The organism is Sphaerisporangium rubeum (assembly GCF_014207705.1).
Classification (GTDB): Bacteria; Actinomycetota; Actinomycetes; order Streptosporangiales; family Streptosporangiaceae; genus Sphaerisporangium; species Sphaerisporangium rubeum.
Genome location: NZ_JACHIU010000001.1, coordinates 2,450,858 through 2,507,246, shown reverse-complemented (window position 1 = coordinate 2,507,246; position 56,389 = coordinate 2,450,858). Strand labels below are relative to the sequence as shown.

General features: G+C 71.2%; 52 protein-coding genes (2 of these 52 cut by a window edge). 26 read left to right on the top strand and 26 right to left on the bottom strand.

Translation table 11 applies throughout. The features are described 5' to 3' along the window. The 5 genes from BJ992_RS10680 to BJ992_RS10660 form a co-directional block, all read left to right on the top strand. A protein-coding gene (locus BJ992_RS10680) for an ABC transporter ATP-binding protein (RefSeq protein ID WP_184980010.1) crosses the window boundary here: on the top strand, positions 1-1,487 show its 3' portion. The gene continues 172 nt to the left of window position 1, outside the view; 1,487 of the gene's 1,659 nt are visible here — the last part of the coding sequence; the start codon falls outside the window, past its left edge; the stop codon is at positions 1,485-1,487. Beyond that, positions 1,484-2,056, top strand: coding sequence for an ECF transporter S component (locus BJ992_RS10675; protein ID WP_184980008.1), 573 nt, complete (start codon positions 1,484-1,486; stop codon positions 2,054-2,056). The genes BJ992_RS10680 and BJ992_RS10675 overlap by 4 nt, the downstream gene beginning before the upstream one ends. Positions 2,057-2,060: 4 nt before the next feature. Beyond that, positions 2,061-2,879, top strand: a complete 819-nt coding sequence (locus tag BJ992_RS10670) for a CbiQ family ECF transporter T component (RefSeq protein WP_184980006.1) — start codon at positions 2,061-2,063, stop codon at positions 2,877-2,879. Then, positions 2,867-4,150, top strand: coding sequence for an amidohydrolase family protein (locus BJ992_RS10665; protein WP_184980004.1), 1,284 nt, complete (start codon positions 2,867-2,869; stop codon positions 4,148-4,150). Before BJ992_RS10670 ends, BJ992_RS10665 begins: the two co-directional genes overlap by 13 nt. Positions 4,151-4,246: 96 nt before the next feature. Beyond that, positions 4,247-6,190, top strand: a complete 1,944-nt coding sequence (locus tag BJ992_RS10660; protein WP_184980002.1) for a sensor histidine kinase — start codon at positions 4,247-4,249, stop codon at positions 6,188-6,190. Positions 6,191-6,246: 56 nt separating this feature from the next. On the opposite strand, the gene BJ992_RS10655 is transcribed toward BJ992_RS10660, so the two are convergent. Then, the gene (locus tag BJ992_RS10655) at positions 6,247-7,743 is read right to left on the bottom strand and encodes an endo-1,4-beta-xylanase (RefSeq protein WP_184980000.1); all 1,497 of its coding nucleotides are present in this window, start codon (positions 7,741-7,743) and stop codon (positions 6,247-6,249) included. A 675-nt stretch (positions 7,744-8,418) separates the two neighbouring features. Here BJ992_RS10655 and BJ992_RS10650 point away from each other — a divergent pair. Further along, complete coding sequence (locus BJ992_RS10650) at positions 8,419-9,366, top strand: extracellular catalytic domain type 1 short-chain-length polyhydroxyalkanoate depolymerase (protein ID WP_184979998.1); 948 nt, start codon at positions 8,419-8,421, stop codon at positions 9,364-9,366. A 175-nt stretch (positions 9,367-9,541) separates the two neighbouring features. Here the strand turns inward: BJ992_RS10650 and BJ992_RS10645 are convergent, their stop codons facing one another. The 7 genes from BJ992_RS10645 to BJ992_RS10615 form a co-directional block, all read right to left on the bottom strand. Continuing rightward, positions 9,542-10,417: a glycosyltransferase family 2 protein gene (locus BJ992_RS10645; RefSeq protein WP_184979996.1), complete on the bottom strand. Its 876-nt coding sequence runs from the start codon at positions 10,415-10,417 to the stop codon at positions 9,542-9,544. 233 nt (positions 10,418-10,650) lie between these two features. Continuing rightward, positions 10,651-11,307 (bottom strand): HAD-IIIA family hydrolase, encoded by a 657-nt coding sequence (locus tag BJ992_RS10640; protein WP_184979994.1) that lies wholly within the window; start codon positions 11,305-11,307, stop codon positions 10,651-10,653. Positions 11,308-11,422: 115 nt separating this feature from the next. Then, on the bottom strand, positions 11,423-15,322 hold the full coding sequence (hrpA, locus tag BJ992_RS10635; RefSeq protein ID WP_184979992.1) for an ATP-dependent RNA helicase HrpA: 3,900 nt from the start codon (positions 15,320-15,322) through the stop codon (positions 11,423-11,425). 102 nt (positions 15,323-15,424) lie between these two features. Next, entirely contained in the window at positions 15,425-15,856 is a 432-nt protein-coding gene (locus BJ992_RS10630; protein WP_343072591.1) for an ATP-binding protein, read from the bottom strand. Positions 15,857-15,950: 94 nt separating this feature from the next. Beyond that, the gene (gene ppgK / locus BJ992_RS10625; protein ID WP_184979988.1) at positions 15,951-16,694 is read right to left on the bottom strand and encodes a polyphosphate--glucose phosphotransferase; all 744 of its coding nucleotides are present in this window, start codon (positions 16,692-16,694) and stop codon (positions 15,951-15,953) included. Positions 16,695-16,849: 155 nt separating this feature from the next. Then, the gene (locus BJ992_RS10620) at positions 16,850-18,376 is read right to left on the bottom strand and encodes a pyridoxal phosphate-dependent aminotransferase (protein WP_343072972.1); all 1,527 of its coding nucleotides are present in this window, start codon (positions 18,374-18,376) and stop codon (positions 16,850-16,852) included. A gap of 118 nt (positions 18,377-18,494) precedes the next feature. Further along, on the bottom strand, positions 18,495-18,686 hold the full coding sequence (locus BJ992_RS10615) for a DUF2795 domain-containing protein (RefSeq protein ID WP_184979984.1): 192 nt from the start codon (positions 18,684-18,686) through the stop codon (positions 18,495-18,497). 512 nt (positions 18,687-19,198) lie between these two features. Between BJ992_RS10615 and lanKC the strand changes: the two genes are divergently transcribed. The 11 genes from lanKC (at position 19,199) to BJ992_RS10560 (ending at position 29,201) form a co-directional block, all read left to right on the top strand. Next, complete coding sequence (gene lanKC / locus BJ992_RS10610; protein WP_343072590.1) at positions 19,199-21,805, top strand: class III lanthionine synthetase LanKC; 2,607 nt, start codon at positions 19,199-19,201, stop codon at positions 21,803-21,805. A 16-nt stretch (positions 21,806-21,821) separates the two neighbouring features. Next, positions 21,822-21,941 carry a SapB/AmfS family lanthipeptide gene (locus tag BJ992_RS10605; RefSeq protein WP_184979982.1) on the top strand — a complete coding sequence of 40 codons (120 nt, stop codon included), beginning with the start codon at positions 21,822-21,824 and terminating at the stop codon, positions 21,939-21,941. Between the two features lie 77 nt (positions 21,942-22,018). Beyond that, positions 22,019-22,138 carry a SapB/AmfS family lanthipeptide gene (locus BJ992_RS10600; RefSeq protein WP_184979979.1) on the top strand — a complete coding sequence of 40 codons (120 nt, stop codon included), beginning with the start codon at positions 22,019-22,021 and terminating at the stop codon, positions 22,136-22,138. A gap of 125 nt (positions 22,139-22,263) precedes the next feature. Beyond that, positions 22,264-24,084, top strand: a complete 1,821-nt coding sequence (locus tag BJ992_RS10595) for an ATP-binding cassette domain-containing protein (protein WP_184979977.1) — start codon at positions 22,264-22,266, stop codon at positions 24,082-24,084. 41 nt (positions 24,085-24,125) lie between these two features. Then, the gene (locus BJ992_RS10590) at positions 24,126-25,892 is read left to right on the top strand and encodes an ATP-binding cassette domain-containing protein (RefSeq protein ID WP_343072589.1); all 1,767 of its coding nucleotides are present in this window, start codon (positions 24,126-24,128) and stop codon (positions 25,890-25,892) included. 130 nt (positions 25,893-26,022) lie between these two features. Beyond that, positions 26,023-26,475 carry an Asp23/Gls24 family envelope stress response protein gene (locus tag BJ992_RS10585; protein WP_184979975.1) on the top strand — a complete coding sequence of 151 codons (453 nt, stop codon included), beginning with the start codon at positions 26,023-26,025 and terminating at the stop codon, positions 26,473-26,475. Continuing rightward, positions 26,472-27,047, top strand: coding sequence for an Asp23/Gls24 family envelope stress response protein (locus tag BJ992_RS32130; RefSeq protein WP_221474757.1), 576 nt, complete (start codon positions 26,472-26,474; stop codon positions 27,045-27,047). Before BJ992_RS10585 ends, BJ992_RS32130 begins: the two co-directional genes overlap by 4 nt. A 64-nt stretch (positions 27,048-27,111) precedes the next feature. Then, complete coding sequence (locus BJ992_RS10575; protein ID WP_184979973.1) at positions 27,112-27,303, top strand: hypothetical protein; 192 nt, start codon at positions 27,112-27,114, stop codon at positions 27,301-27,303. Beyond that, on the top strand, positions 27,300-27,953 hold the full coding sequence (locus tag BJ992_RS10570; RefSeq protein ID WP_184979971.1) for an Asp23/Gls24 family envelope stress response protein: 654 nt from the start codon (positions 27,300-27,302) through the stop codon (positions 27,951-27,953). Before BJ992_RS10575 ends, BJ992_RS10570 begins: the two co-directional genes overlap by 4 nt. Continuing rightward, the gene (locus tag BJ992_RS34225) at positions 27,950-28,522 is read left to right on the top strand and encodes a DUF6286 domain-containing protein (RefSeq protein WP_184979969.1); all 573 of its coding nucleotides are present in this window, start codon (positions 27,950-27,952) and stop codon (positions 28,520-28,522) included. The genes BJ992_RS10570 and BJ992_RS34225 overlap by 4 nt, the downstream gene beginning before the upstream one ends. Before the next feature lie 115 nt (positions 28,523-28,637). Next, positions 28,638-29,201, top strand: a complete 564-nt coding sequence (locus tag BJ992_RS10560; protein WP_184979967.1) for an alkaline shock response membrane anchor protein AmaP — start codon at positions 28,638-28,640, stop codon at positions 29,199-29,201. Positions 29,202-29,435: 234 nt separating this feature from the next. Here the strand turns inward: BJ992_RS10560 and BJ992_RS10555 are convergent, their stop codons facing one another. Together BJ992_RS10555 and BJ992_RS10550 are read right to left on the bottom strand one after the other, a co-directional pair. After that, the gene (locus BJ992_RS10555) at positions 29,436-30,692 is read right to left on the bottom strand and encodes a cytochrome P450 family protein (RefSeq protein WP_184979965.1); all 1,257 of its coding nucleotides are present in this window, start codon (positions 30,690-30,692) and stop codon (positions 29,436-29,438) included. Positions 30,693-31,020: 328 nt separating this feature from the next. Further along, entirely contained in the window at positions 31,021-31,740 is a 720-nt protein-coding gene (locus tag BJ992_RS10550) for a YqjF family protein (RefSeq protein ID WP_184979963.1), read from the bottom strand. A gap of 149 nt (positions 31,741-31,889) precedes the next feature. On the opposite strand from BJ992_RS10550, the gene BJ992_RS10545 reads away from it, so the two are divergent. Then, positions 31,890-32,894, top strand: coding sequence for an iron-containing redox enzyme family protein (locus tag BJ992_RS10545; protein WP_184979962.1), 1,005 nt, complete (start codon positions 31,890-31,892; stop codon positions 32,892-32,894). 5 nt (positions 32,895-32,899) lie between these two features. Next, positions 32,900-33,904 carry a glycosyltransferase family 2 protein gene (locus BJ992_RS10540; protein ID WP_221474756.1) on the top strand — a complete coding sequence of 335 codons (1,005 nt, stop codon included), beginning with the start codon at positions 32,900-32,902 and terminating at the stop codon, positions 33,902-33,904. On the opposite strand, the gene BJ992_RS34220 is transcribed toward BJ992_RS10540, so the two are convergent. Next, positions 33,831-34,997 (bottom strand): glycosyltransferase family 9 protein, encoded by a 1,167-nt coding sequence (locus tag BJ992_RS34220; protein WP_184979957.1) that lies wholly within the window; start codon positions 34,995-34,997, stop codon positions 33,831-33,833. The two genes, BJ992_RS10540 and BJ992_RS34220, sit on opposite strands and share 74 nt — an antisense overlap. A gap of 164 nt (positions 34,998-35,161) precedes the next feature. On the opposite strand from BJ992_RS34220, the gene BJ992_RS10530 reads away from it, so the two are divergent. Then, positions 35,162-35,509, top strand: coding sequence for a hypothetical protein (locus BJ992_RS10530; RefSeq protein ID WP_184979955.1), 348 nt, complete (start codon positions 35,162-35,164; stop codon positions 35,507-35,509). Between the two features lie 91 nt (positions 35,510-35,600). Here BJ992_RS10530 and BJ992_RS10525 read toward each other — a convergent pair whose 3' ends face one another. After that, entirely contained in the window at positions 35,601-37,067 is a 1,467-nt protein-coding gene (locus BJ992_RS10525) for a WS/DGAT/MGAT family O-acyltransferase (RefSeq protein ID WP_184979953.1), read from the bottom strand. Positions 37,068-37,433: 366 nt separating this feature from the next. Between BJ992_RS10525 and BJ992_RS10520 the strand changes: the two genes are divergently transcribed. Continuing rightward, positions 37,434-38,192: a 4'-phosphopantetheinyl transferase superfamily protein gene (locus tag BJ992_RS10520; protein WP_184979950.1), complete on the top strand. Its 759-nt coding sequence runs from the start codon at positions 37,434-37,436 to the stop codon at positions 38,190-38,192. A 166-nt stretch (positions 38,193-38,358) separates the two neighbouring features. Next, the gene (locus BJ992_RS10515; RefSeq protein WP_184979948.1) at positions 38,359-39,075 is read left to right on the top strand and encodes an alpha/beta fold hydrolase; all 717 of its coding nucleotides are present in this window, start codon (positions 38,359-38,361) and stop codon (positions 39,073-39,075) included. Here BJ992_RS10515 and BJ992_RS10510 read toward each other — a convergent pair. The 5 genes from BJ992_RS10510 to BJ992_RS10490 all read right to left on the bottom strand — a co-directional run bounded on the left by BJ992_RS10510 (position 39,072) and on the right by BJ992_RS10490 (position 43,963). Beyond that, on the bottom strand, positions 39,072-39,779 hold the full coding sequence (locus BJ992_RS10510) for a GDSL-type esterase/lipase family protein (protein WP_184979946.1): 708 nt from the start codon (positions 39,777-39,779) through the stop codon (positions 39,072-39,074). The two genes, BJ992_RS10515 and BJ992_RS10510, sit on opposite strands and share 4 nt — an antisense overlap. Further along, complete coding sequence (locus BJ992_RS10505; protein WP_184979944.1) at positions 39,776-40,282, bottom strand: hypothetical protein; 507 nt, start codon at positions 40,280-40,282, stop codon at positions 39,776-39,778. The genes BJ992_RS10510 and BJ992_RS10505 overlap by 4 nt, the downstream gene beginning before the upstream one ends. A gap of 7 nt (positions 40,283-40,289) precedes the next feature. Next, positions 40,290-40,859, bottom strand: a complete 570-nt coding sequence (locus BJ992_RS10500; protein ID WP_184979942.1) for a hypothetical protein — start codon at positions 40,857-40,859, stop codon at positions 40,290-40,292. A 271-nt stretch (positions 40,860-41,130) separates the two neighbouring features. Continuing rightward, the gene (locus BJ992_RS10495; protein WP_246496595.1) at positions 41,131-42,855 is read right to left on the bottom strand and encodes an acyl-CoA carboxylase subunit beta; all 1,725 of its coding nucleotides are present in this window, start codon (positions 42,853-42,855) and stop codon (positions 41,131-41,133) included. Between the two features lie 70 nt (positions 42,856-42,925). After that, a complete protein-coding gene (locus BJ992_RS10490; RefSeq protein WP_184979940.1) occupies positions 42,926-43,963 on the bottom strand; it encodes an NAD-dependent epimerase/dehydratase family protein in 1,038 nt (345 codons plus the stop codon). Positions 43,964-44,216: 253 nt separating this feature from the next. On the opposite strand from BJ992_RS10490, the gene BJ992_RS10485 reads away from it, so the two are divergent. Together BJ992_RS10485 and BJ992_RS10480 are read left to right on the top strand one after the other, a co-directional pair. After that, positions 44,217-44,408 (top strand): hypothetical protein, encoded by a 192-nt coding sequence (locus BJ992_RS10485; RefSeq protein WP_184979939.1) that lies wholly within the window; start codon positions 44,217-44,219, stop codon positions 44,406-44,408. Then, positions 44,398-44,721, top strand: coding sequence for a hypothetical protein (locus BJ992_RS10480; RefSeq protein WP_184979937.1), 324 nt, complete (start codon positions 44,398-44,400; stop codon positions 44,719-44,721). Before BJ992_RS10485 ends, BJ992_RS10480 begins: the two co-directional genes overlap by 11 nt. A 112-nt stretch (positions 44,722-44,833) precedes the next feature. Here BJ992_RS10480 and BJ992_RS10475 read toward each other — a convergent pair whose 3' ends face one another. Both BJ992_RS10475 and BJ992_RS10470 read right to left on the bottom strand, forming a co-directional pair. Further along, on the bottom strand, positions 44,834-45,820 hold the full coding sequence (locus BJ992_RS10475) for a helix-turn-helix transcriptional regulator (protein ID WP_184979935.1): 987 nt from the start codon (positions 45,818-45,820) through the stop codon (positions 44,834-44,836). 138 nt (positions 45,821-45,958) lie between these two features. Beyond that, a complete protein-coding gene (locus tag BJ992_RS10470) occupies positions 45,959-46,444 on the bottom strand; it encodes a MarR family winged helix-turn-helix transcriptional regulator (RefSeq protein ID WP_184979932.1) in 486 nt (161 codons plus the stop codon). Between the two features lie 643 nt (positions 46,445-47,087). Between BJ992_RS10470 and BJ992_RS10465 the strand changes: the two genes are divergently transcribed. After that, a complete protein-coding gene (locus BJ992_RS10465; RefSeq protein ID WP_184979930.1) occupies positions 47,088-47,618 on the top strand; it encodes a MarR family transcriptional regulator in 531 nt (176 codons plus the stop codon). 40 nt (positions 47,619-47,658) lie between these two features. On the opposite strand, the gene BJ992_RS10460 is transcribed toward BJ992_RS10465, so the two are convergent. From BJ992_RS10460 to BJ992_RS10450, 3 genes are all read right to left on the bottom strand, one after another. Beyond that, positions 47,659-48,645, bottom strand: a complete 987-nt coding sequence (locus BJ992_RS10460; RefSeq protein WP_184979928.1) for a hypothetical protein — start codon at positions 48,643-48,645, stop codon at positions 47,659-47,661. A 423-nt stretch (positions 48,646-49,068) separates the two neighbouring features. Then, entirely contained in the window at positions 49,069-49,491 is a 423-nt protein-coding gene (locus BJ992_RS10455) for an SgcJ/EcaC family oxidoreductase (protein WP_184979926.1), read from the bottom strand. A 104-nt stretch (positions 49,492-49,595) separates the two neighbouring features. Beyond that, complete coding sequence (locus BJ992_RS10450; protein ID WP_184979918.1) at positions 49,596-50,780, bottom strand: acyl-CoA dehydrogenase family protein; 1,185 nt, start codon at positions 50,778-50,780, stop codon at positions 49,596-49,598. Between the two features lie 286 nt (positions 50,781-51,066). Here BJ992_RS10450 and BJ992_RS10445 point away from each other — a divergent pair, with 286 nt between their 5' ends. Then, entirely contained in the window at positions 51,067-52,665 is a 1,599-nt protein-coding gene (locus BJ992_RS10445) for a 4-hydroxyphenylacetate 3-hydroxylase family protein (protein WP_343072588.1), read from the top strand. 224 nt (positions 52,666-52,889) lie between these two features. On the opposite strand, the gene BJ992_RS10440 is transcribed toward BJ992_RS10445, so the two are convergent. The 4 genes from BJ992_RS10440 to BJ992_RS10425 all read right to left on the bottom strand — a co-directional run. Further along, positions 52,890-53,153: a phosphopantetheine-binding protein gene (locus tag BJ992_RS10440; RefSeq protein ID WP_184979914.1), complete on the bottom strand. Its 264-nt coding sequence runs from the start codon at positions 53,151-53,153 to the stop codon at positions 52,890-52,892. A gap of 20 nt (positions 53,154-53,173) precedes the next feature. Continuing rightward, positions 53,174-54,550 (bottom strand): condensation domain-containing protein, encoded by a 1,377-nt coding sequence (locus BJ992_RS10435; protein WP_184979912.1) that lies wholly within the window; start codon positions 54,548-54,550, stop codon positions 53,174-53,176. A gap of 137 nt (positions 54,551-54,687) precedes the next feature. Continuing rightward, on the bottom strand, positions 54,688-56,292 hold the full coding sequence (gene cmdF / locus BJ992_RS10430) for a tyrosine 2,3-aminomutase (RefSeq protein ID WP_184979910.1): 1,605 nt from the start codon (positions 56,290-56,292) through the stop codon (positions 54,688-54,690). 6 nt (positions 56,293-56,298) lie between these two features. Then, on the bottom strand, positions 56,299-56,389 hold the final stretch of the coding sequence (locus tag BJ992_RS10425) for an amino acid adenylation domain-containing protein (protein ID WP_221474755.1). Its footprint extends 1,448 nt past the window's final position; only the last 91 of its 1,539 coding nucleotides appear in the window; the start codon falls outside the window, past its right edge — the gene reads right to left on this strand; its stop codon occupies positions 56,299-56,301.

Here is a 56,389-nt window from a genome sequence, read left to right as displayed (position 1 = left end):
ACTCCTACCGCGCCGACGTCACCGGTGAGGTGCTGATCGGCGGCCGGCCCGCCGCCGCGCAGAGCATCCGTGAGCGGTCCGCGATGGTCGGCACCCTGTTGCAGGATCCCCGCACGCAGATCGTCGGCACGACCGTGGCCGCCGAGATCGCCTTCGGCCCGGAGAACCTCGGCCTGCCGCGCGCCGAGATCAGGCGCAGGATCGACGACGTCGCCGCGCGGACCGGCGTCACGCACCTGCTCGACCGCGCGACCGCCGAGCTGAGCGGCGGCGAGCTGCAGATGGTGGCGTTCGCCGGTGTGCTCGCCATGCGGCCCCGGGTGGTCATCGTGGACGAGCCACTGGCCAACCTCGACCCGGCGGCCGGCGCGCGGCTGATGGGTGAGGTGCGGCGGTTCGTCGACGACGGCGGCGCGGCGATCGTGGTCGAGCACCGCGTCGAGGAGATCCTGGCCTACTCCCCCACCGAGGTGCTCCACCTGGACGGCGGCACGACCCGCTACCAGGGACCGGTGGACGGCTTCCTGCGGGTCGCGCCGATCGGCCATGTCAAGCTGCCGTTCGGCACCCTCGTGGACCGCGCCGCCGAGCTGCCGCCGTCCCCCGTGCCGCCGCCGCGCGCGGACGGCACCGGCTCGGCGCCACGACTTTCGTACCGGGGGGTGAGCCTCGGGTACGGCGCGCGTACCGTGCTGTCCGGCGTGGACCTCGCGCTCGGCGCGACGCAGCGGGTCGCGGTGCTCGGCCCCAACGGCGCCGGCAAGTCCACACTGCTGCGCGCCGCCGTCCGGCTGATCACCGCGCGGGACGGCGAGGTGCTGGTGGACGGCTCCCCCGTCGCAGAGCGGTCGGTGCTGAGTCTCGCCACCACGTTCGGGTACGTCTTCCAGAACCCCGGCCAGTCGCTGTTCAGCCCCACCGTGCGGCAGGAACTGGCGTTCGGGCCGCGCAACCTCGGCTTCGACGACACACGGATCGCCGAGGAGTCGGCCGCCGCGCTGAAGGCCATGCTGCTCGACCGTGAGGAGGACATCCTCGACCGTCCGCCGCGCACGTTGTCGTTCGGCCAGCAGCGCCGCCTGACCGTGGCGCTGGCGCTCGCCATGCGGCCCCGCACGCTGGTGCTCGACGAGCCGACCGCGGGTCAGGACCTGCGCACCACCACCGAGTTCATGGGACACGTGCTCGCCATGAACGGTGTGGAGAGCGTCTACTTCATCACCCACGACGTCGACCTGGCGCTGACGTACGCCGACCGTGTCGTCGTGGTGGACGGCGGCCGCGTCGTCGCCGACGCCGCGCCGGCCGCGCTGGCCCGCGCGGCGGACGTCTGGTCCGGCGCCGGCCTGCGGGCCACGAGCCTCGTGCGTGCGGTACGCGAGCACCTGCCTGAGGCGGAGCCACTGCCGCACCCGTTCGACCTGGCCCGCGGCCTGCCGGCCCTCACACGTTCCAACCCCTCCCCCCAGGAAGGAACCATCCCATGACCGCAGAAAGCGCGGGTGCGACCGCACCCCGTGAGCCGTTGTTCGCCATATCGTCCCGCACGGTCGTGTTCGGCGCGGTGGGTGCGGCGCTCTACGCCGTGCTCGGCCTGTTCAGCTTCATCATCCCCGGCACGCAGAACGTCACGGTACGACCGGCGTTCGCGCTCGTGCCGTTCTTCGGCAAGCGGTTCGGCGTGATCGCCGGCTTCTTCGTCGGCTTCGTCGGCAACGTCATCATCGACCTGATCCAGGGGTCGGGCCTGACCTACTGGAACTGGAGCGTCGCCAACGGTCTCGTCGGCGCGATCGCCGGGCTGATCTTCGCCTACATCCGGCCGAGCCGCAGTGAGGCGGTACGCCTGCTGGTCACCGCGATCGGCTCGCTGGTCGCCACCGCGCTCGGCCTGCTGTTCGTCATCACCGACATCTGGGTGCAGGGCATCAGCTTCGAGACGTTCGTCACGCTGAACTACCTGCCGGCGCTGTTCGCCAACGCCGTCGCCGTCGTCGTGCTCACCCCGGCGCTGGACGCGATCTGGGAGCCACTGTCGAAGCGGACCGGACGGTAACCAGGTGGATGTCACGCCCCGGTACCTCGGCGCGGGCTCCTTCCTCAGCCGCCGCGACCCGCGCGTGCTGCTGGTTGTGCCCGCGCTCTACCTCGTGGCCGTGGCCGGGATCGACGACCTGCGCGCCGTGCTGGCGTGCGCGGCCGTCGCGCTGCTGTACTACCGCGCCGCGGGCATCCCGTGGCGCGGAGTACGCGCCAACTGGGCCTTCATGCTGACGTTCTCCACGCTGATCGTGATCGCCAACAGCATCCTGACCACCGCCGACACCCGCACGTCCGGCGCCGAGCTTTTCACCGTGCCCCTGACCGGTACGGTTATCAGCTGGGCCACGCTGTCGTACGCCGCGACGCTGCTGGTGCGGTACGTGTCCCTCGCCATGGTCGGGTTCCCCGTGGCGTTCAACATCGCGCCGTCGGACCTCGGGGTGGCGTTCGCGCGGCTCGGCCTGTCGCAGCGGCTCGCCTACGGTGTGGACCTCACGTTCCGGTTCCTGCCGTCCACCTGGGCCGCGTTCCGCGAGACCATCGACGCGCAGCGCGTCAGGGGGTACGAGCACAGCGGCAGCCGCAACCCGGTGAAGCGGCTCATCTCCCTGAAACCGGTCGTCATCCCGGTCACCGTCAACGCGCTGATCGACGCCGAGGACACCACCAACGCGATGGACCTGCGCGGCTTCGGCGGCAGCAGGCACCGCACATGGATGCGCGAGCTGGCGTTCGACCGCGCCGACCTGCTGGTGCTCACCGGCTTCGCGGCGCTCGCCGCCGGCATGGTCGCGGCCCGGTTCCTCGGACTGACGGAGAACGTATGGGTGCCGTGATCCACTCGGCACCGCTGGTCGTCCCCATCTCCCGTCCCCCGATCCGTGACGGCGCGGTGGCCGTACGCCACGGCAGGGTGCTCGCCACCGGGCCGCGCCGTGAGATCACGGCCACCCACCCCGACGCCGAGGAGCTGCGCTGGCCGGGGGTGATGGTCGCGGGGCTGGTCAACGCGCACACCCACCTGCAGTTCACCCGGATGGCCGAGGTGGGACGGCACCCGCACGGCACGTTCGAGGACTGGTCGACCGCGTTCGACGCGGTGTACGCGGCGAGCAGGGACACCGACTGGGCCGCGAGCGCGCGTGAGGGTGCGTGCCTGGCGCTGCGGCACGGCACGACCGCGGTCGCCGACATCGTGACCGACGCCGAGGCGCTTCCCGTGCTCGGCGAGTGCGGCCTCGGCGGCGTCGCCTACTTCGAGGTCCTCGGCGACACCGATGCCACCTGGACGGCGACCGGCCGCGACCGCCTCACCGGCAGGGTGCGCGACTTCGGGGTGCTCGGCCTGTCGCCGCACTCGCCGTACACCCTGGACACCGGGGTGCTCGGCGACCTCGCCGTGCTCGGCCGCGCGTTCGGGCTGCGGCAGCACATCCACCTGCTGGAGTCGCTGCACGAACGCGAGTACACCGTGTCCGGCACCGGGCCGATCGCGCGGCTGGTGCGCGACCTCGGGTTCGACTTCCAGATCCTGCGCGACGGCGGCACCGGCAAGGGCCCCGTGGCGTTCCTCGACTCGGTCGGCCTGCTCGGGCCGGAGTGCCACGTCGCGCACGGCGTGCACCTCGACCACGACGAACGCGCGCTGCTGCGCGAACGCGGCGTCAGCGTGGCGCTGTGCCCCCGCTCCAACCAGGCGCTCGGCCTGGAAGGGCCACCGATCGCCGCGCTGCTCGAGGAAGGCGGCCCGATCGCCGTCGGCACCGACTCGCTGGCCTCGGCGCCGTCCCTGGACCTGCTGGAGGACGTGCGGCTGCTGCGCGACCTCGCGCTGCGGCAGGGCTACCGCTCCCCCGACCTGTCGCGGCGGCTGATGGAGGCCGCGACCGCCGGCGGCGCGCACGCGCTCGGGCTCGGGTCAGGGCCCGGCCGCATCGGCACCCTCGGACCGGGATCGCGGTGCGACTTCGCCGTGTTCGCCGTCGACCCGGCCGGCCACAACCCCTACGACGCGCTCGTCGTGGACGGCCCCGGCCGGTGCGTCGCGACCGTCACGGCGAACGGGCGGATCCACCCCGCCACCGAGACCCCGCAGGACCACCCATGACCCCCCACCCGGAGGTGCGCCGTGGGCGCCTTCACTGACCTCGGGGCCGCTGTACGGCGGCTCGTGCCCCTCGGGCAGCCGGCACCACCCGCGCGGATGCGGACCATCCGCTTCAAGCTGTACTCCCTGTTATGCCTGCCGATCGCGGCGCTGTCGGTGCTGTGGATGTTCATCACCGGCCACATCGTCGGCGACTACTTCGAGCTGCGCAGGGCCGTCACCCAGTTCGACCAGGTCGCCATGCCGGCCGCGAACCTCGCGTCCGCCGTCATGCAGGAACGCCGCCTGTCGGCGATGCTCGTGAGCAGCGACGAGTCCGACGGCGGACGGCTGTCGGACGCGCGTGAGGACACCGACGCCGCCGTGTCGCTGTTCCACCAGCGGGCCACGTCCCTGGAGGGCCTGTCGGCGATCGGCCCCGACATCCTGGCCGACGTGGCCGAACTGGAACGGCAGGCCCAGGGCCTCGGCACCATCCGCCAGGACGTGGACGCGCGGACGCTGGACCGGATGCGCATCGTGCAGGAGTACACCAGGATCCAGGACACCCTGTACGGCCTGTACGACCGGCTGGTCACCGTGCCGGAGATCGGGCTGTTCCGGCAGGCGGCGGGGCTGCAGACCATCGTCAGGTCCCGCGAGACGCTGTCGCGGGAGGACGCGCTGCTGACCGCCGCCATCCTGCGCGGCCCGCTGCAGGGACACGAGCGGCGCGCGCTCGCCGAGATGGTCGCGGGCCGCCGGCTGCTGCTGGACCGCGGCGTCGCCGTGCTCGACGGGGAGCTGCGGCGGCCGTACGACACGCTGCTCGACTCGGCCGACTACCGCAACCTCGTCGCGCTGGAGAACCAGGTGCTGGCCGGCGACGGACTCCCGGCGTCCGCGCAGGACTGGCAGGCCCTCGCCACCTCGGTCGGGCCCGGGCTCGACCGCCTCACCGGCGACAGCCAGGCGCTGCTCAACGACCGGTCCGACGCCACCGCCGCCGGCATGATCGCGCAGATCGTCGCCGCCGGCGGCCTCGGCCTGCTCGCGATCCTCATCGCTCTCGTGCTGTCGGCGCGGCTCGGCCGGGGCCTCGCGCAGGAGCTCGCCGACCTGCGCAGCGCCGCGCTGGAACTGGCCGACGTGCAACTTCCCCGCGTGGTGAGCAAGCTGCGTGACAGCCAGGCCGTGGACGTCGAGTCCGAGGCGCCTCCCGTCACCATCACCGGCACCACGCTGGAGGCCCAGGACGTCGCGCAGGCCCTGACCACCGTGCGCCGCACCGCCATCGAGGCCGCCGTGGGCCAGGCCGACCTGCGTACCGGTGTCAGCCACGTCTTCCGCAACCTGGCCCGCCGCAACCAGTCGCTGCTGCACCGGCAGCTCACGCAACTCAGCACCATGCAGAGCAAGACCGACGCACCCGACACACTGGCCGACATCTTCTCGCTCGACCACCTCACCACCCGCATGCGCCGCCAGGCCGAAGGCCTGATCATTCTGTCCGGCGCACCCGCCGGCCGCGCCTGGCGCCGTCCCGTCCCCGTGCACGACGTCGTCCGCGGCGCCGTGGCCGAGGTCGAGCAGCACGCGCGCGTCACCGTACTGCCGATGTCCGACGCCGCCATCGCCGGCACCGCCGTCGCCGACGTCATCCACCTGCTCGCCGAGCTCATCGAGAACGCCACCGTCTTCTCGCCGCCGACCACCCGGGTGCAGATCCGCGGCGAACTGGTGGGCCGTGGCTTCGCCGTCGAGGTGGAGGACCGGGGCCTCGGCCTGAGCGAGGAGGCGCGCGAGGAGATCAACCAGCGCCTCGCCGACCCCCCGGAGTTCGACCTCGCCGACAGCGACCGCCTCGGCCTGTTCGTCGTCAGCCGCCTCGCGGCCCGCCACCACGCCAAGGTCACCCTGCGCCGCTCCCCGTACGGCGGCACCAGCGCCGTCGTCCTCCTCCCCACCAGCATGATCATCCTGCCGAACGACAACCTGCCACCCGACCCGCACCCCGCGCACCCGCTGGCGCAGCGGCCCTCACCGGAGCCGCACCCGTGACAGAACGCCTCCGGCGCGGCGGGAAGCCGTGCCGGAGGCGCCGGTGTCGGGGACGGTCAGCCGGTCCAGGTCCACCGCTGGTTGTTGCCGCCGTGGCAGCTGTACATCTGGAGCAGGGTGCCGTTGCCTGAGCCGTTGTTCGCGGCGTCGAGGCACAGGCCGGACTGCACGCCGGTGATGGTGCCGTTGGAGTTGACGCGCCACTTCTGGTTGTCGCCACCCCAGCAGGAGTAGATCTGCACCTTGACGCCGTTGCCGGTTCCCGCGGCGTCGAGACACTTGTTGCCGTACACCTGGAACTCGCCGGATGACGTGAGGGTCCACTGCTGGTTCGCGTTGGTGTGGCAGTCGTAGATCTGGACCTGGGTGCCGTCGGTGGTGCTGCTGTTCGGCACGTCCACGCAGCGGCCTGACCCCACGCCTCTGATCTGACCGGTGCCGCCGCCACCACTGGTCGGCGTGACGGTCGGCGTGACGGTGGGGGTCGCCGTCGGCGTCGGGTTCGGCGACGCGTTGTTGAGCGCGTTGAGGACCGAGGTGTAGGCGGCCTTCTTGTTGCCGCTGGAGTCGAACAGCAACGGGCTGGTGTTGGCGCCGAGCCAGGAGTCGCTGTCGCGGACACCCCAGACGGTGATGCCGGTGCAGCGGGCCACCGCCAGGCAGTCGTTCACGACGCTGGCGTAGGTCTGTGCGGAGCCGCCCTGGATGTCCAGCTCGGTGATCTGCACGTCGACGCCGAGCGCGGCGAAGCTGCTGATGGTGGTGCGGTAGTTGCTGTTGTACGGGCTCTGGCTGTTGAAGTGGGACTGCAGGCCCACACAGTCGATCGGCACGCCGCGTGACTTGAAGTCGCGCACCATGTTGTAGACGCCTTGGGTCTTGGCCCAGGACCAGTTGTCGATGTTGTAGTCGTTGTAGCAGAGCTTGGCGGCGGGGTCGGCGGCGCGAGCGGTGCGGAACGCGACCTCGATCCAGTCGTTGCCGGTGCGCTGCAGGTTCGAGTCACGGCGGCCACCGGAGTTGCCGTCGGCGAACGCCTCGTTCACCACGTCCCAGGCGTAGATCTTGCCCTTGTAGTGGTTCACCACGCCGTTGATGTGGTCGATCATCGCCTGCCGCAGCGAGCTGCCGGACAGCGACTGCATCCAGCCGGGCTGCTGCGAGTACCACGCCAGCGTGTGGCCGCGGACCCGCTTGCCGTTCTGCACGGCCCAGTTGTAGACCCGGTCGCCGTTGGTGAAGTTGAACTGCCCCCGGTTCGGCTCGGTGGCGTCGATCTTCATCTCGTTCTCGGCGGTCACCATGTTGAACTCGCGGTTCGCGATGCTCGTGTACTGCGAGTCGCCGAGCTTGCCGGCCGCGATCGCGGTGCCGAAGTACCGGCCGCTCTGCGCGGCGGCGGCGGCGAGCGTGCTCTCCGCGGCGCCGACGGGACCGGCGGGCAACGTGAGCGCGGCGACGGTGCCTGCGACACCGAGCGCGCCGGCGACCACGGCCCGGAGAACCTTGCTGGATCGGTGCCGGGAGTCCGGCGGTGTGACGTTCGTACCCATGAGTGAGTGCTCCAGGTGAATCACGGAAGAAGGCGGACACGCGGGAGGGCTCCCGCGTGATCGACGCCGCGTTCCGTCGAACGGGAACGCACACCACCGGGGCGTCGTGCTCGGCGGTTCCCCGTGACCACCACCCGGCACAGGAGAACCGCTTCGAGGGATCAGTGTGAAAAAGGTTCCGAAATATGTCAAGCCCAGACTGAAAAGTTTCGGAGTCCGATCTTGTCGATCCTTTCAACCGACCCGGCACCCCCCACACCCACCTGCACCAGCCTGCGCGATCCAGAGAGTTGAAAGTTTCATCACACCATCAGCACCGGCCACGTGCGTTCCCTGCCTGATCACGCAGATCAGCCGCCGCCGCTTCACCGCCGGCTCCGGCACGAGCCGCACCACCCCCCTTGACGAGACGACAAAGCCTCGTATTTGCTCCGCCCCACCACCACGGGCCACCGCGACGGAAGGAGCGGCTGCCGGCCAGATCGACGCATCAGCGCTCACAGCACGTTCATCCGTTCGCGGACGCCACAGCCGGCTCGGCGGGCCCGAGACAGACACCACGTCTCGGCTCCCGGTGCCATGCCGTGTGGCTCTCGGCAGAGGATCTCCCACCACAGACGGCCGCGAGGCCCGAGGCGTGTCCGCCGGCGCGCCGGCGGACCACGAGGCGGAGGAATGAGAAAGCACGTCAAGCAACTCGTCGGCCTCGGTGCCGGTGTCGTCGCGGTGAGCACCGGAGTGATCACCGCGCTGTCCGCCTCGACGGCCCCCGAGCCGCAGGCGACCGCGGCGACCCTCACTCAGGTGACCGACTTCGGCGCCAACCCCGGCGACATTCAGATGTACCTGTACGTCCCCGCCGACGTGGCCCCCCGGCCGGGAATCCTGGTGGCGATGCACGGCTGCAACGGCACCGCCACCGCCTTCCACCAGGACACCGAGTTCGCCTCGCTCGCCGACCGCTACGGCTTCGTCGTCATCTACCCGCAGGCCGGCAAGAGCGCCAACGGCCTGTCCAACTGCTTCGACGTGTGGTCGGACGACGCGCTGCGCCACGACGGCGGCAGCGATCCGGCGTCGATCGTCTCCATGGTGAATCACGTCGTCCGGCGCCACAACGGAGACGCACGACGCGTGTTCGCCACCGGCTTCTCCTCCGGCGCCATGGAGACCGTCAACCTGCTCGCCACCCACCCCGACGTCTTCACGGCAGGCGCACCCTTCGCCGGCGTCCCCTTCGGCTGCCTCGGCCCTCCCGGCTGCGGCGACCGCACCCCCCGGCACTGGGGCGACCTGGTACGCGGCGCCTACCCCGGCTACACAGGCCCCCGTCCCCGCCTCATGGCCTGGCACGGCACCACCGACGACGTCCTGAACTTCTCGATGCTGCGGAAGCAGGTCGACCAGTGGACCGACGTGTGGGAGACCAGTCAGATCCCCACATCCACCACCACCGTGCAGCGGAACTGGACCAAGCGCGTCTACGGCACCGGCCAGATAGAGGCCTGGACCATCACCGACGCCGGCCACGACCTCCCCCACAAGGGCATGGCCGTCCACGCCATCCGCTTCTTCGGCCTCGACGCCACACCCCCGGCCGCCGCACCCCAAAGCAGGCCGTAGCCACCTGACCCCGTCAGCACCGACCCACCGGTGGGGCACCCCGACCGCCAAGACCCCTGGCGCGGCCCCACCGGTGCCCCATGTCCACCGAACCCCCGGCCGCCGAACCCCCAGGCACGTGCCCTACCGGTGCCCCATGTCCACCACATGACCCCCGGCCGGCACGACGTCCCCTTCACACGATCGGCGGCCTCCCCGCGAGCGTCAGCCGAAGCACCGTCCCCCACGACATGGGCCGCCGCCTGCCGTGACCCCCCTTGATCCCCTCCCACAACCCGGTGAACCAGACCGCGAGATTCCCCCTCCGCCGGATCCGCACGACACTGAGCAACGTCCACGTCGCCAGGTAGACCGGGATCAGCGCCGCAGGCAGCCGCCGGTACGCCAGCCACACCCGGTTACGCGCCACCAGCCGGTAGTACAGATCGTGCCTGCTCGGCGACGTCGCCGGGTGATGCACCACCACCCCCGCCGCGTACCACCCCGTCCTCCCGAGATCCCACAACCGCCAACTCAGATCGATCCCCTCGTGAAAAAGAAAGAAATGCCCCGGCCACCCCCCGACCGCCTCATAGTCGGCCCGCCGGATCAACACCACCCCTTCCGCCATCACCGTGACACTCCCCGGCCGCCCCGGATCCCCCGCACGAAGCCGCGGCACCCACCGCCGCAACGTCACCCCCGACCCGGCGTCCGCGATCCGCGGCTGCACATAAGCCGCCTCCTCATGCTCCCGCGCCTCCCCCACCAACCGCGCGAGAGTGTCCACCTCCGGCAGAACCGCGTCATTGTCCAAGAAGAACAGAAACTCCCCCGCATCCTCCCCACCTAGAACCTCAGCCCCCACATTCCTCCCCTGAGGAATCCCCAGATTGACCGGCAACCCCACCGCCCGAACCCCCTCAGGCACCCCCTCGGGCTCCACCCCGTTCCCCACCACGACCACCCGCATCGAAACCCCTCGCTGCGCCAGCAAGGAGTCCATGGCCTCCCGGAACGCCTCCGGCCGATCGTTCATCGTCAGGACCACAACGTCCACCGTCGCACCCATCCGACCCTCCCGCACCATCATGAACGCGAGCGACCCCACCTCCGAAAGGCGAGCACGTCACGTCCAGGCCACACGCTGTTCCCCAGCCCGCAACCCCTTCTACCCCGACCAGCCACAATGAGTCGCCTGAGAGTGAACGAGACCAGACGCGGTTCCACGAGCGGTGCGAAGCGCACCCCGGCGAAGATGGCCGTCCCGTCGCCGGCGAGCCGCCGCCGAACCCCTTCGTCCGATCAGAGACGATCTTCCACCAAGGCAATGGTGATGTCAGGAATGGTGTCGACGATCAGGTCGGCGGCGGAGGCGGTGGGACGGGTCGCGTGGAGGTGGCCCCAGGGGCCGCGGCGGATCAGAGCGGTGCGCATGCCTGCCTGGCGGCCGGGGAGGATGTCGTTGTCGAGGCGGTCCCCCACGTAGAGGATCTCCTCCGGCGGACAGCCCGCGGCGGCGGCGACCTTGCCGAAGAAGGCGGGGTGCGGTTTGGTGACGGACCAGCCCGCGGAGGTGTACACGGCGTCCACCGGAAGGTCCATGGCGGTCAGCGCGTCGTACGCCTGGACGGGCTGGTTGCCGGCGATGATGACCTGGTAACCGGCGTCGCGGAGTGACGCGAGGCCGGGACGGACGTCCGGATACAGGTCGTCGGCGTCGAAGTTCTCCCGCAACCCGTCCGGATCGTCGCGCCGCCAGGCCTCGATCTCGGCCCCGATGTCGATCCCCGGCCGCACCACCTCGAACGCCTCCCGATGCGAACGATCCAGCGCCGCCATGCCGCCGAGCACCCCGTGCATCGTGAACGGCGTCACCCCGAGCCGTTCGGCCCACCGCGTCCAGATCCGCGTCTCGTCGACCAACGTCTCCCCGACGTCGAACACCACCACCCGGATCACCGGACCTCCTTCCGCGCACACCGTCCGAACCCTACTCGGTCACCTCGTCCCTGCCGGCCTCCGGTCGACGTCCGCCGAATCACAGGGCCTGGACATGCTCGACGGCATTGCCGAGCTAGTTCGAGGGGGCGGTGAGGCGCTCCAGGGCCTTGCGGAAGCGTTTGTCGGAGACCGGGTAGGGGGTGCCCAGGGTCTGTGCGAAGTAGCTGACTCTCAGTTCCTCCAGCATCCAGCGGAGGTCGGTGGCGGCTTCGTCGGTGCGGTGGTGCGGGGGGAGTTTGTTCAGGGTTTCTTCGTACTCCTGCCACAGGGTGTCGAGGCGGAGCATGTGTTCGCGGTCGCGGTACGGGTCGTCGGGGAGTTTCTCCAGGCGGCGTTCGACGGCTTTGAGGTAGCGCTGGAGGTTGGGGAGGCGTGTGTAGCCGGTGGCGGTGACGAAGCCGGGGTGGATGAGGGAGTCGAGGTGTTCGGCTATCTCTTCCAGGGTGTCGGGGGGGTCCTTCATCGTGGACAGGGTGGTCTCGGCGCGGTGCCAGGTGGTCAGAGCGGTCTCGACGCGGGAGACGACGGCGGCGGTGGTGTCGTACAGTTCGGCGCGGACGTGGTCGTGGAGGCGGGTGAAGGCCTCCTTGGTCCAGGCGGGGCCGCCCATGTCCATGATGAGTTTGTCGGTGGCGCAGTCGACGCAGTCCTCGAAGAGAGCTGCGGCGTCCTTGTGGGGGCTGTGGCTCAGGGCCAGTTTCTGCGTCGTGGTCAAGGTGCGCAGGATGGATTTGGCGGGGGACGCGACGTTCAGCAGCAGGAGGCGCCGGGTGCCGGCCCACATGGCGGCCAGTTGCTCGGCCTGGGTCTCGAAGACGCGGACGGCCACCGTGGTGCCTTCGTCGGCCAGCGCGGGGTAGGCCTTGACGCGGCCCTGTTCGAAGACCTTGGGGAGGTCTCCTATGGTCCAGGCGCGCAGGCCCGAGCGTTCCAGGTGTTCGCCTACTCGGGCCAGGGTGGCGCGCATCTTGGGGGCGAGGCGTTGTTTCAGGGACGGGAGGTCCTTGGCCTCGGCCACGGTGCGGCGGCGGTCGTCGATGACGCGGTACGTCACGCGCAGGTGGTCGGGGAGCCGTCCGGGGTCGAAGGACTCAGGGGGGACCTGGATGCCGGTGAGGCCGGACAGTTCCCGCGCGACGGCCTCGATCAGGGGTTCGGCGCCGGGGGTGACGCGTTCGAGTACACGGCGCGCGAAGTCGGGAGCGGGGACGAAGTTGCGGCGGACCTGCTTGGGGAGGGAGCGGATGAGCTCGGTGACGAGCTCCTGGCGCAGCCCGGGGATCTGCCAGTCGAAGCCGGTGCCTTCGACCTGGTTGAGCACCTGGAGCGGGATGTGGACGGTCACGCCGTCGGCGTCGGCGCCGGGTTCGAACTGGTAGGTGAGGCGCATGCGCTGGCCGCCCTGGCGCCAGGTGTCGGGGTAGGCCTGCTGGAGGTCCCCGCCGGCGGTGCCCTCGTTGATGAGCATGTCGGTGGAGAACGTCAGCAGGTCGGGCTGGTCGGCGCGTGCGCGTTTCCACCAGGAGTCGAAGTGGCGGGCCGACACGACGGTCTCGGGGACGCGCCGGTCGTAGAAGTCGAACAGGGTCTCGTCGTCGACCAGGATGTCGCGGCGGCGCGCGCGGTTCTCCAGCTCCTCGACCTCCGACAGCAGGCGGCGGTTGTCCTTGAGGAACTTGTGGTGGTTGTCCCACTCCCCCTGCACGAGCGCGTGCCTGATGAACAGGTCGCGGGACAGCTCGGGGTCGATGCGGCCGTAGTTGACCTTGCGGTCCACGACGAGCGGCACGCCGTACAGCGTGACGCGCTCCAGCGCCATCACCGCGCCTTGGTTCTTCTCCCAGTGCGGTTCGCTGTAGCTGCGGACCACCAGGTGCGCGGCGAGCGGCTCCACCCACTCCGGCTCGATCTTGGCGACGACGCGGGCCCACAGCCGGGACGTCTCCACCAGCTCGCCGGCCATGACGAAGCGCGGGGGTTTGCGGAACAGCGCCGAGCCGGGGAAGATCGCGAACTTGGCGCTGCGCGCGCCGAGGTACTCGCGGGCCGGCCGGCGCCGCAGGCCCTGGTTGTTGCGGTCGGAGCGTTCGACGTCCATGAGGCCGATGTGGGACAGCAGCCCGGCGAGCAGCGACACGTGGACGCGCTGCGGGTCGGGCCGCACGGTGTTGAGCGTGACCCCCATGCCCTGCACGACCTGCTTGAGCTGGCCGTACAGGTCCTGCCACTCGCGGACCCGCAGGTAGTTCAGGAAGTCGGCCTTGCACATGCGGCGGAACTGGCCGGACGACAGCTCGCGCTGCTGTTCGCGCAGGTAGTCCCACAGGTTGAGGTACGTCAGGAAGTCCGACTCCTTGTCGGCGAAGCGCGCGTGCTTCTGGTCGGCCTGCGCCTGCTTGTCGGCGGGCCGCTCCCTCGGGTCCTGGATGGACAGGGCCGCGGCGATCACCATGACCTCGGTGGCGCAGCCGTTGGCGTCGGCTTCGAGGACCATGCGGGCCAGCCGCGGGTCGATGGGGAGCTGCGCGAGCTTGCCGCCGAGCGGGGTCATCTTGCGGTCGGCGTCGAACGCTCCGAGCTCGCGCAGGAGGTTCACGCCGTCCTTGACCTGCCGGTGGTCCGGCGGCTCGACGAACGGGAACGCCGAGATGTCGCCGAGCCCGAGCGACGTCATGCGCAGGATGACGGAGGCGAGGTTGGTGCGCAGGATCTCGGGGTCGGTGAACTCGGGCCGCGCGAGGAAGTCGTCCTCGGAGTACAGCCGCACGCAGATGCCGTCGGACGTACGGCCGCAGCGGCCCTTGCGCTGGTCGGCCGAGGCGCGCGAGACGGCCTCGATGGGGAGGCGCTGCACCTTGAGGCGGTGGCTGTACCGGGATATGCGCGCGAACCCCGGGTCCACGACGTACTTGATGCCGGGGACGGTGAGCGAGGTCTCGGCGACGTTGGTGGCGAGCACGATGCGGCGGCCCCGGTGGGGCTGGAACACGCGGTGCTGCTCCCCCGCCGACAGCCGCGCGAACAGCGGCAGGACCTCGTCGTCGCGGCCCTTGAGCGCCTCGGCGGTGTCACGGATCTCGCGTTCGCCGCTGAGGAACACGAGGATGTCGCCGGGCCCTTCGGCGCACAGCTCGTCCACGGCGTCCACGATGGCCTGCGCCTGGTCCTCCTGCTCCTCGCTGATGGGCCGGTACCGCACCTCCACGGGGTAGGTGCGGCCGGACACCTCGACGATGGGTGCGTCGCCGAAGTGGCGGGAGAACCGCTCGGGGTCGATGGTGGCCGAGGTGATGATCACCTTGAGGTCGGGCCGTTTCGGCAGGAGCTGCTTGAGGTAGCCGAGGATGAAGTCGATGTTGAGGCTGCGTTCGTGGGCCTCGTCGATGATCAGGGTGTCGTACCGCGACAGCGAGCGGTCGCGCTGCATCTCGGCGAGCAGGATGCCGTCGGTCATCAGCTTGACGAGGGTGTCGTCACCCGACTGGTCGGTGAAGCGGACCTTGTACCCGACGGCCTCGCCGAGCGGGATGTCGAGCTCCTCGGCGATGCGCTCGGCCACCGTGCGTGCCGCGATGCGGCGCGGCTGGGTGTGACCGATCTGGCCGCGCACGCCGCGGCCGAGCTCCAGGCAGATCTTGGGGATCTGCGTGGTCTTGCCGGACCCGGTCTCCCCCGCGACGATCACGACTTGGTGGTCCCTGATGGCCGCGAGGATGTCGTCCTTGCGCGCGCTCACCGGGAGCGCCTCGGGGTAGGTGACGCGCGGCGTCAGCGCGCGGCGGGCCGCGACCCTGGCCTCCGCGGTCTCGATCTCGGCGGTGACCTGGTCGGCGATGGCCCGCAGCGCCTTTCCGTCGCGTACGCGGCGCGCGCCGTCGATGCGGCGGCGCAGCCGGATCTCGTCGCGCAGCGTCAACGCGGACAGGCGTTCACGCAGGCCGCTCAGGGGTGATGTCGTCGAAGAGGTTCCCATGGTCGCTTTCCCGGCCGCCTCCGTCTCACGCGACCGCCCCCGGCAAGGATAAGCAACTCCTGCGGGGGCTTCGCCAGCGGTTTACCGGGACGGACCCGGCGCTCAGTGGGAACTGAGCATCTGACCGGCGGCGCCGTTGGTGAAACGCAGCGCCTTCTCCAGGCACACGACCGCGCCTTGGCGTGGCCGGGTGAAGAACCGGCAGTCGTCGGCCAACGCGCGCATGATCTGCAGGCCGCGTCCGTGTTCGGTCAGCATCGAACCGTTCTTGTCGGCGATCGCCTCGGGATCGAAGCCGTTGCCGGTGTCGACCACCGTGATCACACAGCGTTCGCCGATCAGTTCGGCGCTGACGGTGTACTCGTCCGTCTCTGTGGCGTGCCTGATGACGTTCGAGCACGCCTCGGTGAGCATGAGCTGGATGTCGTCACGGATCTGACGCTCGACTCCGAGCACGTCGAGTTCGGCCCCCAGGATCTGCCTCGTGACGGACACGCTCGCTGCATCGCGCGGCAAGCGCAATGCGATGGTCACCTCCACGTCTCCTCCTTCCACCCTGCTCTCTAAAGTGCCCTCAGCACCAGGCGCAAACCCAGAACCGGGTGGAGGAAGATTCTTGTTTCACGTGTCAGACGGCGCGTGGAGCGGCGGCCAAGGCGGCGCCGATGATGCCGGCGTTGTTGAGCAGCCGCGCGGGGACCACCGGCGTGTCACCGAGGTCGATGTGCGGCAGGAACTTGTCGGCTCTCTTGCTCACGCCGCCGCCGATGATGATCAGCTGCGGGGACAGCAGCATGCGGACGTGTTCGAGGTACGCCTGCACGCGCTCGGCCCACTTGTCCCAGCTCAGGTCGTGCTTCTCGCGCGCGTGGTCGGACGCGCGGTGCTCGGCCTCGTGGCCGTCCAGCTCCAGGTGGCCGAACTCGGTGTTGGGGATGAGCAGCCCGTCCATGATCAGCGCGCTGCCGATGCCGGTGCCGAAGGTCAGCATGAGCACCAGGCCCCGCCGGCCGTGACCCGCGCCGAACAGCGCCTCGGCGACACCGGCCGCGTCGGCGTCGTTGAGCACGGTGACCTCCTGGCCGGTGGCCTCACTGAACAGCTTGCGCGCGTCCAGGCCGATCCATGCCTTGTCGACGTTGGCGGCGGTGCGGGTGACCCCGTCGACCACGACGCCGGGGAATGTGACGCCGATCGGCCCCTGCCAGGAGAAATGGTCCGCTATCTCCCGGACCACCGCGGCCACGGCGGCCGGCTCGGAGGGGTCGGGTGTGGGGATGCGCCACCGCTCCCCGATCACCGTGCCGGTCGTGACGTCGACCGGTGCGCCTTTGATCCCGGATCCCCCGATGTCGATGCCGAGTACGTTCATCGTGCTCCCTCACCCGCTGTGCCGGTCGCCGCACCACAAGGTTCAGTGCCCCGGCGGGACGTCCATAGTCCTAGCAGGTGCGGGGATCGCATGACGCAACCTGGCAGACATATGGCGTCATGTGACGCCATATGTCCCTCATTCTCCGTTTCTCCTCAGCTCCGGTGGTCGTACCCCCGCGTGTGCTCGGCCCGGCCGTCACCGAGCGCGCGGAACGGCGAGGTGTCCTCACCGAACGTCCAGCGGGTGCTGAGGTCCAGGGGGTCCAGCCTGCGGTGCCGCGGGTCGTCCCCGCCGACGACGAACGGGTCCTCCGGGTACGGCGTCTCCCGCCGCGCCGGTTCCATGCGGTACACCGGCGCCTCGGTCACCGCGGGGGCCGGTGTGGCGTACGTCTCGGCGCGGTAGACGGGCTCCTCCCGGTACGCGGGCTTCTCCCGGTACGCCGGCTCCTCCCGGTACGCGGGCTTCTCCAGGTAGGCCGGCTCCTCCCGGTACGGCGCGGACGGCGGCGACGGCGGGACGACGGCGGCGGAGGTGATGGCGGCCGTGACGCGGCCGGATCCGGCGTACAGGTAGGCACGCAGGCCGTCGGCGAGCCGGACGACGTCCTGGCGGGGCCGTACGGCGAACCGCAGGAAGCGGCTGCTCGAACCGAGCTTGTTGCCGCACTCGCGCACATGCAGGTTGTACGACGACAGCAGGTGGTCGCGCAGGTGCACCCCGTCCTTGCCGTCCGGCAGCCGCACCAGCAAGAAGTTGCCCTGCGACGGGTACACCTTGAGCCCCGGCAGCGCCGACAGCTGCTGGAGCATCGACCGGCGGTCCGCCGCGACCAGCCGCAGACTCTCCTGGTAGGCCCGCGTGTGCTCCTTGAGCAGGAACACGACCGCCTCGGCGAACGAGTTGAGGTTCCACTTCGGCAGCATGCGGCGCACCGTGCCGGCGAGCGCCGGGTTGGCCACCATGTAGCCGAAGCGGATGCCGTGCAGGCCGAAGTTCTTGCCGAGGCTCTTGAGCACGACGACGTTGGGCCGCAGCGCGGCCTCGTCGGCGACGCTCGGCGAGTGCTCCTCGTCGACGAAGTCGATGAACGACTCGTCCACCACGACCAGGTCCAGGTCGGTGAGCCGGTCGAGCAGGTCGATCACCTGTGCGCGGCGCAGGTAGCCGCCGTCGGGGTTGCTGGGGTTGCAGATCACCGCGGCCCGTGAGCCGCGTGCGCGGATGAAGCGCACCAAGTCCTCGGTGTCCAAGGCGAATCCCCGCTCTTCCGGCAGGCGGTACATGTCCACCCGTTTGCCGGTCTCCAGCGGCTGGTCGGTCCAGCGGCCGAAGGTCGGCACGGGGACGGCGACGCTCTCACGGATCAGCAGGTGGTCGATCCAGGTGATCAGTTCGGTGGAGCCGTTGCCCATGACGAGGGTCTGCGGCTGGAGCCCCAGCAACGAGCCGAGTTCGGCGGTGATGGCGCCGGCGTCGCTCGGGTAGTACTTCAGGATCGTCGTGAGGTTCTGCTGAAGCAGCCCGAACAGCTCCGGTGTGGGGAAGTACGGGTTGCAGGGGATGCAGAAGTCCACCGGCGCCTCGCGCAGCCCGGGACTTCCGCGCAGCAGCGAGAAGTACGACGGGCTGTGCGCCTCGGCACGCGGCGGGCCGGCCTCGCCGGCACCAGGCGACACAGGCAATGGGGGCCTCCTCCATGAACGGCGGACGTCGCCGGGACGCGACATGGGGAGGTACGCGGCCCGGCGGCGTCCGGTTCAGCCGGAGATCGGCCGTGTTCGCGGTGAGAGCCGCTCAGGTGCGAGCGACCGCCTTGCTGACGGCGTTGGGGCCGTCGAAGGTGCCCTCGGGAAGCTGCCGCAGTGCCTCCATGGCCTTCTCGTCGGCCTTGTGGCTCTTGGCGTGTTCCAGCAGCTGCTCTTTCGTTACCGGGTAGTCGACTCCGGACAAATACTTTTGTACGTGTATGAACTCCGGCGTTCCCATAGAATCCCCCCCGAACGAAAAACCCTGCTTCTACCCGAGGAAGAGGAGGCTAAACCTGACCTCTTCCCGCGGAGCGCGTCCACCGTCCCGCACGGCCGCAGAAATGCCGCATCTGGCAGGGACGCTACGACAGCAGAAGTCTCCCCAGGAAGCTCCACATCCTCCCGAACCAGGACATAAGAATCACGTCAAGCCTTGACAACCGCCTGCTGTCCGAAAGCCCTCGGATGCCCCACCGACCCCGGGGGCCAGCATTCCGAACATCATTCGGCCGCAGGCCAGAGCCCTACAGGCAGTGGCAAACCAGGACAACAAGGAATTTTGCAACGAGTCATGCACTACCACCGCACAACTAATCACAGCTCGTAGGGGGAAAATATGACGAACGTCATGACACGAACAGTGACACCCTCCCATGTGACCAATGGAACGTGTCACTAGGCACAGGTCTGGTTATCCGTAATTCTCCTCCTAGCGATCGAGCGATCGAGCCAAGAGAGGGGTGTCCAGCGGTGATCGACAAATACGCGATGTATTGCCTGGCTGATCCGCTGTTTTACGACTCCCTTGACGGTAAGCGCTCCGACCACCCCGACTTTCCCGCGGCGTCCAGGGCCGTCCCCGCCGGCTGGCTCCACCGGCCGACCGACACCTGGTTCCACTACATGCCGCAGGACCGGCCCCTGCCTCCCCAGGGCTGGAAGATCCACGTCTCCTCGTGCCTGGACGACGCCGAGCGCACCCTGGACGCCGTCTTCGACTACTGCGTCGGCCGCCGGCTGCCCTTCAAGTTCCTGCGCGGCCCCCGCGTCGTCATGATGCTCAACAGCAAGTACGCCGACCGCGGCGGCAGCGGCAAGCTCGTGACGATGTACCCGGCGGACGTCGACGAGTTCGAACTCGTGCTCAAGGAGCTCGGCGAGCTCCTGCACGGCGTGCGGGGGCCGTACATCCTCAGCGACCTGCGCATCGGTGAGGGGCCCCTGTTCGTCCGGTACGGCGGCTTCGCCGAGCGCTACTGCGTGGACGGCAACCGCGAGCAGGTGCTCGCCATAGAGGACCCCGACGGCAACCTCGTCCCCGACCGCCGCGGCCCCTCGTTCTCCCCGCCGTCCTGGGTGACCCTGCCGGACTTCCTCGCCCCCCATCTCGCCGCGCGCAACGCGGTGACCCTGGAGGGCCTGCCGTACACCGTGGAGAAGGTCCTCCACTTCTCCAACGGCGGCGGCGTGTACAAGGGCACCGACACCCGCGACGGCCGCACCGTCGTGCTCAAGGAGGCCAGGCCCTACGCCGGGCTCGACGCCGTCGGCCGCGACGCCGTGGCACGGCTCAGGCACGAGGCCGACATCCTCGGCCGGCTCAAGGGCCTGGACGTCGTGCCGCAGCTGTACGACTACTTCACCCTCGGCGAGCACCACTTCCTCGTGCAGGAATTCGTCGACGGCACCACGCTCAGCCAGGAGTCGGTGCACCGGCACCCCCTGACCCGTGCCGTCATCACCCCCGAGCACGCGGCCGAGTTCACCGAGTGGACCATGAAGACGCTCGCCAAGGTCGAGGACGCCGTGGCGGCGCTGCACGAGCGCGGGGTCGTGTTCGGCGACCTGCACCCGTTCAACGTGCTGGTGGACGGCGACCGTGTCGTGCTCATCGACTTCGAGGTCGCGACCCTCGCCGAGCGGAACGCCAGGCCCACGCTCGCGCACCCCGGTTTCTGCCCCCCGGCCGACCGCCTCGGCGTCCACGCCGACCGCTACTCCCTGGCCTGCCTGCGCCTCGGGTTGTTCGCGCCGATGTCCACCGTGCTCATCCCGCTGCACCGGCCCAAGGTGAACCACCTGGCCGAGCTGGCCGCCGGGACGTTCCCCGTGCCGGCCGGCTACCTCGACGAGGCCGTCAGCCTGATCCTGGGCGAGGGGCCGCACGACGACGCGCGCATGCGGGAACTGCCGCTCCCCGGCCGGGCCCCGTGGCAGGAGGTGCGCGACGCCGCGGCACGGGCCATCCTCGCCTCCGCCACCCCCGAGCGCGACGACCGGCTCTTCCCCGGCGACATCACGCAGTTCCAGCCCGGCGGGGGCCTCAACCTGGCGACCGGCGCCGCAGGTGTGCTGTACGCGCTGGCGGCGACCGGCGCCGGGAGACACCCCGAGCACGAGGAGTGGCTCAGGAAGCGCGCGTTCTCCCCCAAGCCCGGCACGGGCCTCGGCTTCTACGACGGCCTGCACGGCGTCGCGTACGCCTTCGAGGAGCTCGGCCGGCGCGACGACGCGCTGGAGCTGGTCTCCCTGTGCCTGCGTGAGCGGTGGCAACGGCTCGGGCTGAGCCTGCACGCCGGCCTGGCCGGCATCGGGCTCAACCTGCTGCACCTCGGCCAGGTCACCGGCGAGAGCGACCTCACGCGCGCCGCCGCCGAGGTCACCGGTGTGGTGGCCGAGCGGCTCGGCGACGTCGAGAGCGTCGCCGAGGTGAGCGGTGGCGGCAACCCGCACGCCGGCCTGATGCACGGCTCGTCCGGACCCGCGCTGCTGTTCCTGCGCATGTACGAGGCCACCGGCGACCAGACCATGCTCGACCTGGCGCACACCGCGCTGCGGCAGGACCTCAAGCGCTGCACGGTCCGCGAGGACGGTCAGCTGCAGGTGCAGCAGGGCTGGCGCACCAACCCGTACGTCGACGAGGGCTCGGCCGGCATCGGCATGGTCCTCGCGCAGTACCTGCGGCACCGCGACGACGAGGCGTTCGGTGCGTCCCTCGCGGCGATCGCACCGGTCGCCACCTTGGACTACTACGTGCAGTGCGGCCTGTTCTCCGGCCGCGGCGGCATGATCGCGGCGCTGTGCTCGGGCCTGCGGCCCGGCCTGGACCGCACCTCACCCGAGGTCGCGCGACAGGTCGAGGGCCTCGCCTGGCACGCCACGCCGTACCGCGGCGGGCTGGCTTTCCCGGGCAACCAGTTGCTCCGGCTCTCGATGGACCTGGCGACCGGCACGGCCGGTGTGCTGCTGGCGCTCGGCGCCGCGCTGCACGACCGGCCGGTGCGGCTGCCGTTCATCCTCCCCCAAGACTCCCCCTCCGGCACCCCCGCCGGAGCGGTGGACCCGACGGACACCTGAAGAAGGAGGTGAACACATGGCTCTTCTGGACCTGCAGGACATGGAGGTCGCCGGCGGTGGCGGCGGCGGCAGCAACCTGTCCCTCCTGGGGTGCACCCCCCACGAGAACAGCAGCCTCAGCATCATCTGCGGCTGAACCCTCACCGCAGCGCCAGCGGCCGGCCCTCGGCCGTGCACGACCCAGCGTTTCACATCCGTAAGAAAGGCACGATCATGGCGCTTCTCGACCTGCAGGACATGGAACTCGCCGGTGGCGGCGGCGGCGGCAGCAACCTGTCCCTCCTGGGGTGCACCCCCCACGAGAACAGCAGCCTGAGCATCATCTGCGGCTGAACCCTCACAGCCTGAGCGTGCTCCGCGCGAGCAGAGCACGCCGCTGAACAACCCGCCTGGGGCGGCCCTTGCCCGGCCGCTCCAGGCACGTTCATTCCCGGGATCCTTCGAAGGGAAACGCCGGCATGTCGGAAACCCAGGCGACGCCAAGCCAGGGAACCGGCATCTCCGGACCGGCCTCCGGTGACGGGCTGCTGCGTGACGTACTGCGGCGCAGCGGCGCGTGGCCCTCGGTGTACGCGGCGACCGCGCTGACCGCGGCCGTGGTCGAGCTGCTGCTGCCGGCCGCGCTCGGCCGCGCGGTGGACGCACTGGTCACACCAGGCGGCACCCTCGGCACGGCCTTCGTGACGTGCGCGGTGCTGATCGCCGCCGTGGTGGCCTGCGACGCGGTGGCCGTGCTCGCCGCGGGGGCCGGCAGCGCGCAGGCGGCACGCAGGCTGCGCCGCCGCGTCGTCCGGCACGTCCTCGTCACCGGACCCGGCCTGTCGCGGCACTTCTCCGCCGGTGACCTGGTCACCCGTGCGGGTGCCAACGCCGACGAGACCGGCACCGCACCGGAGTCCGTCATCACCGCGGTCGCGCTGCTCGTCCCCGCCGCCGGAGCCCTGGTCGCGCTGGCGCTCATCGACGTGCGGCTCGCGGTGGCCTTCGCGGCGGGCCTCGCCGTGATCGGCCTGGTGCTGCGCGCGTTCCTGCGCGAGACCACCAGCGTCTCCTCCGGGTACCAGCAGGCGCAGAGCGACCTCGCGACCCGCCTCGTCGACGCGCTCTCCGGCGCGCGCACCATCGCCGCCGCCGGCACCGAGGACCTGGAGACCCGCCGCGTCCTGTCCCCCCTCCCCCGGCTTCGCCGCCACGGCATGGCGCTGTGGCGCGTCAACGCACGCGCCGGTGTGCAGGCGGCCATCGTCGTCCCCATGCTGGAGGTCACGGTGCTCGGGGTGGGGGGCCTGCTGCTGTCCGGCGGCCACCTGACCGCGGGTGAGCTGTTCGCCGCCGCGCGCTACACCGTCCTCGGCGCCGGTCTCGCCTCCGCGCTCGGCCACCTGAACCGCCTGGCCCGCGCGCGCTCCGCCGCCGGCCGCCTCACCGCTCTGCTCGGCCACACGCCTCCCGCGTACGGCGACCTGCGCCTGCCGGAGGACGGCCCCGGCGGACGGCTGGAGTTCCGGGGGGTCGGCGTCCGCGTGGACGGACGCGACGCGCTCCGCGACATCGACCTGGACATCCCCGCCGGGACGGCGGTGGCCGTGGTGGGACGGTCGGGAAGCGGCAAGTCCACCCTGGCGGCGGTGGCGGGGAGGCTCGCCGACCCCGACGACGGCGAGGTGCTGCTCGACGGTGTGCCGTTGCGGAGCCTCGGTCACACGGCGCTGCGGGAGGCGGTGGCGTACGCCTTCGAGCGGCCCGTCCTGTTCGGCACCAGCGTCGCCGACGCCATCGCGGCGGGACGGCCGGTCACCACGCGCGGCGAGGCGGCCGGCGGAGTGCGGGAAGGTCGTGGCGCGTCGATCGTGCGGGCCGCGGCCGGCGCGGCGGCGGCCGATTCGTTCATCCGGCGGCTGCCGCGCGGGTACGACACCGCGCTCGACGAGGCGCCGATGTCCGGCGGCGAACGGCAGCGCATCGGCCTGGCCAGGGCCTTCGCGCACGGGGGCCGGGTGCTCGTCCTGGACGACGCCACCTCCAGCCTGGACACCGTCACCGAGCACCAGGTGGCGCGCGCGCTGACCGGCACCCTGCGGGGCCGCACCCGGCTCATCGTGGCCCACCGCGCCGCCACCGCGGCCCGCGCCGACCTGGTCGTCTGGCTGGAGGACGGCCGGGTGCGCGGTCAGGACACCCACGACGCGCTGTGGCACGACCCCGAGTACCGGTCGATCTTCGAGGTCACGGCCGAGCTCTCCCCGGACCCTCTCGCGCGGTGCGGGGACGCGCCGTGACGGGGGACGGAGCCACAGTCGGCGGAGTGAGGGGACGCGCCGTGACGAGGGACGGGACCACAGTCGGCGGGGTGCTGCGTGCGGCCCTGGCTCGGCGGCGGCGGCATGTGGTGCGGCTGCTGCTGTGGTCGTTCGCCGAGACCGCGCCGTCGTTCGTGTCGGGGCTCGCCGTCGCGCACGCCTTGGACGACGGCTTCGCGGTGGGGCGGCCCGCCGTGGGGTTCGGGTGGCTGTGCATCCTGACCGCCGCCTGGCTCGCCGCGGCGATCGGTGCGCGGCAGGTGCTGCTCGCCATCGCCGGCATCGTGGAGCCGTTCCGTGACGACCTGCTGACCCGCGTGGTGGCGGGCACGCTGCACCGCGCGGCGGCCACCGGCAGGGGCCAGGACACCGCGGCGGTGGCGCGGCTCAACCGGCAGGTCGAGCTGGCGAGGGACGCGTTCGCCGCGGTCATCGCGGTGGTCCGGTCGTTCGCGTTCTCGGTGACCGGCGTGGTCCTCGGTGTGTGGTCGCTGATGGGCTCGGTGCTGCCGCTGGTGCTCCTGCCGCTGCTGGCCGGGCTGGCGCTCTTCGTGACGTCGCTGCCTTCGATGGCGGCACGGCAGCGGCGGGCCATCCTCGCCGAGGAGGGTACCGCGGCGTCGCTGGCCGCCATGGTGGACGGCCTGCGCGACGTGCGCGCCTGCGGCGCCGAGGGCCGGGTGGCGGCGCGGGTCGGCCGGGCCGTGGACGAGCAGGCCGGCGCCGCCACCGGGCTGGCCCGCCTCACGTCCGTCCGCACGCTGTCGCTGGCCGTCGGCGGCTGGCTGCCGATCCTGCTGGTGCTGGCCGCCACCCCGTCCCTGGTACGCGACGGCGCGACCGCCGGGGTGGTGCTCGGCACGCTGACGTACGTCGCGCAGTCCCTCACCCCGGCCCTCGGCAGCCTCGTGCAGGGCATCGGCGTGAACGGCGTGCGCCTCACCGTCGCACTCGAACGCATCCTGACCACCGGCGGAAACACCACGACCCTCCCCGCCGGCCGCTCCCCCGAGGCCGGTCCGCCGCGCGGGACGCCGCGCGGGACGCCGCGCGGGACGCCGCGCGGCGGCGCGGTGCGCATGCGCGGAGTGACGTTCGCGTACGGCCTCGGCGCGGAGCCGGTGGTGGCCGGTCTCGACCTGGAGGTGCCGGACGGTGAGCACCTCGCGGTGATCGGGCCGAGCGGCATCGGCAAGTCCACGGTGGCGGCGCTCGCGGCGGGGGTGCTCCGGCCCAAGGAGGGACGGGTGCTGATCGGCGGGGTGCCGGTGGACACGCTCGGCCGGGCCGCGCTGAGCCGGACCCGCGTGCTCATCCCGCAGGAGGCGTACGTCTTCCGCGGCACGCTCGGCGAGAACCTCGCGTACCTGGCGGACTCCCCCGGCTCGATCGAGCTCGACGCCGCTGTGGCGGCGGTCGGCATGACCGATCTCGCGGCCCGGCTCGGCGGGTACGCGGCCGAGGTGGACCCGGCCGCTCTGTCGCAAGGCGAGCGGCAGCTCATCGCGCTGACCAGGGCCTACCTGTCCCCGGCGCGGCTGGTGCTGCTCGACGAGGCGACCTGCCACCTGGACCCGGCGGCCGAGGCGCGGGCCGAGGAGGCGTTCGCGCGCAGGGACGGCACGCTGATCGTCGTCGCGCACCGGCTCACGTCGGCGCTCCGTGCCGACAGGATTCTCGTGATGGACGGCAGCAGGGCCATGTCCGGCACGCATGCCGAGCTGATGGACGCCTCGCCGCTGTACCGCGACCTGATGGGCCGCTGGGAGGCTCCCGCACCGGCCTGATCCCCAGCCAGACAAAACGGGTAAATGTGACAAAACAGGGCATAAGTCCTGGTGAGAGTGAACATGGCTGCCCGTCGTGCCTTCACCGCCTGCACCACGGGGGGAGGGTCTCGCGGGAACGGGGGACGAGATGAGCACGCAGAGGAACGAGACCGTACCGCGTCCGAGGATCAGAGAGGGCGGCGGCACGACCCTGCTCACCGAGCGCGGCAAGACCACGATCGCCGACATGGTGGTCGCCAAGATCGCCGGCATGGCGGCCCGTGAGGTGACCGGGGTCCACGCCGTGGGGACCGGCATGACCCGGGCCCTCGGCGCCGTCCGCGAGCGCTTCTCGGGAGGCGTCAGCCCGACGACCGGCGTCACGGTGGAGGTCGGCGAACGACAGGCCGCCGTGGACCTCGCCGTCATCGTCGACTACGGCGCCTCGATACCGGACGTGGCCGCGGGGATCCGGCGCAACATCGTCAACAAGGTGGAAAACATGTGCGGCCTCGAGGTCACCGAGGTCAACATCGCCGTCGAGGACCTCCACCTGCCTGGCGAGGAGGGGCCGGAACCCACGGAGTCCCGGGTCCAGTGAACGCGCGGAACCCCCGGCACCCGGGGAAGGAACCCGCGGGTGAGCCCACGGGTGCGCGTGACATGGGCCGCACGGCGGGTCAGGCCGGCCGGCGCGACACCGGCCTCGACACGGCCGCCACAGCGAGAACGACCGGTCCCGAAGCGGACGTCACGACCGAACAGACCGGTTCGCACACCGGCCCCGAAGCAGACGTCACGGCGGAACAGGCCGTGCCGGCCGGCCCCGAAGCGGACGTCACGGCGGAACAGGCCGTGCCGGCCGGTCCCGAAGCGGACGTCACGGCGGAACAGGCCGGTGAGCTGGCCGAGCGCATCGCGCGGGCCGTATGTGACTGTCCGGGGGTCGCCGGGCTGGCGCGGGGGCCGCTGGCCACCCACCTGGCGGGACGGGCCGTGCGTGGGGTGTCCGTGCTGGAGCGGGAGGTGCGCGTCGCGGTGGTGGCGGACTACGGCAGGCCGCTCGCGGAGGTGGCCGCCGGGGTGCGCGACGCCGTGGCGCCACTGGTTCCCGGTGAACCGGTGGACGTCCGGGTCGAGGACGTCCGCCTGCCGTCCCGGAACCGGCGATGAGCGACCGGAGGCCCGCGGGTCCCTGCGGGCCGTGAGTACTGCGACACGACGAAGGGTGAACGACATGGACGAGAACCGCTGGTGGCCGATGGCAGGCCTGCTGTGGGGGACGGCACTGGGATTCGCCGGCGCGTTCGGCGGCTTCGTGGTGTTCCTGATCGTGCTGGTCCTCAGCGTCATCGGCTTCCTCGCCGGACGCGCGATGAGCGGCACCATGGACATGAGCGGCGTGCTCGGCCGCAGACGCGTGTCATGAGCGCCGGTCCCGCCGGGATCCGCGCACCTGAGGAACGCGGCAGGACCCGGATCTCCGGCAAGGTGCTCGAACGGATCGCCGCCACGGCCGCCGCCGAGGTGGACGAGGCCGGCCGTGCGGTCCGCCGCGTGCTCGGCGTACCCGTGGGACACGACACCACGAGCGCGCCACCACGGGTGTCGGGCCACATCGACGGCGGCCTCGCCATGCTGCGCATCCACCTCTCCGTGGCCTACCCCGCACCGGTCCGGGAGGTCACCCGCCGCGTCCGCGACCACGTCACCGACCGCGTCCACGCTCTCACCGGCCTGGACGTCCGCCAGGTCGACATAGACGTGGACCGTCTCCTCCCCGGCGCGAACCGCGACGGGGAACCGGCCGGCGCACGCGAACGGCTCATCAGGCAGGACACCGAAGAGCCGTCCGGTGTGCACGGCACCCGCGAACCACACGGCGCGGAAGAACCGTTCGGCGCGTACGGCGCCGACGAACCGCTCGGCGCGTACGGCACCGGGGAGCCGGCCGGGGACGAGTCGCCTCGTGCCTACGGCACCGGAGAACCCGCCGGGAACGAACCGCCTCGTGCGTACGGCACCGGAGAACCCGCCGGGAACGAACCGCCTCGGGTGCGTGGACCGGAGGAGTCGTGAGCGGCCGGAAGGCGTGGCGGCGCGGGGCCCGGGTGTTCCGGCCGCATCGGTCGGTGCCGGCGGCGGTGGTGGCGGTGGCGCTCGCGGTGGCCGGTGTGCTGACGCTGATCGAGGCGGTCGCGTCCACTCCGGGGAGCCCGGTGCGTGCGGAGTCGCTGGACCGGGCCGTGGACTGGGTGGCGGCGCGCTGGGCCGATCCCGCCACGATGGCGGCCTCGGCGCTCGCCGTCCTGCTGGGACTGGTCCTGTTGGGGCTCGGGGTGACGCCTGGCCGGCCACGGCTGGTGCCGCTGGCGTCGGACGACCCGCTCTCGGCGGTGGGGATCACCAAGGGTGCGGCACGCCGGTACATGGCGGCGGTCGCCGACGACGTGGAAGGGGTGTCGCGGGCCCGTGCGCGCCTCGGACGCAGGCGCCTGGACGTCCGCGTCACCACACCGCTGCGCGAGCCGGGTGATCTGCGGGAACGGGTGACCGCCGCAGTGGAGCGCCATCTGGAGGAGCTGGCGCCGCTACGGCGGCCGAAGGTGCGGGTGGCCGTGCGGCGCAAGGAGCCGCGGGTCCGTTGAACGCGGAGGCGGGGTCCGTTGAACGCCGGAAGCCGGATCCGCTGAACGCCGGAAGCCGGATCCGCTGAACGCGGGAAGCGGGAAGTGGGTCGATGAACGCGGGAGGTGGGGGTCGATGAACGATCGCGTCACGAGGGTGAACCGGATCGGGCTGACCGTGACGGGGCTGCTGCTTCTGCTCGGCGGCCTGACGGCCTTGGCACGGTCGGCCGGGCTGCTCGGCGCCGGGCCGCTGATCCCGCCGGAGGCCGGTCAGGTCGCCGCGCAGCCGTGGTTCTGGCCCGTGGTCGGCCTCGTGGCTCTGCTGGTGACGCTCGCCGCGCTGCGGTGGCTGTTCCTCCAGGGCCGGCCAGGCGGGATCAGGTACCTGGATCTCGAACCGGACAGGGGCCACGGCGCGACACGGCTCGGCGCGCGGGCCGCCGCGGGGGCCATCGAGGAGGAACTCGACAACGGCCCGTCCGGTGAGCGGGTACGCGCGGGGTTCCGCGGCGCTCCGGCGGACCCCCGGCTGGCGCTCACCGTGGCGGTACCGGGTGACGGCGACCCGGCCGCGGCGAGACGCCGCGCGCAGCGAGGGGTGGAGCGGCTGCGGACCGCACTGGAAAGCGACCGCCTGCCGGCCGTCATCCGCATCCGCGCGGCGCACGGCCGTTCCGCTCACCCCGCCGCACACTGACCGCGCCGACGTGACCGGGCCGACGTGACCGGGCCGACGTGACCGGGCCGACGTGACCGGGCCGACGTGACCGGGCCGACGTGACCGGGCCGACGTGACCGGGCCGACGTGACCGGGCCGACGTGACCGGGCCGACGTGACCGGGCCGACGTGACCGGGCCGACGTGACCGGGCCGACGTGACCGGGCCGACGTGACCGGGCCCCACACTGACCGCGCCGGCACCGGAACGCGTCTACAAGCGCAGTGGCAGACGGGCCAGGCGCCACGAGCCGGGAAGGGGCTCGTGTTCCAGGTCCGACGGGTCGACGGCCAGGGACAGGCCGGGGAATCTGCGGAACAGCGCGCCGAGGGCCACTTCGCCTTCCTGGCGGGCCAGGGCCGCGCCGAGGCAGTAGTGGAGGCCGTGGCCGAAGCCGACGTGGGTCTCCTTGCGGCCGTCGGGCTCCCTGGTGATGTCGAGACGCTCGGGGTCGGGGAACACCGACGGGTCGTAGTTGGCGCCGACCAGCATCGCCATGACCGGCTGGCCCTTGGCGATCGTCATGCCGCCGAGCTCGACGTCCTCGGTCGCGTACCTGATGCGGGTCCCCTGGACGGGGCCGCACCAGCGCATCAGCTCGTGGACGGCGCGCGGCAGCAGGGACGGGTCCTCGCGGAGCAAGGTGAGCTGGTCGGGGTGGGTGAGCAGCGCGGCGGTGCCGTTGCCGATCAGGTGCGCGGTGGTCTCGTGGCCGGCGAGCACGATGGTGAGGACCATCGTGACCATCTCGGTGTCGGAGAGCCGGTCGCCGTCCTCGTCATGGGTGCGGATCAGCCCGGTGAGCAGGTCGTCGGCAGGGGTGGCCCGGCGGCGCGCGATGAGGTCCTCGATGTACCCGACCAGGTCGCGCACCGCCGACGCGATGCCTTCCTGGTCGAACAGCTGCCTCCCCCACTTCCGCCACAGCGGCCGGTCCTCCTCAGGGATGCCGACCAGCTCGCAGATCACCGTGATCGGCAGCGGGTAGGCGAAGTGCGGCAGGAGGTCGACCACGCCGTCCTCGGCGTGGCCCGGCAGCCGGTCCAGCAGGTCCTCGGCGATCTGCTCGACCCTGGGCCGCAGCTCCATGACGCGGCGCGCCGTGAACGTACGGGACACCAGGCGCCGCAGCCGTAGATGGTCCTCGCCGTCGGCGTCGAGGATGCTGTCCAGGATGTACTTGGCGTACTCCGGCGGCACGCCACGTGCCGCGACGAGCTTCTCGCGCAGGTTGCCGGCGTCCATCCCCGGCACGTGCGCCGGGTCGTTGACGAACCGGTGATCGCCGAGGACCGTCCTGACGTCGTCGTACCGCGTGACGAGCCAGAGCTCCTGCTGTCCGAACAAGCTCCCCCGGGCCAGCGGCGCGCGGTCCCTGAGCCGCGAGTAGGCCCTGAACGGATCGCGCAGCACCCCCGGATCCAGCAGATCGACCGCTCCGGACGCCTCCTGACCGCCTGACGTGCTCATGATCCCCCTGTCGACCGCGGGTCAAGAACAGCAGTCACGCTAACCCTCCCCGAGGCCCCTCACAACCCTCGAAGCCCCAGGAAAACGCAGAACCCCGCCGGAAGTCCGGCGGGGTCCCACGATCGCGAACCGGTGTGCGGGTCGCCTCTCGGCGAAACGCTCAACGCGGCTCCAGCCGAACGGTAGTCCGCGAAGGCAATAGGTGAGGCCCGGGGACACCGGACACACCGGCCACGAAAACTGTAACCCCGGTCCCCTCCGGGATGTTCCCCCCGCCACGAAAAAGTTGCCCGGCGTTTCCCTTGGTCACTCCCGCCGGCGAGCGCTCTCACCGCAGCGACCAGGGGCCCACTCGAACGCGCACACCAGGCGAGGCGTGCACCAGAGGGGTGCCGCCGGGGGCCGGCAGGGACGCCGCCTGGAGGAGGTCCTGGTCCAGGTGACGCAGGCGGGCCTCGTGCAGGGGCCAGGGGACGTGTTCGACCTCCGCGTGCGCGAGCCTGCCGGCGATCACGGTGAACAGGCGGTACCGCTCGGTGAGGAACCCGGTCAGGAGCTCGGCGCGCTCACCGGGGGCCGCGAGCGGGGAGCCGAGTTCGACCTCGGCGTGGCAGTGCGCGCCGGCGGACCGGTGCCTGTGTGAGCGGTAGACCCGCCGGGTGGAGGTTCCGGTCACCGACATCGCGGCCCAGTGGTACGGCAGCCGGTAGGTGGCCCTCGCGGTCAGCACGGCCGGCAGGCGCGCGGCGTCCAGCGACAGGAACCACAGGCCGGTCCGGCCCTCGGCGTCCCGCGCGTAGGTGCGCACGTTGGTCTCGGGGAACCGCGACAGCCACGGGATCGCCGGGACGCCGGGTGGCCGGACGTCCGACATCAGCAGCGGCGTGAGCCCCACCCACGCCGACCCGTCGAAGGAGTCGACGGTCAGGCCGTCCGGCAGCATCCGCTGGATCGGTTCCACCGGGTAGCGCCAGTGGATGAAGGTGATGTCCAACCAGTCCTGGTACATCACCGGAACACGCACCCGCTCGCCGTGCCGCACCGCCATGGACCGCACCTACCCGCACGCGGCCCGCGTACCCGCCTGGTGATCCGCGGGGCTTTGCCGCAACGAGGTGCGGGCCTTTACCGCTCGGCGGTTCCGCCGGTTCGCGGAGGCGACCTAGCCTGGATGCGTCTCGTCATCGGGGGGACGCCATGCGGCTGCCGGTACCCAGAGGCCCGATCAGCGAACGGCTCTTCGGAGAGCTCACCGCGGACCCCCACGACTTCGGCCTCCCTGAGGAGCTCGCCGTGCCGCCGGCGGGGCCGGTCGTGGCGGACGAGGACGTCCAGGTGGCGCTGTTCGCCTGCTACGAGCTGCACTACCAGGGGTTCGACGAGGTCGACGAACGGTGGGAGTGGAACCGTTCGATGCTGGCGGTGCGGGAACGGCTGGAGGAGGTCTTCGAGCGGGCCCTGGCCGCGGCCGTACCACCACCGCCGGAGGCGCCGGCGCGCGGCGTGCCACGGCTGCTGATCGAGATGGTGCCGGACGGCCCGTGGTCGCTGGCGGACTTCCTGCACAAGGACGCCTGCCTCGACCGCTTCCGGGAGTTCGTCGCGCACCGGTCGCTGTACCACCTGAAGGAGGCCGACCCGCACACCTGGGCCATCCCGCGGCTGCGGGGGCCGGTCAAGGCGGCGCTCGTGGAGATCCAGGCGGACGAGTACGGCGGGGGCCGCGCGGGCCGCATGCACTCGGAGCTGTTCCGGCACACCATGCGCGCGCTCGGCCTCGACGACGCCTACGGCGCCTACGCCGACCTGGTCCCCGCGATCACGCTGGCCGTGGGGAACGCGATGTCGATGTTCGGGCTGCACCGGCGGCACCGCGGCAGGCTGCTCGGTCACCTCGCGGCGTTCGAGATGACGTCGTCCCTGCCGAACCTCCGGTACGCGCAGGCCCTGCGGCGGCTCGGCGGCGGCGCGGCGGCGCGGCGCTACTTCGACGAGCACGTGCAGGCCGACGCGGTGCACGAGCAGATCGCGGTGTACGACATGTGCGGGAGGTTCGCGGCGAGCCACCCCTGGCTCACCGGCGACGTGCTGTACGGCGCGGCCTGCGCGCTGACCCTGGACCGGCTCTTCGCCGAGCACGTCCTCGGCCGCTGGCGCCGCGGCGCCTCGTCGCTGCTGGAGCCGATCACGGCGGGGAGGTGACCGGCGTGGAGTACGTGCTGCCGCTGCGGTGGACGCGGGACGGCGACGACCTGCCGGAGCTGACCGCGTACCTGCGCCGGCTGAGCGAGCACGCCGGGGTCATCGTGGTCGACGGCTCGCCGCCGGCGGTGTTCGCACGGCACGCGCGCCTGTGGAGCGGGTTCGCGCGTCATCTGCGGCCCGACCCCGATCTGGCGTGCGGCAACGGCAAGGTGGCCGGGGTGCGCACCGGGATGCGCGTGGCGCGGTCGGAGTTCGTGGTCGTGGCGGACGACGACGTGCGGTACGACGCGGCGGGCCTCGCGCGGGTCCGCGAGCTGCTGGAGACCGCCGACCTGGTCCGGCCGCAGAATTACTTCGACCCGATGCCGTGGCACGCGCGCTGGGACACCGCGCGCACGCTGCTCAACCGGGTCTTCGGCGCGGACTATCCGGGGACGTTCGGGATACGCAGATCGTTCTTCGAGCACATGGGTGGCTACGACGGCGACGTGATGTTCGAGAACCTGGAGCTGATCAGGACGGTGCGCGCGCACGGCGGCCGGGAGCGCCGCGCGCGCGAGGTGTACGTGCGCCGCCTGCCGCCGGGGACGCGGCGGTTCTGGTCCCAGCGGGTCAGGCAGGCGTACGACGACCTGGCGCAGCCGGCGCGCATGGCGCTGTTCCTCGCCGTGCTCCCCTGCCTGGCCGTCGCGGCGGCCCGCCGGCCGAGGCGGGCCGTGGCCGCCGTGCTGCTCGGCGCCGCGGCGGTGACGGGGCTGGCCGAGGTGGGCCGCCGCAGGGACGGCGGCCGGCGGGTCTTCCCCGCCACCTGCTCGGTCCTGGCCCCGGTGTGGGTGCTGGAACGGGCCGTGTGCTCGTGGCCGGCGCTCGCGGCCCGGCTGCGCGGGGGTGTGCCGTACCGGGGACTGCGGCTGCTCGTCGCGGCCCACTCGGTCAGGCGTCTGCGGCGGGCTCTCCCGGCGCGCGGAACCCCGCCGCCTTGTGCGAGCCGTCGCAGAACGGCTTGACCCTCGACCGTCCGCACCGGCACAGCGCCACGGTCGACCGGCCGGGGCCGACGGCCCGGCCGTCCCGCGTGACGATGGTGAACGGACCGCGCACCAGCAGCGGCCCGTCCTCGCAGAGCGTCACCGTGACCGGGTCCGTCTCCTCACCGGCCCGGGCCAGCAGGCCGGTGGCGGCGGCGAGGACGTCGGCCACCCCGATCTCCAGCAGCCCTTCGCCGGGGACGTCGCCGTGCGGGTCGCCGGAGCGGCCGGCCCACAGCGCGATGTGCGCGGCGCGGCCGGACGGCCCCCACAACGCCGGGGAGACCGGGCCGAAGATCACGACCGAGGGGGTGCCGAGCGCGGTGGCCAGGTGCGCCACGCCGGTGTCCCCGCAGATCACCAGGCGCGCGGCCCCGACCAGCGCGGCCAGCTCCGCCACGTCGGTACGGCCGGCCACGACCTCGGTCCTCGTGGCCCCGCGGTCGCGTGCCAGTGCGGCGACCTCGCCGGCCAGCGGACGTTCCGCCGGGCCGCCGGTCAGCAACACGCGGTGGCCGGAACGGGTCAGAGCGGCCACGACCTCGGCGAACCGTTCCGGGGGCCAGCGTCGCGCGGGGTACGCGGCGCCGGGGTGGACGACGACGTGGCCGCGCACCTCGGACACGGGGGCCGTCAGGGACAGGTCGGCGGGATCGGCCGGGACGCCGTGCCAGCCGAGCATCGCGCACCAGCGGGTCACCTCGTGCGCGCCGGGATCCCAAGGCGGGCCGGGGGTGCCGGGGAGCAGCGGGTGCGCGTGGGTCAGCAGACGGCCCGGCCGGGTCCGCAGGAGGGCCGCGGTGCTCTGCGGGCCCGCGCCGTGCAGGTTGACCGCGACGTCCGGCGCGTGGCACGGCACCGGGCCGGCGCCGGACACGTCCAGCAGCTCGTCCACCGCGCCGATCAGCGGCAACAGGCCCGCGAGCGCCGCCGGCGCGGCGAGCGCGACCCGGTGCTCCGGGAAGGCACGGCGCAACGCGCGCAACGCCGGCACCGCTGTGAGCAGGTCCCCGAGCCCGAGACCGCGCAACGCCACCAGCACCGGCCGGGACGGCTGATGTCCCTTCATCATGACTCCTCCCGCGGTGCCGCTCCTGACCCCGTACAGGAAAAGTGCCCCTTATGCAGGCGGTACGTCACATCCGCCACGAGGTCCGGCTCAGGACAGCGGGTTTCACGGCCTCGTCATCGTCGTATATGTCAAACGGTTGACCTGGCCGTGAGGAAGAGGTGGGGATGGCGCAGAGGTACCCGGATCCGGACGCCGGTGTCCTCGTGGACCGGGGTGCGACGGCGATGACCTCCACCTCGGGTCACGCCGGTCACGGCCCGCACGTCCCGCCTCCGCGTGAGGACTGCGAGGACATCGACTGGCACCCCCGGATGAACGTCGAGAGCCGGCCGAGGGTGCTGCGCTGGACGTGCGTGTGCCGCACCCGGGTCTACTACCTGGTCGTCGGCGGCGGACGCGCGCACATCCGCTGCGCGGACGGGTCGGAGGGGCCGCCACGTGAGACGGTCCGCATGCGGTACCACCAGGCGGAGGCCCTGTGGTTCAAGATCCTGCGTGGTCAGGCCCGCTGACGGCGCGGCCGGGCGGCCCTGGCTCATGGTCGTTCTCCCGGCTCACCCGGCCGGTCCCGTGATCGGCGCCGGATGATGCCGTCCACCGGGCCTAGGACGGCTGTTCACTCCGGTCACCCGGCGGCGGCAGGGCCTTCAGCTCCTCCAGGGCCTCACTCAGGTAGCCGGCGATGTTCCACACGTCCGGCACCAGCACGCGGCACGACACGATGCCGACCGCGACGCGGCCGTTGTAGGAGAACGCGGTGATGTTGAGGCCGCCGCTGGCGTCGGTGACGACCGACACCGGGTACTGCGCGAGCAGCCGCCGGCCGCAGATGTACAGCGGGATCTGCGGCCCCGGCACGTTGGACACCATGAGATTGATCGGCGGGGACGTCTGGGCCACCAGGCCGAACGCGGCGCGGTCGGCGAGACCGGTGAGCGCCGCCGGCATGCTCTCGCTGAGGTGGCGCAGCCAGCGCGCGGGGGCCAGCGCGAAGCGTTCCTTGATCAGGCTCATCGACTCGTGCACGGCGCGCAGCCGCTCGGCCGGGTCCTCGATCCTGGTGTCCAGCGGTGTGATCATCAAGGTGACCTGGTTGCCGGGTGCGTCCGCTCCCCCGGCGGTGCGCAGCGAGAACGGCACCCCGGCGACCAGCGGCTCGTCCGGCAGCGCGTCGTGGTCGACGAGCCAGCGCCGCACCGCGGTGGCCGCCAGCGTCATCACCACGTCGTTGACGGTCACCCCGAACGTCTTCTTGATCTGCTTGACCTCGTCGAGGGACAGCTCGGCGAACGCGAAACGGCGGTGCGCGGACACCGGCGCGTTGAACGGCGTGCGCGGCACCGTCAGCCGCGGCAGCTCAGGCACCTCCACGCCACCGCCGAGCTTGCGGGTCAGCCAGCGCGTGGCGCGCGACACCGGGCCCGCGCCGGGGAGCAGCGAGATGACGGGGATCTCGTCGAGCCTCGGCATGGCCTCGGCGAGGAAACGCAGCAGGTGCGCGGGGTTGGCGACGAGCCGTCCCGCCGTGCGCAGCAGCATCTCGGCGGTCTCAGGCGCGCGGTCCTGGTGCGGCGCGTGGCTCTGCCCCACGGCGAGCGGCTCCGGCACCGCGGTGAGGTCCATGAGCGCGGCGAGCGCACCCGCGCCGTACATGCCGTCGATGGCCGCGTGGTGGATCTTGGTGTAGATGGCGGTGCGGCCGCCTTCGAGGCCGTGGACGAGGTACATCTCCCACAGCGGCCGCCGGCGGTCCAGCCGGCGCGCGTGCAGGCGGGCCACCTGCTCGCCGAGCTGCCTGTCGTCGCCGGGGGCCGGCAGCGCCAGCTCGCGCACGTGGTAGTCGAAGTCGATGTCGTCGGCCTCGGCCCAGTAGGGATGGTCCAGCCCGAACGGCACGGTGACCAGCCGCCTGCGCAGCGGCTCCACCAGGTGGGCCCGCTCCTCCACCAGCGCGACGAGCTCGTCGCGGCCGAGCGGCCCGTCCAGGATGGACAGCCCCGCGACGTTGGCGACGTTGGTGTCGCTCTCGAAGTGGAGGAACTGCGCGTCGAGCGCGCTGAGCTGCCGCATCGGCCCCCCTTGTGGTCGGCGGCGGCCCTGCCGGGCCACCCCACGTTTCCTTCCCCCGTCCTAGGGACGATACCGGCCACCGGGGTGCCGGAGGCCACCTGACCAGTCACGTGTCAGCTGGCAGGAAGCTGACACCTCGGCGCAGCATGCTGCCTGCCTTTCGCATAGAACGCGCGGAGCGCGCGACGCACAGTGGACCTTGCGAACGTGAAAAGAACCCACGAGCCGGCGAGATCACAAATGCGCGAACCCCATGAATCATCTGTCGAATTCCACCGTCCCGTGACCATTTCCGCCGCTCCGATTTCCACCCCGCCGCGAGGCGCGTCGCGGCACACCTCGGAAAAGACAAGGAAGGGAGGCACCGTGACCACAGCCCTCGTCCCGGACGGCCACAGCCGCGTCTGGTGGGCCACCCCGCAGCAGCCGCCTGCCGACACCGTCTCCGGCGTGCTCAGCCCGCCTGAGCTGGAGCGCGCCATGCGCTTCCACCGCGACGCCGACCGGCGTCGTTTCCTCACCGCCTGCCTGCTGCTGCGCGCCGCCGCCGCGGCCCACCTGGACATCGCGCCGCACCAGGTGCACGTCGAGCGCAGGTGCCCTGACTGCGGCAAGCCGCACGGCAAGCCGCACATCCTGCACACCCCCGAGCCGCTCTACGCCTCGGTGTCCCACTCCGGGGACCGCGTCGCGGTGGCGCTCAGCACCGCGGGGCCGATCGGCGTGGACGTCGAGCAGATACCGGACGCGCCGGTGAACGAGCTGATCCGCTCGGCGCTCACCCCCGCCGAGCAGGACTTCGTCCGCTCACTCCCCGAGCGGCACCAGCACGCCGCCTTCACCCGCATCTGGGTGATCAAGGAGGCCGTGCTCAAGGCCACCGGCCACGGCCTGCGCGTGCCGCCGCGGCACGTGAGCGTCAGCTACCCGCACCAGCCGCCGGCGCTGCTGGACTGGCCGCTGGACGTGCCGGTGGACGAGCTGCGGCTGTCCGCTCTGGACCCGGGGCCGGGGTACGCCGGGATGATCGCGACCATCAGCGGCGCGGGACCGGTGAGCGTCATGGAGGCCGAGGTCGACGATCTCACCCGTATGCCATTCACGACCATCGGCATCGCGGCGTGACATCGGCGTTGACCTGAAGTGTAAGCGACTGTTGAATATTACCGAAAGTCACGGCAGGAGTAGTGGGATAAAGCCATGACCGACACTTATGGCTGAATCGCCGTTAACAGGTGTTCTTTCGTATTGTTCTGGGCAGTCCCTTTGGAGGAGAGGAAGCGGACCCGCCGTGAGAAGACAGTACATCCTGGTCCCTGGCGCCTGGATGGGTGCCTGGGCCTGGGAACCGGTGATCCGAGGGCTGCGCGTCCTCGGCCACCAGGCACGCGCGGTCACCCTGTCGGGACTGGCCGGGCCGGAGGCCGACGTCTCACGCGTCGGCCTCGCCACCCACGTGGCCGAACTGGCCTCGGTGCTGGAGAAGGACGATCTGCGCGACGTCATCCTCGTCGCGCACAGCTACTCCGGCATCGTCGCCGGCCAGGTCGCCGACCGGCTCCCCGACCGGGTGGCGCACACCGTGTTCGTGGAGGCGTTCCTGCCGCACGACGGCCTGTCGATGCTGCACGCCTTCCCCGAACGCCAGCGTGCCGCGGAGCTGCGTCTCATCGCCGAGAACGGCGGCCGGTGGCCCGTCCCCGACGTCACGGTGGTGGCCGACGGCCAGGACCTGTCCCCCGGCCAGGCCGCGTGGCTGGTGGAGCGCTTCGTCGGCCACCCCGGCCACACCCTCTCCGAGCCCGCCGTGCTGACCCGTCCCCTGGAGCAGCAGCGCGCCACGTACGTCGTGTGCGAGAAGGACCACTACGGCGGCCGGGTCGCCCCCGACGTCACCGCGCTGCGCCGCTCCCCGACCTGGGACTTCCACACCCTCGACACCGGCCACTGGCCCATGGTCTCGGCCCCCGACCGCCTGGTGACCCTGCTGACCGGCGTCGCCGCCTAGGCCGCGGCGCGGTCGCCGGTCGCGAGGAAGGCCTCGGCGAAGGTCTGAGCGATCTTGATCTCGCCGATGGGGTTGGGGTGCAGGCCGTCGTAGGCGTCGCTGTAGGGGTCGTACCGCGCCGACAGCGCGACGGGGAGGACCGGGGAGCTCGGGGTGGACATCGTGGCGAGGGCCGCCGGCAGCGCGCGGTTGTAGGCGCCGATGAGTGCGCCGAGATGGGGGTGCTCCGCCAGGGGGGTGCGCCGCACGACGTCGGCCACGAGGAAGCGCAGGTCCGGACGGGCCGTCCTGGCGCGGCTGACGAAGGTCGCGAGGTCCGCCAGCAGGCCGGAGGGGCCCGAGACACCCCAGGCCAGGTCGTTGAAGCCGAGCGCGACCATCAGGTGTCCCGGACGGCAGGCCGCGACGGCGCCGGCGATGCCGTCCTTGGCCTCGTGCAGGGTGCGGCCCCAGCGCGCGTAGTGCAGGCCGTCACCGAAGCCGCCACCTCTCGGGTAGCGGCCGATGCGGGTCTGGACGCAGGCGAACTCCGCGAGCTCACCGCCGCGGGGGTCGGGGAGGATCCAGGTGCCGGTCCACGGTCCGACGAACCGGACGACGACGTCACGCTCGCCGAGATGCTCGGCCAGCCGGTGGCGCCAGGTCCTGTCCCCCTCGGCGCCTTGGCTGATGGAGTCCCCCACGATCATGACGCGAGGGGTCACGCCGGCGACGGCACACCTCCGCCGTCGCGCGCGCGAGCGCGGCGGCGGCGCAGCGGCGGCAGGACGAACAGGTAGGCGAGCAGCGCGACGGCGATGAGCAGCAGCGAGAACGTGAAGACCCACTCGTTGGAACCGCCGGGGCCGTACACCTGGTTGGCCCGGCCGACGTCGATCGCCTTGGTCCGCTGGCCCTGCTGGAGCATCTCGCGGTCCGCGCCGTACAGGGCCACGTCGGCCCGCTGCACGGTGCCGTCGTCGGCCACGAAGTCGCCGGTCCACGTGCAGCTCTCGTGACCGGGGTGCTGGATGCAGTACAGCTCGCGCGCGGTGAACACCCCGGAGGCTCCGTCGGCGCGCGCGGCGCGCACCGTGGGGCCGATGTTGGGCACCGCGAGGTAGAGCAGGAAGAGCGCGACGAGCGCCAGCGCGGCGGTGAACGCCGGGGACCGCGGACGCCTGGGGCGCTCGCGGTCCAGAGCGAAGTCGTGAACCTCGTCGGTCATGGCGCGGTCAGGCCGCGGCGCCTACGGGGGTCGCGCACGTGCACTGCATCTTGGCGCGCTCCTCGGGGCGGGGACGGAGGTGCAGGATCACCGCGACCAGCATCGGGGCGAACACCACCGCATTGTAGAACAGGTGCAGTTCGACTCTCGGGACGATGAGCTGCAGGATGCTGGTCGGCACCGGCCTGCCGGCCAGGTTGGCGCCGGACAGCTTCTGGATGAGCAGGAGCAGGTGCTCGAAGTGGTGCCACACCTGGATGCCGAGGGAGATCGTCCACCAGGTCCGTGCCCGGCCGACGAAGCCCTTGCGCAGCGCGATGAGACCGATCAGCATGATCAGCGCGTAGCCGTAGTGCATCCACTCGGAGGTCACCAGCCACGGGAACGGCAGGCCGAGCACGCCGCGCGCGTCGGGGAGCTTCCAGCCGAGCGCGTAGATCTGGATGGCCTGAGCGATGTGCTCGGCCCAGTGCGCGACGACGATGAACATGAAGGCGTTGAGTGCGAGTTTGTGGTACCTGCCGTTGATGCCGGGTGCCAGGGTGCCGCTCGCAGGCGAAGTGATTCCGGTGGCCATGCGCAAACCTCGATCCCGCGGATTCTTGACCGGGTGACCCGCACGCATGAAGGCGTGACGAACGCTCCGTCCCGAGGAATTAAGGACGGAGTGTCGGGCTGATGCTCATTGTGACGCATTAGGTGCCTGAGACGCTTCTCTTGTTTTGCCATGTTTTTCTGACGTAGGGGTGTCCAGTTTCGGACATCCGTGTTATGTCCTCGCACTTTGGGTCCGAAATGGACCGCCGAAACATCGCCGGAAGGCCGGTAGGGATGCTTACCGGAGAGCTTCACAAAGGCACGTTTCCGTGCTTGCGCTGCGGCGCCTGCTTCCGTTTGCCGCGCAGCATCGCGAGGCCCCTGGCCACCGCCGCGCGGGTGAGCACCGGGTCGATGACGTCGTCCACGAGGCCGCGCTCGGCCGCGTAGTGGGGGTGCACGAGCTGCTCGACGTACTCCTCCACCAGCTCGGCGCGCAGGCCCGCCGGGTCCACCGACGCGGCCAGCTCCTTGCGGAAGATGACGTTGACCGCACCCTCCGCACCCATCACCGCGATCTCGTTGGTCGGCCACGCCAGCGACAGGTCCGTGCCGATGGACCGCGAGTCCATCACGATGTACGCGCCGCCGTAGGCCTTGCGCACCACGACGTGCACACGCGGCACGGTCGCCTCGCAGTACGCGTACAGCAGCTTGGCGCCGTGCCTGATGATGCCCTCGTGCTCCTGGTCGGTCCCCGGCAGGAACCCCGGCACATCGATCAGCGTGACCAGGGGGATGCCGAACGCGTCGCAGAACCGCACGAACCTCGCGGCCTTCTGGGACGCGTCCACGTCGAGCACGCCGGCCAGCACCATGGGCTGGTTGCCGACGACCCCCACCACCTCGCCGTCGATGCGCGCCAGCACGCAGATCACGTTGGTGGCCCAGTTCTCGTGGATCTCCAGGAACTCCCCGTCGTCCACGATCTCGGCGACGACCGACCGCATGTCGTACGGCTTGTTGGGCTCCACCGGCACGATGTCCGCCAGCGCGGGCCGCACGTCCTCGGTGGCGCCGGTGGCGGGCCACGACGGCGGCGGTTCCAGGTTGTTGCCGGGGAGCAGCGAGACCAGGTAGCGCACGTCGAGCAGGCAGCTCTCCTCGTCGTCGTGCACGAACGTCGCGACCCCCGAGCGGCGGCCGTGCACGTCGGCGCCGCCGAGCTCGGCGTGCGTGACGCGCTGGCCGCTCACGGCCTCGACGACGTCCGGGCCCGTCAGGTAGAGCTGCGCGGTGTCGCGCACCATGAAGGCGAAGTCGGCGAGCCCGACGGTGTAGGCGGCGCCGCCGGCGCACGGGCCGAGCACCACGCTGATCTGCGGGATCACGCCGGACGCCTGCACGATGCGCTGGAAGATGCCGCCGTATCCCGCCAGGGACACGACTCCTTCCTGGATGCGCGCGCCGCCGCTGTCGATGAGTCCGATGACCGGCGAGCCGGTGGACAGCGCCAGGTCCATCACCTTGTGGATCTTCGCGGCGTGGGCCTCGCCGAGCGAGCCGCCGAAGATGGTGAAGTCCTGCGCGTACACGAAGACCCGGCGGCCGTCGATGGTCCCCGAGCCGGTGACCACGCCGTCGGTGTGCGGCCGGTTGTCCCCCATGCGCATGCCCTGGGCCTGGTGGCGCCGGTACATGTCGATCTCGACGAACGACCCCTCGTCCAGCAGCGCCTCGATACGCTCGCGCGCGGTGCGCTTGCCGAGCGCGTGCTGCCGCGCCACGGACTCCTTGCGTCCGGCGGTGATGCGGCCACGCAGCCGTTCACCCTGCTCGCGCAGCACCGCCATGGAGGGCTTCCTCGGCGGCGGCGCGTGGCCGTCGGACGTGCCGTTCGCGGTGCCGTTGGACGTGCCGTTGGACGTGCCGTTCGACGTGCCGTTCGACGTGCCGTTCGCGGTGCCGGCGGGTGAGTCGGCGCCGGCGGGGGGTGGCATGGTGACGGGCAGGAAGTCGATCTCGGTTGCGCGCATCGGGACCTCTCCCCCGGGATGAACAAGGCTCGGACCGGTCACCACCTGCTCGCTCATGGCGGCCACCCCATCAGCGGACCGCCACGAGGGACGGCGCCTGCCCCACGGCACCCGCCTGGCGGCCGGTCAGGTGCCCCGCGTCGCGCAGCCAGCGCACGGTGTCGGTGACCGTCCGCGTGAACGGCCGGGGAGCGAGGCCGCGGGTGTCCGCGTGCGTGGCCACGCGGGTGGCGCAGGCGCAGGTGTACAAGGCGCCGTACTCGGCCGGGATGTGCCACGGCCACACCCGCTGCGCCAGGTCGGCGAGCCGGCCCACCGGGAACATGGCCCGCGCCGGCAGGTGGACGGCCGGCAGCGGCCGGCCGGTGACCTCGCGCAGCGCCGCGAGGTACTCCCGCGTGGTGAGGTAGTGGCTCGGCGCGAAGAACCGCGCCGGAGTGGCAGGCGGAGCGGTGAACAGGCTCGCGTGCAGCTCGGCGGTGTCGCGCACGTCGCCTGCCGGGAACCCGCCGAGCGGCCAGATCGGCATCAGGCCGCGCAGCACGTCCCGCACTCTGCTCGTCTGGTCGCCGAGCTTCGGGTCGTGCGGGCCGAGCAGCGCCGGCGGGTAGGTGATCACGACAGGTGCGCCGTCCGCCTGGTGCCGCCGCGCGACACGCTCGGCCGCCGCCTTGGTGGCCATGTACGTCTCGCGTGGCCGGCCCACCGGCGACTCCATGCCGATCTCTTTGGCGGGGAACAGCGCCGCGACGGTCGACACGTGCACGATCGGGCCGGGCACCGCGCGCCGCGCGGCGGTCAGCACGACCTCGGTGCCGCGTTCGTTGACCGCGCGCATCTCGGCGCGGCGGCGGCTGTCGAAGGAGTACACCGAAGCGGCGTGCAGCACGGCGTCCGCGCCGCGCACCGCGGCGGCCACGGCCACCTCGTCGGTGACGTCCCCCGCGACGACGTCCACCGCGCCTGGCGGCACGTCGAGCGGTCCGAGCGCGGGCCCGAGCAGGCCGGGGTCGCGTGCGAGGACGCGGACCCGGTGGCCGGCGCGCACGACGGCGGCGACGGAATGGACACCGACGAAACCCGTGCCGCCGGTCACGGTAACCAACATCCGGACACCTCCCATTTCACTTCAGTGAAAAGCCTGTGGCCGGACCGTGTCATCTCCGAGTGTGCTTTCAGCCTCCCGGCGGCGGCCGGCGCGACGCCGTGCGGCCGATGGCGGCACCTGCCGTCTGTAGTGGCAGGAAGCGGTCACGTACCGGCAACTTGCTGCCTGCCGCCTCCCTGGAAGCAGGCCGGTACGGAGCGGAGAGTTGGTCGCGGGAGAACCAATCCACCGCCACGGAAAAGAGATTGAGAAAATGGAGACCCCGGTCATGCCTCCGGCGGAATCAATTCCCGCCGCCGGCAATTGGGCCCCCGAGGACCCCGGCGCGTTCGCTCGCCCCGGCACCACCCCCGGCCTCTCCCCGGCCACCCCCATCCCCCACAGGACGGCTCCGTCCGGCCGTCCCGCCGCCGCGTCCGCAGGAACGGTCCGCCATGTTGTTTGAGCTGACCTTGCGCCGCACGGTGGACGGCGGAGGCGTCCAGTCCCCGATCGACGGCATCCGCATCCTCGCGCTGCTGCCTCCGCGGTGGCGCAAGGACCTGAAGCAGGCGACCGGCGACATCGTGATCCGGGTGAACACCGACGAGGATCTCACCAACTCCGAGGTACGCGCCAAGGTGATCAACGTGCTCGCCAACCCCGAGGTCAGCCACTGGCGTCTGGTGAGCTGCCACACGCTCGGCGTGGGCCCCGGGCCCCACCTCGGCTACTGGATCACGGCCCGCCGCCACGGGCAGCGACCCCAGTGGAACTGAACCCGCCGCGGACCGGATCCGCCTCTCTCCCGGGCCTGACCGCCGGCCGGACCGGTCCTTCCTGAAGCCGGCCGGGCCCGGTCCCGTTCATGGAACCGCCTCCGGCCGGCGATCAGATCCAGTTCTCCTCCTTGGCGCGCAGGGCCGCCTGGAAGCGGTTGACCGCGCCGAGTCTCGCCATCAGGTCGGCGACGTACCTGCGGTAGGTGCGGACCGAGACGTCCAGCTCGCGGGCCGCGATCTCGTCCTTGTCCGCGGTCGCCATCACCGCGAGGACGCGGCGCTCCAGGTCCGACAGGTGCGGCTTGTCGTCGCTCGGCTCGATGTACTCGCGGAAGTCGACGGCGTCGTTCCACACCCCGTCGAAGTAGGTGACGAGCTGCGACACAAGGCCCGGTTCCCTGACCAGGAGCGCACCCCGTGCACTCTCCTTGGGGTGGATGGGGACGACCGCGACGCTGCGGTCGAAGATCACCATGCGGTCCATCGGGTCCTCGGTGATGTGGATCTGGCCGCCGAGGCCGACGACGTCACGCAGGTAGGCCGCCATCAGCGGGTCGTCGAGCGCTTTGGGGTGGTACACGGCCTTGACGGCGAGACCGCGGCGCAGCGACCTGGTGTCGAGCGGCAGCGCGGTCTCGATGGCGCCGCGGGACAGCGGGCCGCCGGGGTGCAGGCACAGGGTCTCCTTGTAGGAGAAGAACCCGAGGTCGTCCAGCCGCTGGCGTACCCGGTCCAGCCCTTCGACCCGCTCGATGTCGAGCACGGAGACCGCGGCCTCGCCGTGCTTCTGGTCCTCGACCAGGGTGGCGATGACGTCGCGTGCCGACAGCACGCGGCGGATCTCGGTGTTGAGCTCACCGAGGCGCCGCTCGATGAGGCGCTCGATGCCGATGGCGGGCTCGGTGGCGACGACCTTGTGCCGGTCGCTGAGGTCGAGCAGGGAAAGACGTTCCAGGGACTCGACGGCGGCCTCGACGCTGTCGGGGTCGAGACCGAGCGCCTGCCGTACCGAACCGACGCCTTCTCCGTGATGCCGGAGGAAGTAGCGGTAGACCTCCACGGCCTCGGCCGTGATCCCGATGACGGATACGTCCATGGCTCGCCTCCTGGCCATGTCCCTCACCCAGGGCGACCACGGGTTTGATCCGCCCTCAACCTGCTCCAATGGATATGTGGGATTACAAACTATCAGAGACCTAGATGATTCGTAAATCACCCCATAACCGGCACCCGATCACTCGGTGCCGGCCAGTTCGGCCAGGATGCGATTGAGAGTGGCGCGATCCTCGCTGGTCAGCCTGCCTATGACCCGCTCGTGCACCTCGGCGGTGACCGGGTGGAGCACCTCGGCGAGCAGCTCGCGGCCGGCCGCAGTCAGCTCTATGGAATAAGCCCGCCGGTCCGCACGGTCCCGGCTCCTCGCCACCAGCCCGCGGTCCTCCAGCACGTCGATCAGGTGCACCATCGTCGAACGGTCCACCCCGAGGCGCCGTCCGATCTCCTGTTGCGACAACGCTCCGGTGGCCTCCAGCGTGCCGAGCACCCCGTACTCACGCCACCGCAGATCGTCCCGCCGCAACGCCTGCTCCAGCTCCGCCGTCACCGCACGCGCCACCCCGTTGAGCAGCCACCCCGTCGACTCGGCCAGCAGCTCCGTCCCGCCGTCCACCCTCCGCCTGACCCCCATCGCGTCAAGCCCCGTCCCACGTGGTCCCGTCATCCCCACCACCCCAGCGCTCGGCCACCACCGACTCCATCTCCGTACGACGGCACAGGACACCCCACTCCGGACCCCTATACCGCCCCCTACACCTTCCATCAGGATCACAGACCATCAGCATCTCTGTCAATCAGCATTACTGACGATTTTCGGTGCGCCAAGCATCTCCGCAATATCCGACAAACCCGGCACCAACCAAGGGGAATCACCCGGCCTTCCACCACACCAGGCCGGACAGCACCCCGACCTCATGCCGCACCCCGGCGACAACCCCTCACCCCCCGGCAGAAACCTCCCCACACCCCGACCGGCCCCGGCCGGAACCCCGTCACCCCAACGCCGACCCGCACCCCACCTCTCGCCGCACCACCCGGCCCGGACACACTCCTCGCCGCACCACCCGGCCCGGACACCGCGCCTCGCCACACCACCCGACCTGAACAGGAACCATCCCCATCCCGATCCAGCCTGAACACCGGACCTCCAACGGCCGAACCGGGACCGATCGGGAGCCGGCCCCGACTCGGCCGTGAGCTGTTGCCGCACCCCATGACTGCGTGTGACACTCTTGCCATATTCCTGGCATTACGGAATAAGGCCCATCTTGCGCATTAACCGAGATATGCCTACCTAAGGGGACGATGTGAGTGATTCTCCCAGCGACCATCGCCCCCGTCCGGAGGCCCTGACGCTGCTCGTGACTCAGGCCCACGACCTCTACGTCGAAATCCTCGAGTCCGCGGTAGAACCCTTCGGCCTCCGCTCCAAAGACTTCATCGTCCTGACCGCCATCGACTCCGCCGGCCCCCAGTCCCAACAGGACCTGGCCCGCACCCACGGCATAGACCGCACCACAATGGTCAGCGTCGTCGACGGCCTGGAACGCCTCGGCCTGGTCCAACGGGCCCGCAACCCCGACGACCGCCGCAAATACGCCATAGGCCTCACCCCAGAAGGCCAAACCCTCCTCCGCCACAAAATCTCCCCCGCCATCCACGAGGCCCTCGACACCTACCTCTCCCCCTTCACCCCGACCGAACGCACCCAGTTCACCACCCTCCTATGGCGCCTGGTCCACACCCGCCCCGACCAGCCACCCCCGATCGACCGCCACCCGGCCCACGAGAACACGACCCGCCGAGCCCCAGACGACACCGTCCGGCAAACAAGCTGACAACACCGTCACCACCGACAGGAGACCTGATCTCCCGGGGTCAGGGGACGGGACACGGGAGGGGGGTGCCGGCGGGGGCGCGGTGGTGGCAGGCGGCGCCGGGGCAGATGACTTTCGCGGCGGTGGCAGGGGTACGGCCGATCAGGATGGGTTCGTGGCCGAAGCGGCGACAGGCGATGTCGGCCCAGCCGAGAGGGTCGGAGGGCTCCGAGGGGGGTGGGACGGAGGCGGTGGCCCAGCGCTCCAGGTGGGTGAGGTAATCGGTCTCGCGGTGCCAGACGGTGAGGCGGCGCAGGGAGTCGGCGGTGGGGAGCGTGTCCCAGGGCTGCGCGCGGGCCGCCATCGCGCGGAGGAAGGCCTCGCGGACGGCGGCGGTGACGGACCTGGACGCGGCGGCGGCGATGGTGGTGCCGTCTCCGCTGACGCCTACCACGGCTATGGGGAAGTCGGAGGCGGGGAGCACGAACGCCGACACCCTCAGGCGCATCATGGTCAGCGCGTCGGCGACTCCGGACGGCAGCATGCCGGGGACGCGGCGGGACATGTTGTGCAACGGGGTACGGGGGTCGGCCCACCAACGGGTCACCACGTCGTGCGCGAGCAGGTCCGCTATGGCGCCGGACACACCTTCCCGGCGGTCGGCGACGAGACCGACCAGGGTCGGCTCCACTCGTGCTCCGGCCTCATCGGTCCAGACGACCTCGGCGGGGACCAGGTACCGCTCGCCGGTGAGGACACCGATCCCGGAGACCCGCTCGGGGCCGTCATCAGGCGGATCGGGCATGAAGTCGGCCAATCCCAGCACTCTGATGGGTAGCTGGGACGAAGCGGCGGCGTTCGCCGGGTACGACCCGGCGGGTTCCTTCTCCGGGACCGGCACGGTGAGCGCGCGCAAGGACGCCAGGGCTGAGGCGCGCAGCTCCGCGCGGTCGCGTGCCGAGTCAGGGGTGAAGCCGGTGGCGACGGTGACGACCTCGGGACGTTCGGCGTAGGCGATGTGAAGCAGACCTCCGAGGAGATCGGTCACCTGCGCCGGTGTGCCGGACGACGATGGCGCCCCGGCCGGGGGCCGGAAGGTCTCTGGTTCAGGCGACATCGGTCACTCCTCGCGACGGATCGAGACCTCACGGCCTGGTGGTGTGGCTTGCCTGGCACGTCGTACTGGGCCTCGATCCGAGTGGCACCGACCCGTGAGCCCCGGGTGGCGCCGCCGTACGGCGGCGCCGGAGCCGCCGCACACCGTCCCACCGCGCCGGCGCCGGAAACCACAGCACGGGACGAGCAGCACAGGTGGCCGGCTCCTCGCCGGACGACGGCGCCGGGGCCGGCGCACACCGTCCCACCGCGGCGGGGCCGGGCATGGGGCTCCGGACGGGCCGTCGGTGGTCCGTCCGGTGGCACCTTCGGGCCGTGCTCCGCTCCCGCGGTGGGGGTGTGGGCATCGGCGTCGTCAGGCGGGGTCGCGGGGGCTGTTCTGGTAGGCGGCCAGTTTCCAGTCGCCTTCGTGGCGGGTCACGACCCAGGTGGCGCGGATGGTGCGGTCGGGGGAGAGTTCGGTCTCGCCGGCGGCGATGACACCGCCTTCGGTGATGACGACGGCGGTGTCGGGGGTGAGGAAGCGGAAGTCGATGGGGGTGCCGGTCACGCGGGTGTCCTTGTAGGGGCCCTGGAAGGCGAAGGTCATGAAGGCCTCGATGTCGGCGACGCCTTTGCGGTAGAAGCCGGGGAGGATCATGGTGCCGTCAGGGGTGAAGACGGAGGCGAAGGCGGCGCCGTCCTGCGCGGCCCAGGCGGCGACGACACGGCCGGGGACGGCAGCGACGGCGGCCTTGTCGGCGTCGGTGACGGGGGAGGCGGGGGCTGTGGTGGTCATGTCGAGGGACCTCCAGGTCAGATGTAGGGGTGTCCGGGTCTGGCCGTGTCCGGTCGGCGTCGGTTTCCGGGAGAGTGTCCCGGGCCTGGCCGTACCGGTCGGGGTCAGATGTAGAGGGTGTCGGGGGCCTGGCCGCAGAGGACCCGGCCGTACAGTTCGGCGTTGGTCTCCGGGTGCATGAGCGCGTGGAGGTTGACGGCCTGGATGTCGCGCGCGATGCGCTGGATCGGGACGTCGGTGTAGATGGACGAGCCACCGCTGGCGGAGGCGAGGATCTCGACCGACTCCTTGGCGAGCTTGACGACCTGGCCCATGTCGGCGCGGGCCTTGACGCGCTCCTCCAGGGTCCAGGGAGTGCCGTCGACGGACTTGGTGTCGACCGTGGTGGCGAGGCGCAGCGCGTGGAACTCGGCCTGGTCGAGTTTGGCGGCGGCCTCGGCCACGGCCAGGTGGGTGACGGGGGCCTCGGCCTGGCTGCCGTAGCCGGTGTAGGTGATCTTGCGGTCCGGCAGGCGCTCGAAGAAGGCGTCCTTGGCGGCGCGCGCGAGGCCGACGACGGTGCCGACCGACGACGCGGAGGCGACCGGCAGCAGCGGGGCCCGGTAGATGGGGCTGTTGGCGTTGATCTTGGAGGCGTACTGGCCCATGAGGATGGCCGGCAGCGGGATGACCCGCGCGGATGGCACGAACAGGTTCTGCGCGGCGGTGCTCACGCTGCCGGTGCCCTTGAGCCCGGAGGTGTGCCAGTCGTCGATGATCGCCAGCTCGGAGATCGGCACGAGCGCCATGACCGGCATGGGCTCACCCTCCGGCGGCACCAGCACCGCGATGATCTCCTGCCAGTGCGCGTGGTGCGCGCCGCTGATGAAGCTCCACTTGCCGTTCACGACGATGCCGCCGTCGACCGGCGTGGCCATCGCGGACGGGCTGAGCGTGCCGCAGACCCGCACGTCGGGGGTGGAGAAGACCTCGTCCTGCACCTCGTCGGGGAACAGGCAGGCCATGAAGGTCGGGATCCAGTACACCGAGGCGACCCACGCGGTGGACGCGTCGCCGCGGCCGAGCTCGGCGGCCACCTCGACGAGCGTGCGGGTGTCGGCCTCGTAGCCGCCGTACCGCGCGGGGGTGCGCAGTTTGAAGACGCCGGCGTCGGCGAGCGCGTCGATCGAGTCCTGGTGGATGCGCCGGTTCTCCTCCGACCATGCCGCGTTCTGACGCAGGAGCGGCACGAGTTCGGTCGCCCGGCCGACTAGCTGTTCCCGGGTGGGAACCTCGGTCGTCAGCACCATTTCCTCCTTGGGGTGACAGTCCGGAAACCGTGGAGCCGGCGAACGCCGGACGGCCGGTGTGACAGGTCGCGGACGCACCGGCGAACCGCAGGCCGCCCACCCTTCCGAAGGTCCCACCAGGCCCCGTACCTGCGCATCTTCTGGAGTGCGAAGCAGCGGCAGGCCCGCAACCTCAAAGATGCCGCGCGGGTGCCGCAGAGGTGACGATGGACGAATCGCGGACTTTCGTTCGAGCCCCGTCCGCACCGGACGCATCGCTCGACCACTACCGATTCGAGGAGTTGAGGTGCGAGTAGACGATGCGGTTCCGTTCACGGAGGACCAGGCCACGGCCGTCCCCGAGGACCGGCCGAAGACGCGCCCGCTGACCGGAGACGAGTACATCGAGACCCTGCGCGACGGCCGGGAGATCTTCCTCAACGGGGAGAGGGTCAAGGACGTCACGGCGCATCCGGCGTTCCACAACCCGGTACGGATGACCGCGCGGCTGTACGACGCGCTGCACGACCCCGAGAAGCAGCCGATCCTCACCAAGCCGACCGACACCGGCAGCGACGGCTACACGCACCGGTTCTTCACCACGCCGCACAGCGTGGAGGACCTGGTCGCCGACCAGCAGGCCATCGCGGCGTGGTCGCGGATGAGCTACGGCTGGATGGGCCGCAGCCCCGACTACAAGGCGGCCTTCCTCGGCACGCTCGGCGCGAACGCCGACTTCTACGAGCCGTTCGACGACAACGCGCGCCGCTGGTACAAGGAGTCGCAGGAGAAGGTCCTGTACTGGAACCACGCGATCGTGCATCCGCCGGTGGACCGCAACCGGCCGCCGGACGAGGTGGCCGACGTGTTCATCCACGTCGAGAAGGAGACCGACGCCGGCCTGATCGTCAGCGGCGCCAAGGTCGTGGCCACGGGGTCGGCGCTCACGCACTACAACTTCATCGCGCACTACGGACTGCCGATCAAGGACAAGAAGTTCGCGCTGGTCGCGACCGTCCCGATGGGTGCCGCCGGTGTGAAGCTGATCTGCCGGCCGTCGTACACCACCAACGCCACGGTGATGGGGACGCCGTTCGACTACCCCCTGTCGTCGCGGCTGGACGAGAACGACACGATCCTCGTGCTGGACAAGGTGCTCATCCCCTGGGAGAACGTCTTCGTCTACGGCCACCTCGGCAAGGCGCTGCTGTTCACCGGCCGTTCCGGCTTCTTCGAGCGGTTCACGTTCCACGGCTGCACGCGGCTGGCGGTCAAGCTGGAGTTCCTCGCGGGGCTGCTGATCCGGGCCACCGAGATGACCGGCACCAAGGACTTCCGCGGTGTGCAGACCCGCATCGGCGAGGTGCTGGCCTGGCGCAACCTGTTCTGGGCCTTCTCCGACGCGGCGGCGCGCAACCCGGTGCACTGGAAGGACGGCGCGCTGCTGCCGAACCCGGCGTACGGCATGGCGTACCGGTGGTTCATGCAGATCGGCTACCCCCGCATCAAGGAGATCATCCAGCAGGACATCGCCAGCGGGCTGATCTACATCAACTCCAGCGCCAAGGACTTCGCCAACCCCGACATCCGGCCGTACCTGGACAAGTACGTGCGCGGCTCGGACGGCACGGAGGCCGTGGAGCGCATCAAGCTCATGAAGCTGCTGTGGGACGCCGTCGGCACCGAGTTCGGCGGCCGGCACGAGCTGTACGAGCGCAACTACGCCGGCAACCACGAGAACACGCGGGTGGAGCTGCTCAACGCTCAGCTCGCCAACGGCCAGGTGGACCAGTACAAGGCGTTCGTCGCCGAGTGCATGTCGGAGTACGACCTGGACGGCTGGACGGCACCGGACCTCGCGTCCTTCCCCGACCTGCGGTTCGACCACGGGAGCCTGAACATCTGAGGTTCCCGTCGCACGGCCCGAGGCCACCCGGAGCAGCAGCCGGGTGGCCTTCGCCGTTGGAGAAGGACCGGGGACCGCCGCGGGGACGGAGACCGGCGCGGCCGTGTGCGCGGACCGTGGACCGGGCCGTGGAACGGGACGGGGTCACCGCCATGCCACGAGCCCCCGGCGGTGGCACCCGCCGGGAGGCGGGGCCGGTGCCGGGGGCTCGGCGGTGACGCGGGTCAGGCCGCCGACGCGCTCGCGACGCGGGAGCTGACGGTGGTGATGAAGTCCTCCAGGGTGGGGTCGTCCTCGAAGATGTCGGCGACCTCGATCCACACCCCGAACTCCTCGTCGACGCGGGACGCGATCCTCGTGGCCGCGATGGACTCGCCGTTCAGCTCGAAGAACGTGGCGTTCTCCTCGCCGGGGGCCACGGCCAGCACGTCGGTCCAGATCTTGGTGACCTTCCGCCTGATGTCGGGGAAGTCGTTGCCGTCGCTCATCGGATAACTCCTTCGTGTGCTCAGATCAGCTGCAGTGACGCGTCGGGGGTGGCGACCGCCTCGTCGAGGATCCTGCGGAACTCCGTGGCCATCTCGGTGAAGGTCCGCTCGGTGTACAGGTTGCTGTTGAAGCCGAGCGTCGCCACGATCTCCCCGGAGGAGTCGATCTCCAGCTGCCACAGCGCGCCGTCGGGGACGTCGCCGCCGATCGGCTGGTCGAGCCGCCGCGGGATCTCCGAGTACGTAAGGTCGCCGACCACCTCGTGGTCGCCGGGGACCGGGGAGCGGAACACCTGGAACGCGCAGACCGCCTTGTCGTCCTCGACGAGGGGGGCCATCAGCGTCGGCGCCTCTTCGAGGACGTGCGCGAACGGGATGTCGTGCGAGTAGGCCTCCATGCAGGTGACCCTGGCCCGCTCGACGACCTGGCGGAACGTCTCGCAGCCGGCGATGTCGGTGCGCAGCGGCATGAAGTTGAAGAACGACCCGACGGTGTTGTGGAACCGTGCCTGCGCGCGGCCGGAGCTGAACGTCGGCACCACGATGTCGGTGGTCCCCGTCGTCCGGGACAGCAGCACGCTGTACGCGGCGAAAAGGATCATGAACGGGGAGCTGCGGGTCTCCCTGGACAGCTTCAGGATCGCCGAGGTCGACTCGGCGGGGATCGCGAAGCGGTGCCACGAGGTCGTCTTCGGCAGGTGCTCGGACCGCCGGTGGTCGGTCGTGGTGGCGGTGATCTGCGCGCCGCTCAGCTTGTCGCGCCAGTACGCACGCGCGCGGGTGCCGGGTGCCTCGGCGGCGCTGGACAGCTGCCAGCGCGCGTACTCCTGGTACTGCCGCGCGTCGGGAAGGTCCACCGGGTGGCCGCGGCGCATGGCGTACAGGGCCGCGAGGTCGCGCATCAGCAGCCGCATCGACCACTCGTCCACGGCGGTGTGGTGCGCGATGAGCACGAGCACGCCGTCCTGCTCGTCGAACCGGCCGAAGACAGCGCGCAGCAGCGGCAGGTCCCTGATGCTGTACGACCCGGCCTCGGCCTCGTTGACCAGCTCGCCGGCCGCCTGGTCGCGGTCGGCCGGCGCGACGCCGCGCAGGTCGCGCACGGTCAGTTCCGGCGCGTCCGGCGGGAAGATCTGCTGGTAGCGGCCGGTGGGGTCGTTGACGATGGACGTGCGCAGCGCCTCGTGGCGCACGACGAGGTCGCCGAGCGCGTCCCGCAGCACCGCGGTGTCGACCAGCCCGGCGACGCGCCAGCCGCAGACGATGTTGTACTGCGGGCCGAACGGGCCCTCCTCCTCACCGGAGGAGAACATGACGAGGAATTCCTGGTTGAACGAGAGCGGTACCCGTTCTGTCGTGTCCTGCGCGATCGGCCGTGTCGCCTCTGAAATGCTCATGTCATCACCCCTGACCCCTGACCTCTGCCGAGGTCACGCGCTGTCTTCTCGAAATGTACCGGTATTCGGAGAAATGAAATTCTCCGAGAATGCCGGATTTCCGGGACCGGGAATTCCCCGGTCCCGGAAAACGCGGTTCAGCGCAGTTCGACGCCGGCGCTCGCGGCGGCCTGGAGGAGGTCGCCACGCGACAGCGCGGCGGCCACCAGCTCGATCTCGTCGGACAGGTACCGGTCCTTGTCGAGGGTCGGCACCAGCGAGCGCACCATGTCGTACGTCGCCTTGCTCGCCGGGCTGAGGCCCGCGTACCGGCCGGACAGGTCGACCGCCTGCGCGGCGGCGAGGAACTCCACCGCGAGGATGCGGTTGTTGTTGCCGAGCACCCGGCGCGCGTTGCGCGCCGCGATGAGACCCATGCTGACGACGTCCTGGTTGTCGCCGTTGGACGGCACGCTCTGGGTGCTGGCGGGGCCGATGGTCCTGTTCTCGGCGACCAGCGCGGTCGCCGGGTACTGCGCCGGAGCGAAGCCGCTGTTCAGGCCGGGGTCGCCGGCGACGAGGAACTCCGGCAGCCCGTCGCTGAGGTGGCGGTTCAGCAGGCGGTTGGTGCGCCGCTCGGAGAACACGCCGAGCTGGGTGAGGGCGATGGTGACGTAGTCCATGGCGAACGCGACCGGCTGGCCGTGGAAGTTCGCGCCGTGGAACACCTCCTGGCCCTCGAAGAACAGCGGGTTGTCGTTGGAGGAGTTCAGCTCGATGTGCAGCTTCTCGGTGGCGTGGTACAGGGTGTCGCGCACCGCGCCGACGACCTGCGGGATGGCCCGCAGGGTGTAGGCCTTCTGCATGTAGACCTCGGTGCGGGACACCCCGTCACCGTTGTGCTGCTCGGCGGCCTGGCGGCGCAGTTCGGCGTGGTCGAGGGCCAGCGCGCTGCCGTTCATCAGGGCCCGCATGTTCCACGCGGTGTCGATCTGGCCCTGGTGGGGCCGCGCGATGTCGTGGCCCTCGGCGAGGAACGGGCTCTTGGACCCGCGCATGGTCTCCACGACCAGGGCCGTCACCATCTCGGCCTGCCGCACCTGCGTGAGGGCCCGGCCGACGACGAGCGCGCCGAGTCCCGTCATGCCGGAGGTGCCGTTGATCAGCGACAGGCCTTCCTTGAACCGCAGCTCAAGCGGTTCGATGCCGTGCTGCCGCAGCACCGGGCCGGTCTCGACCCGCTTGCCGTCGCGCAGCACGTACCCCTCGCCGATGACGGTGACCGCGATGTGCGCCAGCGTCGACAGGTCGCCGCTCGCGCCGAGGGAGCCGATCTCCGGGATCGCGGGGGTGATGCCGAGGTTCAGGTACAGCGCGAGGCGTTCGAGCAGCTCGGGACGTACCGCCGAGTAGCCCTTGGCGAGCGCGTTCAGCCGGGCCGCGAGGATGGCCCTGGCCTCGTCCTCGGCGAACACCGGGCCGACGCCGGCGCTGTGGCTGCGCACGAGGTTGGTCTGAAGTTCCACCTCCTTGGACAGGTCCACCAGCATGTAGATCATCTCGCCGTAGCCGGTGGTCACGCCGTAGACCGGCACACCGTCCCTGATGGTGTCCTCGAACATGCGCCTGCTCTCGGCGGCCCTCGCCAGCGAGGTGGGTGCCACCGCGCACGGTGCCCACTCCTCGGCGACCCGCCGCACACCGGCGATGTCCAGGCTCTCACCGTCGAAATCAACAGACAGTTCGGTCTCGACCAGAGTCACGTTGTCTCACCCCATAATCAGTGCGTTTGCCGCAGCGTTGTTGACGTGGGTTTCCTGCCGCCCCGCTTCCCTGAGCCGGCGGCGGTCGATCTTGCCG

What these genes read in the sequence shown, in the direction of transcription:
- BJ992_RS10675 (WP_184980008.1), top strand. Translation starts at nt 1,484, where the DNA reads ATGACCGCAGAAAGCGCGGGTGCGACCGCACCCCGTGAGCCGTTGTTC.
- BJ992_RS10665 (WP_184980004.1), top strand. Translation starts at nt 2,867, where the DNA reads ATGGGTGCCGTGATCCACTCGGCACCGCTGGTCGTCCCCATCTCCCGT.
- BJ992_RS10660 (WP_184980002.1), top strand. Translation starts at nt 4,247, where the DNA reads ATGCGGACCATCCGCTTCAAGCTGTACTCCCTGTTATGCCTGCCGATC.
- BJ992_RS10655 (WP_184980000.1), bottom strand. Translation starts at nt 7,743, where the DNA reads ATGGGTACGAACGTCACACCGCCGGACTCCCGGCACCGATCCAGCAAG.
- BJ992_RS10650 (WP_184979998.1), top strand. Translation starts at nt 8,419, where the DNA reads ATGAGAAAGCACGTCAAGCAACTCGTCGGCCTCGGTGCCGGTGTCGTC.
- BJ992_RS10645 (WP_184979996.1), bottom strand. Translation starts at nt 10,417, where the DNA reads ATGGGTGCGACGGTGGACGTTGTGGTCCTGACGATGAACGATCGGCCG.
- hrpA (WP_184979992.1), bottom strand. Translation starts at nt 15,322, where the DNA reads ATGGGAACCTCTTCGACGACATCACCCCTGAGCGGCCTGCGTGAACGC.
- ppgK (WP_184979988.1), bottom strand. Translation starts at nt 16,694, where the DNA reads ATGAACGTACTCGGCATCGACATCGGGGGATCCGGGATCAAAGGCGCA.
- BJ992_RS10615 (WP_184979984.1), bottom strand. Translation starts at nt 18,686, where the DNA reads ATGGGAACGCCGGAGTTCATACACGTACAAAAGTATTTGTCCGGAGTC.
- BJ992_RS10605 (WP_184979982.1), top strand. Translation starts at nt 21,822, where the DNA reads ATGGCTCTTCTGGACCTGCAGGACATGGAGGTCGCCGGCGGTGGCGGC.
- BJ992_RS10600 (WP_184979979.1), top strand. Translation starts at nt 22,019, where the DNA reads ATGGCGCTTCTCGACCTGCAGGACATGGAACTCGCCGGTGGCGGCGGC.
- BJ992_RS10595 (WP_184979977.1), top strand. Translation starts at nt 22,264, where the DNA reads ATGTCGGAAACCCAGGCGACGCCAAGCCAGGGAACCGGCATCTCCGGA.
- BJ992_RS10585 (WP_184979975.1), top strand. Translation starts at nt 26,023, where the DNA reads ATGAGCACGCAGAGGAACGAGACCGTACCGCGTCCGAGGATCAGAGAG.
- BJ992_RS10575 (WP_184979973.1), top strand. Translation starts at nt 27,112, where the DNA reads ATGGACGAGAACCGCTGGTGGCCGATGGCAGGCCTGCTGTGGGGGACG.
- BJ992_RS10570 (WP_184979971.1), top strand. Translation starts at nt 27,300, where the DNA reads ATGAGCGCCGGTCCCGCCGGGATCCGCGCACCTGAGGAACGCGGCAGG.
- BJ992_RS10560 (WP_184979967.1), top strand. Translation starts at nt 28,638, where the DNA reads ATGAACGATCGCGTCACGAGGGTGAACCGGATCGGGCTGACCGTGACG.
- BJ992_RS10555 (WP_184979965.1), bottom strand. Translation starts at nt 30,692, where the DNA reads ATGAGCACGTCAGGCGGTCAGGAGGCGTCCGGAGCGGTCGATCTGCTG.
- BJ992_RS10550 (WP_184979963.1), bottom strand. Translation starts at nt 31,740, where the DNA reads ATGGCGGTGCGGCACGGCGAGCGGGTGCGTGTTCCGGTGATGTACCAG.
- BJ992_RS10545 (WP_184979962.1), top strand. Translation starts at nt 31,890, where the DNA reads ATGCGGCTGCCGGTACCCAGAGGCCCGATCAGCGAACGGCTCTTCGGA.
- BJ992_RS34220 (WP_184979957.1), bottom strand. Translation starts at nt 34,997, where the DNA reads ATGATGAAGGGACATCAGCCGTCCCGGCCGGTGCTGGTGGCGTTGCGC.
- BJ992_RS10530 (WP_184979955.1), top strand. Translation starts at nt 35,162, where the DNA reads ATGGCGCAGAGGTACCCGGATCCGGACGCCGGTGTCCTCGTGGACCGG.
- BJ992_RS10525 (WP_184979953.1), bottom strand. Translation starts at nt 37,067, where the DNA reads ATGCGGCAGCTCAGCGCGCTCGACGCGCAGTTCCTCCACTTCGAGAGC.
- BJ992_RS10505 (WP_184979944.1), bottom strand. Translation starts at nt 40,282, where the DNA reads ATGACCGACGAGGTTCACGACTTCGCTCTGGACCGCGAGCGCCCCAGG.
- BJ992_RS10500 (WP_184979942.1), bottom strand. Translation starts at nt 40,859, where the DNA reads ATGGCCACCGGAATCACTTCGCCTGCGAGCGGCACCCTGGCACCCGGC.
- BJ992_RS10495 (WP_246496595.1), bottom strand. Translation starts at nt 42,855, where the DNA reads ATGCGCGCAACCGAGATCGACTTCCTGCCCGTCACCATGCCACCCCCC.
- BJ992_RS10490 (WP_184979940.1), bottom strand. Translation starts at nt 43,963, where the DNA reads ATGTTGGTTACCGTGACCGGCGGCACGGGTTTCGTCGGTGTCCATTCC.
- BJ992_RS10485 (WP_184979939.1), top strand. Translation starts at nt 44,217, where the DNA reads ATGGAGACCCCGGTCATGCCTCCGGCGGAATCAATTCCCGCCGCCGGC.
- BJ992_RS10480 (WP_184979937.1), top strand. Translation starts at nt 44,398, where the DNA reads ATGTTGTTTGAGCTGACCTTGCGCCGCACGGTGGACGGCGGAGGCGTC.
- BJ992_RS10475 (WP_184979935.1), bottom strand. Translation starts at nt 45,820, where the DNA reads ATGGACGTATCCGTCATCGGGATCACGGCCGAGGCCGTGGAGGTCTAC.
- BJ992_RS10470 (WP_184979932.1), bottom strand. Translation starts at nt 46,444, where the DNA reads ATGACGGGACCACGTGGGACGGGGCTTGACGCGATGGGGGTCAGGCGG.
- BJ992_RS10455 (WP_184979926.1), bottom strand. Translation starts at nt 49,491, where the DNA reads ATGACCACCACAGCCCCCGCCTCCCCCGTCACCGACGCCGACAAGGCC.
- BJ992_RS10450 (WP_184979918.1), bottom strand. Translation starts at nt 50,780, where the DNA reads ATGGTGCTGACGACCGAGGTTCCCACCCGGGAACAGCTAGTCGGCCGG.
- BJ992_RS10440 (WP_184979914.1), bottom strand. Translation starts at nt 53,153, where the DNA reads ATGAGCGACGGCAACGACTTCCCCGACATCAGGCGGAAGGTCACCAAG.
- BJ992_RS10435 (WP_184979912.1), bottom strand. Translation starts at nt 54,550, where the DNA reads ATGAGCATTTCAGAGGCGACACGGCCGATCGCGCAGGACACGACAGAA.